Source organism: Stieleria mannarensis (assembly GCF_014154935.1).
In the GTDB taxonomy this organism is placed as follows: domain Bacteria; phylum Planctomycetota; class Planctomycetia; order Pirellulales; family Pirellulaceae; genus Stieleria; species Stieleria mannarensis.
This window is the reverse complement of record NZ_JACEHH010000018.1, coordinates 57,672-115,342: the sequence shown is the minus strand read 5'-3', so window position 1 is coordinate 115,342 and position 57,671 is coordinate 57,672. Positions and strand designations below refer to the sequence as shown.

The window sequence follows — 57,671 nt, the reverse complement described above, 5'->3', positions numbered from 1 at the left end:
AAGTGTCGTTGCGGATCGATGGCCAAGAGAAGTTGCGTTGGCATTACGGCGATCAGTACCCGCGTCCGTTTTTTTATCCCTTCAACGGACCGTCCGGCGAAACGTTGACGCGGATGGGGCACCCGGGCGCCCAGAACCATGACCATCACCGATCGGTGTGGTTTGCCCATCACAAAGTCGACGGCATCAATTTCTGGGGTGATGGGGCGGGAACGAAGATTCGACAGACCCATTGGTACCGCTATCGCGATGGCGATGAGGAAGCCGTCATGGCGACGCACTTGGTGTGGATCGACGGAGATGGCGCCGAGCGGATGCAGCAGGATGTCGTCGTCGCACTGATGCCGATCGACAATGACGCGAGTGCAGGAGAACACGCGGTCGAGTTTCAGTTGACGTTTCGCCCGGGTGAAGGCCGACAGAAAGTGACGCTGGAGCAAACGAATTTCGGCGTCTTGGCCGTCCGCGTTGCCGCCAGCCTTTCGGCCTACTTCGGCGGCGGACGATTGACCAACGATGCCGGCGTGCAAGGGGAACCGAAACTTCACGAACAACGGTCGCGATGGATGGACTATTCCGGGCCGATCGCCGTTGCCGGGCCGCAGGAACGAAGGGTTGTCGAAGAAGGGATTAGCTACTTCGACCACCCCGACAACCCTGGGTACCCGACCCACTGGCATGTGCGTCAGGACGGCTGGATGGGAGCAGCACCGGGAATGAAAACGGCGATCGAAGTCACGGACGACAGCCCTCTGGTTCTCCGCTACCTGCTGTACGCCCATGCGGGACCGGCCGACCTGAATCATGCCGAACAGGTGCAGGAAGCTTTCATGAAACGTCCGGGGTTTCGCATCCGAAAACCTGGCAACGACGAACCGCACCGGCAATATGAAGTGGAACGGGTGCGGGAGTGGTGAGGGGCAAAACGATGGGGGCAAAACAATGGGGCAGAATGATGAGATAGCGGAACCGCGATGCGGTGCAATCGAGTTCCGACGATTCATCTCCATCGTTTTGCCCCCATCGTTTTGCCCCCTCTCCGGCACACTATCATTCTGCCCCGTATCATTCTGCCCGCGTCATTCCCTCCTATCTTTTTGCCCCATCTCCGCCGCCTTCTCATTCTGCCGTCCTCTGCTGAAATCCAGGGCCGACATTCCAAACGAGGTTTGCGTAGACGATCGCCGGGCATTCGCACGTAAAGCCACGCATAACGGCCACTGGTTGGGGATCGCCGGCAAACGTGTTAAAAGAATAGCCGCTTGGATGAGTTGAGTTTTTTTCCCGAGAGCACTTCGATGCAGCAACGTAGACTTGGACGCAGTGGAATCGTCGTCAGCGACATTTGTATGGGCACGATGACATTTGGGCTTCAGTGCGACGAAGCGCTCAGTCATCGCATATGCGACACCGCCTTTGACGCCGGGATCGATTTTTTTGATGCCGCCGAAATTTATCCCGTTCCGCCCTCGGCCGAGCGTGTCGGGGTGACCGAACAAATCGTGGGCCGTTGGTTGAAGACAAAGCCGCGCGAATCGGTGATCGTCGCGACCAAAGTGACCGGCCCCGGTCACGGCTGGTTCAAGCCCCCGGTCCGCCACGGAAAGACCGCACTGGATCGCACTCAAATCGTCCAGGCCTGCGAAGATTCACTCCGTCGACTCGGCACGGACTACATCGATCTGTACCAGACCCACTGGCCCGACCACGGCATGCCGTACGAGGAGGTGTTGGGGGTGCTGACGGAACTGCGTGACGAGGGCAAGGTGCGTGCGATCGGTGCCAGCAACGAGACCTGCTGGGGCATGATGAAGGCGTGTTGGGCGGCGGACGTCTGTGACGTCGACCGCTACGAAACCGTGCAAAATAATTTCAGCCTGATCAATCGTCGCTGTGAGAGTGAACTGGCGCAGGTCTGTCGCCGCGAAGGCATTTCGCTGTTGCCCTATTCGCCGCTGGGCGGGGGCGTGCTGACGGGCAAGTACCAGGACGGTCCGCCACCGGGAGCTCGCTTTACCGACTACCTGACCGGCGACGGAGAACGTCAAAAGCGGATGGCAAAACGGTTCGTCAACGACCGCACGCTGGAAACCACCGATCGGTTGATGGAGATTGCCAAGAGCATCGGCGTCAGCGTCACCGCCTTGGCGGTCGCTTGGAGTCGTCAACACGATTTTGTCGCCTCGACCATCATCGGCGCCACCTCGGTCGAACAGCTCAACGAATCGCTCGAGGCCCGCGATTTAATCTTGACCGAAGAGACGCTGGGGCGGATCGATGAAGTCGATTTCGAAATCCCCAACCCGATGACCGAAGACGGGCTCCGTCGGCTGTAGCCGTGCCGTCTGCCCGCGGAGCGATTACGGCGTCTCCATCTCAAACGCGCCGTAGGACCAAGTCACCGTGGTCGGCGGATGCAACACGGTTTGGCCGATGCCTTGGTTGGCAAATTCTCCGTCGACCTTGAACGTCCAGCCCTGAGTGGCGTCGGTTTGCACGTCGCCGATCGAATCGACAAATGCGGTCGTTCCGCTACCCGAGACGCTGACTGGAACCTCTTCAACCATCCGCATCACCGATTCAAGCGTCGCCCCGTCGGCGACATCCGGGACTTGGATCGATCGCTTGTCCGTGTCACCGGACAGGATCTCAACGGTCACAACGCCGACGTTTGCGTCGGCCGCCGGCGGTGGCGGCGTACGACTGCAACCGACGGCGATCAATGTGATCAGGAGGCCGGTTGAAACGTTGAAAAGTGTGCGCACGAAACGAATCCACGTTTGGATGTGAGGAAGAATTGTGGCAGTTCATGCCAGCACGTTGCGTTAACGGCCTGTTGATTTAGTGAGCCGACGGCTCAGTTTGTGATCGAAAGGAGGTGACAGGCCGCTCGTTCACGCGTCCCGCTGGCAGTGCGTTCAATTGGTGTGGATGGAGCTGCCGTCGGAAAGCTTGCTCAGGAAATCCGGCAGGATGCCGACGTAGCAATTGCAGTGTTTGCAAACGCTGGCCGCCGCGCTGATCGCAACGCCGCAGCGTGAGCACGGCCGCAGCTTGGGTTCGCGTTTCGCCGGCGGCGTGGGGGTCGCCGGGCCATCGCCCAGGATCCGCACCACGGCCGTGTCGGTCACGTCTTTTCGTACTTGATATCCGAAGACGAATTTTTCGCTGCAGCGCGGGCAGCGGACCGTTTCGCCGATCAGGTTCGTCCCACCACGCAGCTTATGTCCACGCGGGCATCGGCACGTGATGCGTTCGTTTTCTTGTTTATCCACTTAATCGTTCCCCTCGTAATTGGTGCGAATCCCTTCACTCTCCTATCAACCCCGATCACCCGGGCAGGTTTCGATTGGATCCGGGGCGCGGGATCATTCGTCGCCGCGACTTTGGTCTTGGCGGATTCAACCAGACCAGCCTTCCTGCCCGCAAACCCCCGCTTGGGCCGTCACCTCTTCACCATCCTTTATCGGACACTCGGCACCGGTTTCTTTGCGGTGCTAGACTGAACTACACTGACGGAAACCATCCTGCCATTGCACCGGTCGAGCCCCGTGATGAAACCCCGAAATCGCACCTTTCGTGCCGCCCTTTTGCTGTCCGGATCGGTGTTTTTTTCCACCCACGCGTACCTCGCCTGGGGCGAAGAAAAACGTGCCCCGAAGCCAAAATTTTCTGCCGATGCCACCCAAGGCATTTTCTTTGACTCCGTCGGCGATGCGATCCGCGGCCAACGACCGACGCTGCAGGAGTTGAGAAAGCAAAACGCCCCGTCCACGTTGGCGGCAACCACCACCCCCGAGGACGGTGGCAAGGCCGATGCCGGGCGATGGGACAAGTTGATTTCCCCGACTTCGATCGAGGACGAGATCAAACGCGTGAAACTGCATTACGATTCCGTCGTCACCCAGCCCGGACCGTTTAAGAGCGGCGGCTATGAGGACGCGCGGTTGGATTTGATGGTGATGAGCAGCCTGTTTGCGATCATCACCGAGTACCAGGGCGACGTGCGGTGGAAAGATGACGCGGCCGTCGCTCGTGACCTGCTGGGGCGAACGGCGTTCAATTGCAACGCCGGCACCAACCAGGTGTTCAACGAGGCGCGGGCCCGTAAGGACGACTTGCAAGACTTGATGTCGGGCACCGGACTACGTGGGGGCAAAGCCGCCGAGAGCAACGATTGGGCGTCGATCGCCGACCGAGCGCCGTTGATGGAATACGCCGAAATATTGAAGGAACAACTGCGCACCGCCACCAACAGTGCCGACGACGTCAAAGCCGAACCGAGTGACGTCCGCCGCCCGGCCGAATTGCTGGCGATCATCGGCCGCATCCTGGTCGCCGAAGGCATGGACGACGCCGATGACGAAGACTATGCCGCACTCAGCGAAGCGATGACCAAAGCCGCCCGGGGCGTCACCCGTGGCTTGGAACTGGACGACTACAATGCGATCAGCCAAGCCGTCGGCGCGGTCACCCAGTCCTGCGACGACTGTCACGGCCAGTACCGCTGATCAGCCTTTCTTCTTCAGCGTCATCATGTATTCCACGATGTCGACCAACCCCTGTTGGCCGGTGATGTGATGCAGATTCTCCGGCATGATCGATTTGTCGCTCTTCTTGATCGTCACCACGTCCTCGCCGGGGATCGTTCGATCGATCGCATCGGCCGTTCGGATCACAACTTCGTTGTCGGTTTGTGAGATTTTCAGGCCCGTGATCACCTGACCTTCTTCGGTCAACACGCTGAAGTTTTCATAGTTGTGGCTGATGCCGGCACTGGGGGCCAAGACGGCCGTCAGCATCGCTTCACGCGAAAGTTTGGTTCCGATCTCGGACAGATTCGGCCCGACGTCTTTGCCGTAGTCATTGACGATGTGACAGTTGGCACAGGTCGCTTCGCCGCGGAACAATTTTAACCCGGCGGCGACATCACCGCGTTGCTTGGCCAATTCATCGATCGGCGGCAGCGGCTTGGCGTCCTTGGAGGCCGGTTGCGGAAGCACTTTGGCGGCGGCATCGCGGATGCCACTGTCCTTGCTGCGTGAGAGCAACGCACCGGCGATTAGAAACGTGTCGCCGACGAGTGTTTTTTCGGTTGCCAATTCGACCAGTCGTTTTTCACCGCCTTGGGATTTTGTTAATCCGGCGACGGCGGCACGGCGTTGGTCAAACGGACGCTCGGCGTCGCTGGCAACCTCGGCAAGGAAATGGATCGCGCGGCCGTTGCCCAGCAATCCGAGCGCTTCGATGACAGAAAGCGACTGGTCGGTTGAATTCAACAGTCGGCGAATCGCTTTCCGTCCGGCCTCCAGTTCCAACAACAGATCGGCCGACTGGACCGCCGACGATCGGTCCTGGCCGACCAACGTTTTGACCAACTGGGTTTCAATCCCATCGGGTTTGAATCGCTTGACCAATCGCATGAACTCCGGCGTCCCCTGGCTGCGCCGGATCTGACGCTTGACCGCCTGGGCGACCGCGGGATCGGACCGGTAGTCATAACCGCTGATCCGCTCGACCGCTCGCACGATGATGGCATCCTGGCGGGCCTGGGCTAGGTCGGCCCGTGAGTCGGTGTCAGCGGCCCGCGCCGGCGGCGAGACAAGAATCAGCAATGCAGCGGTCAGGGTCAACGAGTGAACTTTCATCGTCATCGGGGGAAGGTGGGGGGAGAGAAGTGTCGGACAGATCAACCAGGCCGGTGCGTTCAGGGGAGCAACCGCCGCAGCGCCGCACCGCGAACGTCTGAATCATGGAATTCAAGGCTGCGGAAGTAGCGATCGGTTTCTTGCAGCGGCCGGTCGGGATCGGCGATCAACGCGACCATCGCGTCGGCCGCCTTGGGGGCCCGCACGCGCCACACCAGGTCTCGGCCGGCGGGGGTGTCCCAGCGTCCGTTGACGGCGTCCAGGTAGGCGTCGAAACATTCGGCGGCGCGGACGTCGCTGCCGATCCCCAGTGCTTCCAGGTACCAACGGTCGTGGCCATCGTAGGCCGTCGCCAGTTTGGCCCAAAGCGATGGCATGGCATCGCCGGTGTCGTAACGAAGGGCGACGGCAAGTTCACGTCGGACGGCCGCGGACGGGTCATCGGCCGCATCGGCCAACCAACGCGAGGGCTTGTCGGTCAGTTGCTTGGCCAACCGGATCGCCGTGATGCGAAGATCGGGATTCGAATCGGCCAGCGCCTCGGCGACATAATGTTCGCCACGCCCCTCGATCTTGCCGAGCAACCACAGCGCGCGGGCACGCAGTCGTGGGTTCGCATCGGCATAAAGTTCCAAGAGCGCAGGTTCCGCCATTTGCCCCATCGCGTGCAGTGATCGCCAAGCCCGCGCCCGCACCGCCAGGTTGGGGTTTCGCAGCGCGTCGACGGCTCCGCGGGGCGTCGTGAAGTCGAACGTCGGGATTTTGTAATCGGTTCCCGGAGGTGCCAGCCGGAACAGCCGGCCGCGATCCGAGTCGCCTTGACGGTGCCCTCCCACGCCGGGATCGTACCAATCGGTCACGAATAGTGAACCGTCCGGCGCGGTGCAGACGTCGGCGGGGCGAAACCAACGATCGGCGGTGCCCGTCATCAGCGGTTCGATCGTCGCGCTGTAACCGGCGCCGTCGGGTTTGGACGGGTAGGCGCGAACCATGTTGGGGCCGGGGTCACAGTGAATGATCTGGTCCCAAAATCGTTTCGGCAGCAATCGGCCTTCGTAGAAACAGATTCCGCTGGGCGATCCGGCACCGGTTTGCAACATGTTGGGGACGACGCCGGGGTCGTTCAGGTGCCAGTGACGGTGCATGATTTCAGCTTCCTGGTTGATCCGCGGTTCGCGCCAGCCGCCACCGGTGATTTCGTCGCGATAGCCGTAATTGCCATGCTCCATGACGAAGTTGATGCGGGTTCCGCGGTTGCCGTCGTCGTCGTTGTCACTTTGCCAAAGCGTTCCGAACGAATCGACAGTCGTTTCCCAGTTGTTGCGAAAGTTGTGGGCCAGGACTTCGAAATTCGACCCGTCCAGATCGCAACGAAAGGGCATGCCGCCGAAAAGCGGTGCCCCGTTGTCGATCACCGCCCGGCCATGAATGTCGATGACTGTTTCACCGTCGGCGTCTTTGACCTGCTCGCCGGTGTTGCCGAAGTTCCAGTAGAGTTTTCCGTCGGGGCCGAACAAGAACGAGTGACCGGAGTGGTCGTGTTGTGGGTTGCCGACACCAGTGAACATCGCCGTCTTGCTGTCCGGCACGTCGTCTCCATCGGTATCAACGAAACGCCAGACGTTGGGCGATGCGGTCACGATGACATCCGCCCCGGTCGCATTTTCGAGCACGCAGATGCCCATCGCCGAATCGATGTCACGGCCCTGGTAAAAGGTCTTGGCGTCGTCCATGACCCCGTCGCCGTCGGTGTCCTCCAGGATCAAGATCCGATCGCCTTCGGGCCGTGATCCCTGGTTGCGTCGATAGTTCATCACGTCACAGACCCAGACGCGTCCGCGCGAATCGATGTCCAGATTGGTCAGGCTGCGGAGCAGCGGTTCGCTGGCCGCCAGGGTCGCTTCCAGGCCTTCGGCGATGGTGATGCCGGCGATCGCGTTGCCGGGGTCGCGTTGGTCGCCGTCGCTTGTATTGTCCGGGGCGCTGCCGAGGGTTGGGGGGACGGCGCCGGCGTAGACCGCCAAGCGAACGCTCGTGGTTGCCCCACCATTCTGGCTCGTGCCGCCGGTGTCCAACGCGCCGGTCACCGTCAACCGATTGAAACCGGAGGGGAGTTTGAAATGGATCACGCTATCGGCGTGCGTTCCGATGGCATCCTTTCCGATCACCTGGCCGTCGACCGACCAGGGTTTTCCGCTGCAATTGGCGTTCTTTTTGACACTGCCCCAACCGCTGGTCGCCGATTGCCAGCCCAATTCGACCAGCGACTTCGATCCGTCCGGACCGTGAATGGTCGGATCAACCCAGTCCACCCAATCGCATGCGAAGCCGTCACCGCCGTCGTCGACGATCAAATACAAATCCGACACGCCCTCGATCGACGCATCGATCTCGACGCGGTGCCGCTTGGTTTCGCTGGTCAACCTTCCGGAGAGATAGATCGGCTTGGCAGATTCACCTTGAATTGTCTTTTTTTTTTCGGCCGTCAGCTGAAACCGCTCTGCCGTGGCTTTTTCGTCAAAATCCTTGGGACGGTCGTAGTCTTGGTCTTCCAGCAACCGTTTGATTCCGACCGATTCTTCTCCCAACGACGATCCGTCCGGCCCGATCGTTTCTCCGGCGGTCCACAGGATGGCGTTGGTCACCAAGCGTCGCACGTCGTCGTTGCCCCAGTTCCAATGCCAGTGACCGCCGGTGAATCCGAAGGATCGACCACCATCGACGCGATCGTAAGCCCAGGCGACCGTTTGGGGCTCGCCGGCGGCAACACTCTTGCGGACATGCGGGTTGCCGCTGTGATGGCCGTCGGGACGTTTCATCGTGTGATCCGGGGCGACCGCGGACAAGATCGGCGTCACCTTGCCCAGCTCCGTGAAACGCAGGTGAAAATACCACTCGTCGTCAGTGGCAAACGGCCGCACGCCACGTGTGATCGGGTGGTCGGGAAGCGATTTGAACTCCGCCACCCAGTGCGGGTTGACGCTGTAATCGACTTCAAAGTGCCCGCCCAACAGTTCCTCCCAGTCTTTGCCCGACTCGCCCGGAAGCATTTCCACCGCATAATGCAAACACACCAGTCCGACGCCTTCGGAGAGACGTTTGCGGAGTTGGTCGCGGTGGTCCATGGCAACATGTCGGCGACCGCCGTCGCTGTAGATCACGATCGTGTCCGCCGCGGCGACCAGTTCGTCCGACGGCCAACCGCGGACAAGGGTGACCTGGACGTTGTCACTGCTTTGTTCGATCGCGTCTTGCAGGATGCGAAGTCCCGCAAAGTGTTCGTGCGCGCCGTAGCGGTGCGAGGGTGCCCCGGCGACCATCAAGATCTGTTTCTGCTCCGCTTCGGCTGCGACCGCCGCTGCCATCCATCGGCCAGCACACACGCAGAACATCAGTGGGGCGAGAACAAGAACCAGCCGAATTCGATGTCGACACATCATTTTGGAAAAGCCTCACAAGGTGGGGGCGGGGCGGGGGCGGAAATCGCACCAAGACGCGGGAGATCGATCAGTTTAGCAACAACCGGAACAGGGGTGGGGGCACTGGTATCAGGTTTCAGGTTTCAGGTTTTTCCCGATCTTTACGTGTCACCCAATTTCGTGTCCGCCCCCCTTGCTTCCGTCCCGACCTAGCCCCCCCATCACTCCCAACTCCCAACTCCCAACTCCCAACTCCCAACTCCCAACTCCCAACTCCCAACTTGAAACTAAACCATCTGGTTGACTTGGGACGCTCGATGGGGTCGAACTAATGCATGGAAATCGACCGACAACGCATTCAAGACGACTTGCGGGGGATCGTTCGTGGCGACGTGATGTGCGATTCCGTATCGACGACGTTGTACGCGACCGACGCAAGCATTTATGAGATCCAGCCGATCGGCGTGGTGCGACCGCGTTCGGCGGCCGACGTGGTCGCGTTGGTCCAGTATGCCGGCGAACAGGATCTGCCGATTCACCCCCGAGGCAGCGGCAGTGGGGTGTCGGGGGAATCGGTCGGCCCCGGACTGGTGGTCGATTTTTCACGTTACATGCGGCGGATGCAATTCGATCCGTTGAAAACGGTGGCCATGGTGCAGGCCGGTCTGACGATCGCCGAACTCAATCGCAACCTTAAACCGATGGGTCGCTGGTACGGCCCCGACCCGGCGACCCGCAGCATCACGACGATGGGCAGTGTGTTGGCGACCAACGCCTCGGGCAGCCACTATCTGCGCAGCGGCTCGGCCCGCGACAACATCCAGTCGCTGCGTTTTGTGACCGTCGACGGCGAGTTGCTGGATGTGTCGAAACATCACCCCGACGATCCGGGAACGCTCGGGCGGCTGGCGCGTGGACTGATGGAAATCCAGACGCAATATCAAAGCTGCCTGGAACAATTCAAGGACGCCCCGCCGGCGCGGGGGGGCTATCGATTCGATTCGCTGGTCGACGATCTGGGACGCGTCGATTTGGCCAAGTTCTTGGTGGGCACCCAGGGAACGCTGGGGCTGATCGTCGACGCGACGGTGAAAACCGAACCGATCCCCAAGCACCGCGGCGTGGTGATGCTGTTCTTTCACCGCTTGGAATCGGCCGCCCGCTGTGCCGTGCGGTCGTTGGGTCACGGGCCGGTGGCGTGTGACTTGATGGGGCGCCGATTGTTGGGGATCGCACGGGAAACCGAGCGGCAATTTGAAAGTGTGTTGCCGCAAGAAGCCGAAGCGATGTTGTTGCTTGAGCTGCAAGGCGACTCGCTGGCGGAGTTGACCGACCGCATCGAAATCCTCCGCGAAGAGCTCTCCCGCGGCCCCGATTCGGCCTTCGTCGCCCATGCGGCGACCGACCAAGCGACCCGGGACCGCTACTGGGCGTTGTGCCGACGGGTCACGCCGCGGCTGAGTCGATTGAAGGGTCCGGGGATGCCGATTCCGTTCACCGAGGACATCGCGGTACCGGCCGAGAAGTTGCCCGAGGCGTTGGCGGCGATTCAAAAAACCTTGCGTGACAACGAGTGCACGGCGACAGTGTTCGCCCACGCCGGCCACGGTCATTTGCATGTCCGACCGTTTATCGATTTGTCGTCCGCCGATGAACGCAAAAAGATCCGACGCGTCGCCGAGCAAGTGGCCGAAGTGGTCTGGAAATTCAAAGGGCAGGTCAGCGTCGAACACGCCGCCGGGTTGAGCCGCAGCGCGCTGTTGCCGAAACAGTTCGGTGAGTTTTGGCCGGCGATGGGCCAGATCAAACGGCTGTTCGATCCGCATCACCGGCTGAACCCCGGCAAGCTGTTCGGCGCCGTGCTTCAGCAGCCCAACGAAAACATCCGCCCGATCGGCGAGTCGATCGAGGTGTCCACCGAAACGCGAACGTTGATCAAAGCCACCGACCGAATCGTCCAGGTCGCGCGGTTGCAGAACGCCGCCGTTCCCGAGTTGCCGGTGCTGCAGCAGTGGTCACCGAACGAGATGATCGACGTTGTCGCACAGTCGTGTAACGGATGCGCGCGATGCAGAACGACGGCGCGGTCGGAGCGTCAGTGTCCGGTGTTTCGCGCGACGCGCAGCGAAGAGGCGTCTCCGCGGGCCAAAGCGAACTTGTTGCGCGGTGTGTTGAGCGGCAAGATCGACGTCGAAGCGCTGACCGGTGATCGCGCCAAAGCGGTCGCGGACCTTTGTTTCAATTGCCATCAGTGTCGTGTCGAGTGCCCGGCGACGGTCGACATTCCCAAGATCGTCGGCGAATTGAAGGCCCAGTATGTGGCCACCAACGGGCAACCGCTGTCGGACCGATTGCTCTGTCGGCTGGACACGGTCGCCGCGGTCGGGTCGCGGTTTCCCTGGATCGCCAACCTGTTGATCCGCAACGGGTTCTCACGCTGGTTGGCAGAAAAGTTGTTCGGGTTGTCGGCCGCGCGAGAATTGCCGTCGATCGCATCGGGCAGTTTCATGCGTTATTCCTCGCGCCGACGCTGGACGAAACCGCCGGCCGGCGATGGCGTCAAAGTGCTGTACTTTGTGGACCACTATGCCAACTACCACGACCCCGACATCGGCCGCGCGCTGGCGGAGATCCTGCAACAAAATGGCATTGCGATCTATGTGCCCACGTCCCAGACCGGTAGCGGCATGGCGCGGATCACCGCCGGCGACTTGAAGGGCGCCCGACGGATCGCCCGCAAGAATGTGCGGATGTTGTCCGAAGCGGTCCGATCGGGATACAAAATCGTCGCGACCGAACCCGCCGCGGTGCTGTGCCTGAAACACGAATACCCCAACTTGCTGGACGACGAAGACGCTCACCTGGTAGCCCGCAACGCGTATGAAGGGTGCGAGTTTCTGCGCGAGCTGCACGCCGACGGGAAACTCGATCGCCAGTTCCAAGCGGTCGACCTGGAATTCGCCTATCACCGCCCCTGCCATTTGCGGGTGTTGGATCCGGACATCGCGTCGATCGAGTTGTTGAACCTGATCCCGGGCGTGCGCGTCGATCATGTCGAAGGCGGCTGCAGCGGGATGGCGGGCACCTGGGGATTGCAACGCAAGAATTATCGCAATAGCCTGCGCGTCGGTTGGCCGATGATTTCGGCGATGCGCGGCAGCGGACGGCGACTCGCTTGTACCGAATGCAGCGCCTGTAAAATGCAGATCGAACATGGGACCCAGCTGCACACCATTCACCCCCTGAAACTGCTCGCGTATGCCTACGGCCGACTGCCGAAGGTCGGCGAGGAACTCGGATTGCCGCCCGGATGAGGCCCCCAGTGTCGATGCAGATTCTGCTGTTTGCCGGTGTCCGTGACGCCGCCGGCTGCGACGTCATCGAAGTCACCGTCGATCCACCGGCGACCGCGGCGATGTTGATCGATGCCGTCGCGGCACAGGTCCCCGCGGCGGCCCAGCTGATCGGCGTCAGCCGGCTGGCCGTCGATGGCCAATACGTCGCCGGTGATCACGTCGTCGAGCGTGGCGACGCCGAACTCGCGTTGATCCCGCCGGTCAGTGGCGGTTAGCGCTCTGGCAACCATTGACTTTCAAACGACCGATTCATGATTTTGATTCGCCTGGTTCAGTCACCGATCGAGCTCTCGGATTGGTCGTCCACGATCGACGACCCGGACACGGGCGCGCACGCCTGGTTCGCCGGTGTGACGCGGCGGAAAACGACCACCGAGGGAGGACGCGTCCGGATCACCAAAACGCTCCACTACCAGGCGCATGAATCCATGGCCCTCGGACAATTGCAACAACTGGCCGAACAAGCCATGCGGACTTATTCTCTGGCCGCCGTTGTGATCGTGCACCGCTTGGGCGAAGTCCCCCTGGGGCAAGCGAGTGTGCTGGTCGGATGCAGCAGCGCCCACCGCCGTGACGCCTTTTCGGCACTGCCCTGGATCATGGACCGGCTGAAAGCGGACGTGCCGATCTGGAAACGGGAAACGTTTGCCGACGATTCGACCGAGTGGATTCATCCATGACCCGACGCATCTACTTGGACCATGCCGCGACGTGCTATCCGAAATCGCCGGTCATCCTGGACGCGATGCACGACTTTTCGATGCATCACGAGGCGGCGGTCGGACGAGGCGCCTACCGGGCGTCGCAACACGCCGGCCAGATCATCGCGCGGTTGCGGCGCGAACTCGCTGCTTGGATCGGTGCCGCCGGCGACCAAGAAATCTCATTGCATCCCGGCGGCACGGCTGCCTTGAACGCGGGCCTGTTGGGGATCTTGAAAAGCGGAGATCACGTCGTCACGACGGCGGCCGAGCACAACAGCGTGCTCCGGCCACTGCAACACCTGGTCGCAAATAACGTGATCACTTGGACCGTGGTGCCGGTCGATGCACAGGGGCAAGTCAGTGCCGACGCCGTGCTTGCGGCGGTCACTCCCCAGACACGCATGGTCGCGGTCGTCCATGCCGCCAACGTCAATGGTGCCGTCCAGCCGGTCGATGCGATCGGTCGGCGGCTGGTCGATCGCTTCGATCCAGCGTCCAAGCCGCTGTTGTTCTGCGACGCCGCCCAAACGTTCGGGCACCTGCCGCTTTCGGTCACCCAAGCCCACATCGACGTGCTGGCCGCGCCGGGGCACAAGGGCGGCTCTGGACCACTGGGAACCGGGTTCTTGTATGTCCGCCGCGAAGCTCAAGATCGAATCCGTCCCACGGTGTTCGGTGGGACCGGCACACGTTCGGAATCGCTGGAGATGCCGCACGATTACCCGGCAAGTTTTGAAGCCGGCAATCTGAACGTCCCCGCCTACGCCGGATGGCTGGCCGGGCTCCGCAGCCGACGCGATCACGCCTCGCCACAGGAGACGCTCGCGACTTCACAGGGCAGGTTGGCCGAACTGGCGAGCGAACTTTACAGCGGGTTGGATCAGGTTCCAGGCGTCCGTGTGATCGGACGCCCCCACGTTCCCGTCCTGCCGGTGGCCAGCCTCGCGATCGACGGGCTTGCGGCCGGCGATGCGGCCATGATCCTGGACAGCGAATTCGGGATCGAAGTCCGCTCGGGGTTGCACTGCGCGGCGTTGATCCACGCGGCAATCGATTCGCCCGCCGATGGAACCGTGCGAATCAGCTGCGGCGAAACGACGATGCGAGAGGAGTTGGAGAGTTTGTTCGCGGCATTGGCGGAGCTGAGTCGGTGAATTGAGTGGGATAGGCTTCTAGCCTGTCATCCAGCTTTTGCCGGCTGCGAGACGCGTTCCAAGGCTCCGCCTTGGAACGCAATCTTCATGCCTCTCTCACTTGCGTTCTGCCCGCCGGGTCACTCGCCGAACACGACGGCCTGGTACAGGTGGAACGTGCCTTCGCCGTCCAACCCGATCCGCAGGTATTGCGCCTGGGTGCCGTCGGGGAAGTCGATCATCCAGTCGCCCTTCAGCTTGTCGGCTTTCCAGACCTGTCGGTAATCCTCACCATCGGGACTGACCCAAACGGTCAGCCCTTTGGCGCGGGAATGGAATTGGCTGGACAATCGATTCCGCAGCATCAAGTGCTTCAGCGTCGCGGGTTCTTGCAAACGGATCGTGACGTAAGGCGACTCGGCATCATGGTCGCTGTGAAAGGCGAAGTCGAAATCCTCTCGCCCGACGGGGGTCAGCAACAAGTGCGGGTCCGAGTTCCACGTGCCGTTGCCGAAGTGCGGGCCGAGTTTGATCGCGGCGTCGTGGGAGATTTCGACCGCCCCGTTGTGCGTCCGCAGCTTCGGTTGGTTGCGATACTTGGCGCTGGTCCACCCCCGGCGTGAAACCTTGGTGACGTCTCGCTGGGCGGACAGGTAGGCGATCAAGTCGAGTGCCTGGATCGGCGCGATTTGTTTTAGCAATCCTTCCGGCATCGAACTGGCTTTCATCGGTTTTTCGATCTCGATGTCATCGATCGGGATGTCGACTTGCTTTCCGTTGGCGATGCCCAGGGAAAGCGTGTCATCAGTCTTTGCGATCACAAAACCGTTGAACGTATCGCCGTCAACGGTCAGGATGTTGACCGTCTCGTAGCCTTTGCTGATCTCGTCGTTGGGCATCACGATCGATCGAATGATCTTTTCTTTGTCGAACCGTGAACCGACGTCGGACAGATCGGGGCCGAACTTTTTGCCCAGGTCACCGATTTGGTGGCAGGCCGAGCAGACTTGTTTGAACACGTCTTCGCCTAGGCCGGCGCTGCCGCCACGGAGCCCGGCCAGGGTTTTGATGGCGGCGTTGCGGTCTTGCGGGGACGCATCGACATCGTCGGCGATTTCCAGGGGAACGACGGCCGCGCCGCCGGGGCCGGACATGCGTTGATACCGCAAAAAGTACGCCTTGGCTTGCTCGCTGCTGTTGGCCAAAAAGTCGTCGGACTTCTGAGCTTTCGACCAAGCGGGCTCGAGGGCGTTCAGGGTGTGTTCAAGGGTGTAATCGATCCAATAATCCATCGGGTGATTCGTCACCGACAAGGCCAGCTCGGTCGCATCGGGGGTTTCCAGAAAGCTGATCCCGCGGACGGCTTCCAGACGAACCCGCGGATGCGGATCCGAGGTCGCGGCGGCCAAGTAATCGTGTGCGGCGTCGATCCGCAACATCTCGTTGGTCACGGTATGGATCGCCGCAGCCCGGGCGCGATAGTCATCCGACGCCAGGATCCGATCGATCAAGTCCGCGTCGACGGCTCGGAAACTCTCCTGGATCCACATCGCCTCGCACAACCGTTGCGGGTCATCCGTGTCGGCAATCCAGTCGGCGATCGCCGCAAACACCTGTGGCTGGGGCCGATCGCGCAACACGCGTCGCACGCGATAGCGGGTGCGTAACTCGGGGACCAACAATTGGTCCAGCAGTTCGGATTCGCTCAGCTTGGTCAGATCGACGATGTCCAACAGCGGCTTGTTCTTGTTGACCAGACGATAAACGCGGCCGTGTGTGTGATCACGGTTCGGGTCACGTTGCGAATACTGCATGTGTCCGATCAAGGCGTTGCACCAATCGCCGAACCAAACCGCTCCATCGGGACCGATTTTCGGATCGACCGGGCGGAAGATCATGTCGGACGATGACAGCAGGTCTTCGACGCGTTCGCCTTCGTATCCGGCGCCGTCGGACTCGAATCGCAGATTGAATCGCGGCATTCCGTGCATGTTGATCACACAGGCATAGATGAATTGTCCTTGCATGTCGTCGGGCAGATGTCGCGACAACAGAAACTCGTTTCCGACCGCCGGGCGCATGCCATGGTTATCGAACACCGGCCGCAGCGTCTTGCGTGAATCAACTTCTTTGCCGGCCAGCGGTGCGATCCAGTGTTGCTTGGCGTTGGTGCCGTCACCGACGATCCCGTTGCCCCACTGGTCAAACACCAGACACCAGGGGTTGCCGTAACCCGGGGTGCGGTAGTGGCTGACCCGTTGGGAGATCGGATCGTAGACGTAGGCACCACCGGTGTTCTTGTTGCGGAACGGCCCCCAGGGTGTTTCCAGGGTGGTCGAAAGCGAGATGCCTTCGAGCATGTGCAGGTTGCCGCCGTGAGAAAACTCCCACGCGCCCATCGTGTGGTGGGTGTCATCGGTGGCGATGCCGTCGATCAATTGAATGACTTCATCGGCCTTGTCATCACCGTCGGTGTCTTTGAGGAACAGGATGCGTGGTTCGTCGACGACCAGCACGCCGCCGTCGTAGAATTCGAACCCGGTCGGACAGATCAGTTTGTCATAAAACGTTTTGCAGACATCGGCTTTGCCGTCCCCGTCGGTGTCTTCGAAAATCAGCAGCCGGTCGTCCGGCGGTGCGGCACCGGGTTGCCACTGCGGGTAGTTGGCCATGCACGAAACCCACAAGCGGCCTTGGGCGTCAAAGGCGATCTGATTGGGGTTGGCCAATTCGGGGAACTCGCGCTCGGAGGCAAACAACTGGACTTCCATGCCCTCGGGAACCGTCATCATCTCGATCGACTCTTCCGGCGTCGGATAAACGAGTTCCTTGGGTTCGCGCATCTCGCGAAAGCTGTCGCTGCGGGTGCCGAACATGGTTTCCGGGACGACGACTTGGCCGGTACCGGAATCGTCGGGTCGATCGGCGACGGGTTTGCCCTGGGCCAGATCCCAGATGTATTGATCACGCACGGCGACCATTTCTCGGATCTTGCGGTATTCACTGGGGAAGGTTTCCGTGTCCCAGGTCCGTCGTCCGCCATAGACATACCAACCGTTGAGCATTCGATAGTCTTGCAGGTGCAACCAGGATTTGTCGTTGACCCACTTGCGGACCGATTCGAACCGCGCGGCGTCCAACGTCAGCGAATCGCTGAACAGCGACCGGTCGAGCAATTCGGCGACCCAGCGGTCACCGGCTTCGTTCAGGTGCAGCCCGTTGATCGTGTATTGGTTGCCCGGCTGGGCATCGAAAGCCGCCAGGGATTCGGTGAACAGGTCGACGAAAGGCAACTTCTGTTCCGATGCCAGTTTCTCGATCGCGTCGCGGTATACCTTCAACGCCTTGTTCCGCGCGGCCGCGTCGGGATGCAGTCGATGGCCGGTGGACTCGAACGCGATCGGGCTGACGAGGACGAATTGAGCGTTGCCGCCGGAATAATTCGAGTTCAACAGCGCCAGATAATCGCGATAGGAAGCAATGAACGCCTCGACCGTGGCGTCATCGGTGCCCGCATAAGACTCGTTGGCACCGAAGAAACACAGGTAGGCCTGGGGAGCGAAGACGGCCAGCGGATCGTCGATCGTGGTGTAGCTGCCGGGCCGTTGACGGTTGCCGACCTCGTCGGCCGGCCAACAAAAATTGCGAAACCGAACGTCGGCTCCCGCGTGACGCAACTGGAACCGAGTCTCGAAGTTGCCGTACAAGTTCATCCGCTCACCGAGCGAATTGCCGACCGCCGCCAGCTTCAATCCCTTACGAATCTGAAGACGGGGTGATTGGGCGACGGCCCCAGGTGTGGTCGCTAAAAACTGACAGGCTGCCAAAACCAAAAACAGCGATACCGAACGATAGCCGAGACGTTTCATGGGGTCCCTGAAAATAGGAATGTCTTGGACGAAACACAGGTGGGATCAAGCAACATAAACACGGAGACGAGGTTCCGCTTCCCCCCAATATAACCGCCGGCTTCCGATTGCTTCTTTTTTTCTCCTCGTCCGCTTTAGGAAGCAGCTATGCTTTCGGCGACCACCGATCACACCACGCGCCCCCTCGCGACGCAGCCGACTCCCATCAAGAACAACGCCAAGGAAAGTCAATCATTCATGGGCTCTCACGAGGACGCAGCCACCGCACCGAACTCGCAAGAGGCATTCGCGCGACCGATCGGCTGGTTCCGGGCAAGTCTGATCGGCGTCGTCGCCGCCGGTGTGCTGGCCGTCGCTCTGGTCACTTGGGCGGGGATTCAAGGCGGGCGGTCGCCGGCCGAGCGTACCGCGACCAGTTTGGTCATGCCCGTCGCGGTGATCTGGTTGTCCCTGTTGGCCGCAACCATTGCCAGCGCTGTCAGGAAGTGCACGCCGCTGGCCGTCACCTTCGCGGTCGCATGGCTGGCCTTCTCAATCGTCTTCAACGGCTGGGTCGCCGGTCATTTCCTGCGATCGCTCGAATACCCCGCGACGGCAGATCCGGCAGGCCAGCTGACACAGCCGCTTGACGCGGTGGTCTTGCTCGGCGGATACGCCCACGACAATCGGTTCGACGTTCCGCAACTCGGCCACGACGGCCAACGTCTGTTGTTGGCCGCTCAGCTCTGGCACGCCGGAAAAACCAAAACGCTGATCTGCACCGGAACGGGGACCGATGACTACCGCGATCCGTCGCGGATCGGTCGCCAGATGTTGACCTCGGTCGGCGTCCCCGATCATGTCATTTTTGAAGTGCCAGGTGTCAACACCGATGCGGAGATGATTCATTTGAAATCCTTTTTCGAGGCCCCCCCGGACGCCTGGCTGCAGCTCGTCGGGCCCCGTCGCGGGAGCCCTGCCGAAGCCTCCCGCCGAGGGGATTCGATCGGGTTGGTCACGTCGGCGGTCCACCTGTCCAGGGCGATGCGGCTGGCGGAAAAACGAGGGCTGGAGTTCACGCCTTTGGGATGCAATTTTAACGGACGGCCGATCGCCACACTCTCACCCCGCGACATGATTCCTTCGGCCGGGGCGGGACGGTCGTTTGCAATCGCGCTCAAGGAGCAACTCGCATGGGTTGTGGGACGGTAACAGGTTGTGGGAAGGTGCCAGGGGGGGAGTAATACCCGCAAAAGACGCGTTCGGCGACGATTTCAATTGGGAATTCGCACATGCCACCCGTAGAATAGAGTGTCCGACCAACGGCGGGGCCACTCGAGAGGTGTCTCAGTGCCCGCCACACCCTCGTTAATGGGCTGTAAGGCGGGCGCAGTTCACCAAAAGCATTCCTTTCATCAATAAGATTTCGAGAAAAAAGCGGAAAGACAGTGATTTCTGGGTACCTGGGTGACAAAGGGAGATCAATATCTCCCTCGTTGGGTGTGACAGTGCCGTCCAAACGTAGTGAGCGTACCTGTCTCGCGCCAGAGATTTCCGTCATACTCTGCAGTACCCGGTTTTTCATAGCAAAGCACTCCCCTAAGCGGATTGATATCCAGTCAGGAGGCGTGGGGCGGAGAATGGCTTCACGCCGACATTGTAGTTCTGACGATGAGCTCCTTTCGAGGAACAGAGGAAGGCGAACGGTGTGGCAGGATGCCAAGTGGTCTGCACGTTGTTCGAATCACCGCGTGACGGTGTTGCCGGGCAGCAAGACGTAGAGAGTGGTGTGGTTGGACGACAACCTGAGCACCGAAGAGTTTTATTTTCACATTTCTTACCCCGCCAACTGTAAGCCCCCAATTTGAGGTGGGTAGTGTTAGCAGGGCACAGAAAATCCAACCCCTTGAATCGAGAAAGGAGATTCTATGAGTAAGAATCTATTAGTGGTCGACGATCATTTGGTCATCCGGATGGGCCTGAAGGCGATGCTGGAAGGAACCGATCTGGTTGTCGCCGAAGAGGCCTGCAACGCAGCAGAAGCCCTGGCAGCAGTCGAACGCTCGGTGCCCGATTGTGTTTTGATGGACATCCGCATGGACGGCGGCGACGGACTGAACACGCTGGGACGGTTGAAACTGGATCACCCCGATCTGCCGATCGTGCTTTACTCGGCCTACGACAACCCGACCTACATCGCCCGCGCGGTCGCTCTGGGAGCAGCCGGCTATGTCCTCAAATCTGCTCCGCGTGAGCGATTGATCGACGCCCTGAACACGGCGGCAAGCGGCGAATCGGCTTGGACCCGCGAAGAATTGCGTCGCGTCACCGGTGCGTTGGCAACGCCACGACTGAGCCAAGAATTGGACGTTCCGTTGACCCATCGTGAAAGCGAAGTGTTGCGTCAAATGGCCCAAGGCCTGACCAACAAAGAAATCGCCAAGATGCTGGGCATCAGCTACGAAACGGTCAAGGAACACGTTCAGCACATCTTGCGAAAGATCGGCGTGACCGACCGCACGCAAGCGGCTGTTTGGGCCGTGCGAAAGAACCTGGTCTGACCGAAACGTCAAATCATTGAACCCAAACGGCCGTCTTTGCCTGCGGAAAGACGGCCGTTTTTTTATGGCCGCATCATTGGCGATGCCGCCAACGATGACTGGCCGCCCGATACACCGTCTTGCCGCCCAGCTTTTGCGAAAGCTGATCGACGACCTGATCGACCTTGCGCTCGGCTTGCTGTTGCTGCGGATCATCGAACAACGACAACTGCACCGGTCGGTCCGAACCGACCAGGGTTCCCAGCGAGACGCCCAGCAATCGCACCGCACGCGGTTCGTTGCGTCGCATTTCCTCCAACAGCTCCACCGCGACCCGGATGATCCTTCCGGTCTGGTCGGTCGGTGCCTGCAAGGTCCGCGATTTGTTGAACGTCTTGAAGTCCTCGCGTCGATACTTCAACGTGATCGTGGACGTCATTCTGCCGCTGCGACGCAACCGCATCGCCGTCTGTTCACAGAGGAAACAAACGACGCCGTGCAACAGTTCGGCATCGCTTTGGTCGTCGGCAAAGGTGCGTTCATGACTGATTTGCTTGGCGCTTCGGTCCGGGACCACGCCTCGCGAATCGATCCCGTTGGCCAGTTTCCAAAGGTGGTGCCCCCAATCGCCCAGCTTGGATACCAACAACTCGTGATCGTAGAGTCGGACGTCGCGAATCGATTTCAGCCCCAGACGATGCAGGCGAGCCTGTGCGACCGAGCCGACGCCCCAAAGTTTTTCGACCCCTAGCGGATCCAGAAACGACGTCAGATCCGATTCCTTGACCACGACGAAGCCGTTGGGTTTGTCCAAGTCGCTGGCAATTTTTGCCACGAACTTCCGGGGAGCGATGCCGACACTGGCGGTCAGTTGCAGTTCGTTTTCGATCGCGTCCTTGATGCTTCGTCCGATCGTTTCGGCATCGCCGTGCAAACGCTCCATTCCGGCGACATCCAAGAACGCTTCGTCCAGCGACAAGGGTTGGATGATCGGTGTGAACCGGCCAAAAATCTCACGCACCTGTCGCCCCACGTCGGCGTAATGAGACAGACGCCCGCGAACGAACACGGCGTGCGGGCAAAGCTCGGCGGCCCGGCGGCCCGGCATCGCACTGTGAATCCCATATTGACGGGCTTCATAGCTGGCCGCCGCCACGACGCCACGCCCGGTCTTGCTGCCCCCGACGACCACCGGTCGGCCTATTAATTCCGGATGATCACGCTGTTCAATCGACGCATAAAACGCGTCCATGTCGATGTGCAAAATCATGATCTGGCCGATGGAACAAGTTGCGGACGATGGTTCATTGCACGACGTCCTATGCCGAACAAAACCGAACCCGCCCGCCCAAAATCGTCGTTTCGATCCAACGATCATCCCAAGCGAACATCAACGCCGCCAGCGGCTGGCGTGAATCCAACCACGCAATATCCGGCCGAATGACCAACAGATCGGCACGGCGGCCCACGGCGATGCGGCCCACGTCGTCCCACCCAAGTGCATCGGCATTTCCGGCGGTGATTTGGTGCCATGCTTCGGCGGCCGACGGGATGCGGGTTCGATCATCAACTCCGTGACCGGCGTCGATCGAAATTCGCATCGCCGCTTCGATCATCGCCCGACCGACGCGAACCATGCTGCGTTCAAATCCCGCCCCGATGTCACTGCCGAGTGTCACGGGGATTCCGTGTGACCGGTGTGAGTGACGGTTCATCGTCCCGCTGCCGAGAAAGGAGTTCGCCGTCGGGCAATGAGCGATGAGGCTGCCACGGCGTGCCAGTCGGTCTTGGGACGGCGAATCCAAATGGATGCCGTGCCCGAGGATGCTGCGCGGCGTCAACAGCCCCGCACCGTCATAAACATCCACGTAGTCTCGGCCGCCGAAGCCTTTGCCGACCGCGTCGCATTCGGCCACCGTTTCGGCCAGATGGGTCTGGATGATCGCGTCATGGGATGCGGCCAACCGCCCTGCATCCTCCAGCAACGCCTCGCTGCAGGAAAGTGCGAATCGAGGCGTCACCGCGGCGGCCATGGGGCCGTCGGGCGGAAACCGATCCAGTGTCCGCGCCACTTGGTCGACCAACTGTTCACTCGGACGCAGCAATGGCGGCGGCGCGTCCCGGTCCATCATCACCTGCCCGATCACACCGCGAAATCCGATCTCGCCAAACGCTGTCAACGCCGCGATGGTGGCATCATGATCGACGGTGGCGTAGGCGCAAATGCCCGTCGTGCCCACCCCGAGGCACTGCCCCGTGACGCGATCGATCATCGATCTGGCGAAATCAAGATCGTTCCAGCGTTGTTCGGCCGGGAAAATCACGTCCTGCAACCATGGCAGCAGCCGCATTCCGGCGGCCCCGATCGAGTCAAACTGGGGCAGATGCAGGTGGGTGTCGATGAATCCGGGGCAAATCAATGCGTCGGGACCACCGTGATCGACCTTGTTGGACACTTGGCCGAAACCCAGGCCGACGATTCGGCCGTCGGCGATTTCCACGATTCCAGGTCGGATTGTCGCGTATCCCTCGGGTTCGGACTGCAGGATTTGGCCGCCAAGTGTGATCATGTTGCCTCGTCGGGTGCATCGAATGGACGAATCTGGGCGAATTTCGACCGGCTTTCAACCGGCGCGTTGTCTGCCGGACCGGCATATCTTCCCAGGCTTACCGAAACTTTGGGTTCGTTACGTGTTGTGGCAATCATGCCTGATCGATCGATTCGCTGCCAGTATCGCGGTCAGTTTGACTGTAGGGGATGCAACGGGGGAGTCGATCACCAGGGATGAGCGGAGGAAGCGCTCTTGGAGCTCCGTTCTGTCTGTCGTTGACCCTGTACGCCTAAAGGTGTTGCCCGTGCACCGTTTGAAAACCATCGTCTCCCCAGTCGCCGTCGGTCTCAGGCGAGCGTTAAGCGTGAAGCTTGTCGCGGCGATTGCCGTGTCGACCGCGTGTGCTCAAACGCCGCAAACCGGTCCTCCCGAGATCGCCCCTGGAAGTGGGCCCTCGCGAATGCCGTCGATGAACGCCGAAGCCTACCATCGGTACATGCAAGCCAGTACCGGCGTGTCGCCCCAAGGGCACATTCGGACGGTGGCCGCGACGACACCGGCATCGGCAGTGAGTGATTCGCCGCAACTGCGAAAACTGGCCGTGCCCTCGATCCATGCCGACGCGATCGCAACGGCGCTCAGCCTTCGCTACCAAGACCTGCCGGGGATCACGATCTCGCCCGACCCGGCCAACAGCCAACTGGTGGTCATGGCGCCGGCCAAGGACCAGGCAGTGATCGCATCGCAGGTCAAGTCGCTGGTCGCCGGTGCCGTCCGCCAAGCGTCTTCGGTTTCGGCCGGCCCGATCAGCGTGCGGCTGCAGAACATTTCCTGGCGTGAATTCGAACGCGACTTGAAACAGGCCGCCGGCCAAGACGTCCCAATGACGACCCGCAACAACGGCAATCAGGTCACGTTCCAGATGAACGTGCCGCCGATGCAAGGGACGTTGGTCGAAGTCGATCGCCGGCAAAACCAGGTCACCGTCCAAGCCCCCGATCCCGCAATTCCGGGTTGGGAAAAGATGATCAGCGCCCTGGACCGCGTCCCCAATCGTTACGACGACGTCACCCAAGTGCACCGCTTGCAAAAAGCGGACATGGCTCCGGTTCAACGCACGATGCGATTGTTGCGTGCACTGCGTGGCGATGACATGTCCAGCCCCGGTCAGAGCGTCTTCCGCAATGCGGTGATGCAAGCCGATCAAGGCAGCGCGCCCGACGCGGCTGGCCCGCAAGACGGTCAGGGCACCGGCGTGGAAGGCGCCGGCCCGCTGGGCGACGTGCAAATCGAATACGTTCCCGAACTGGGACAGATCATCGTCAAGGGTGCGACCCGCGACGTCCAACGCGTGATGGAATTGATCAAGGAGATTGAATCCAAGGCTGAATTGACCCAGCCCGATTCCAAAGTCGTCGCGCTCGAGCACGCCGACGCCAACGCGGTCGCGGAATTGCTGACCCAGCTGTACGACGATGTCCTGTCGACGCGTCAAGGCGACGTCAGCATCACGTCGCTGGACAGCCCCAATGCGTTGTTGTTGATCGGCCGCGCCGAAGCGATCGCGTCGCTGGAAGACTTGATTGGCAAGATCGACCAGCCCGTCGAAGAAGCCAGTCGGTTGCGGGTGTTCCGTTTGCAGAACGCCTCGGCCGTCGATGCCCAAGACGCCATTTTGACGTTCTTTAGCAATCGCCCGGGCATCGAAGAAGACGTCCGCAACGGTCTGGGACCACGCGTGCGGATTTCGGCCGACTACCGTACCAACTCGTTGATCGTCAGTGCCGCACCGCGGGATATGACCGAGGTGACGCGATTGATCAACGAACTGGACGTGGAAAAGACGCCCGCGACGAGCGAGTTGCGTGTCTTTCCGCTCAACAACGCGGTCGCCGAAGACCTGGCCACGACGCTGCAAGACGCGTTTGCGACCGGCGAAGTCGCTTCGGCGGGTGATGCCACCGCGCCATCGACATCGCTTTCCATCCTGACCGTCGACAGCGACGAGCGACGGATGGTGGAATCCGGCATCTTGGCCGGGGCCACGATCACGGCCGAAGCGAACTCCAACTCGATCGTCGTCCGCGCCCCCTCGTCCAGCATGCCGCTGATCGCCGAGCTGATCCGGCAATTGGACCAAGCCCCCGGCATCGATTCGCTCGTCAAAGTGTTCACCATTGAAAACGGTGACGCGGCACAACTGGCCGCCTCGCTGGAAACCCTGTTCGGTTCCGACGCGGCGACCAGTGGCACCAGCATCGGCGGCGCCAACGCCGCCGGACTGCCCCCGTCGACGGCCGCGGCGGAAAGCTCGCTCGTGCCGCTCCGCTTTTCGACCGACATCCGCACCAACAGCATCGTGGCCAGCGGATCGTCGTCGGACCTGGAAGTCGTCGAAAGCATCTTGCTGCGGCTCGACAGCGAAGGCTTTGCCGAACGCATCACCGAAGTGATTTGGCTGAAGCACAACGAAGCGGTGTTGGTCGCCGCGGCGATCACCAACTACGTCAACGAACGCCAGCAATCGCAAACCACGATCCAGCAATATCAGCAAGGTCTGGGACCCTACGATCTGTTGGATCGCGACATCGTGGCGATCGCCGAAGAGAACTTCAACAGCATCCTGTTGAGCGTTTCGCCGCGACTGTACGAAGAAGTCCGATTGCTGATCGAACGACTCGACCGTCGCCGCCCGATGGTGTTGATCAAGGTGATGTTGGCCGAAGTCGCACTGGAAGACGCCTTTGAAATCGGCACGGAACTCGGGCTGCAGGATTCGCTGGCATTCAGCCGCGGGCAGGCAGTCGCGGATGTCCCGGGCAGCTCCGCTGCGGGAACGCCGGGATTCAACTTCAATGACGCCGGTGTGCCGAATGTCAATGATTTCGGACAGGGCAACTTGGCGGCCACCACCGTGTCAACCTTCGGGCTGGGGCAAGCCAACCCGTCGATCGGCTACGGCGGTTTTGTGCTGAACGCGGCGAGTGAGTCGGTCAGTTTGCTGTTCCGAACGTTGCAGGACGCCGGGCGGGCACAAATCATCAGCCGGCCCCAATTGATGACCGCCGACAACTCCGAGGCGCTGATCAACGTCGGGCGACAAATCGCACGATTCCGCGGCAGCACGGTGACCAACAACAACGTGACGCAGAATATCGAAGACATCACGGTGGGATTGATCCTGAACATTCGGCCGCGAGTGGGAAGCGACGGAACGATCTTGATGGACGTCGATGTGACGCGATCGGACCGCGATGAAGGAAACGGCACCGTGGTTCCCGACGGCACCGGCGGAACCGTGTTGATCGAAGACATCGTCGACACGACCGCCCAAGCGACGCTTTCGGTCATGAGCGGCCAAACGGTGATCATGGGTGGATTGATCCAAAAGAGTCGCGCCAACAACAGCCGACGGCTTCCTTACCTTTCGAACATCCCCGTCCTGGGCAACCTGTTCAAGTATGACTTCGAAGCCGAGCGGCGGAACGAATTGCTGGTCGTGCTGACGCCGATGCTGGTCACCGGCGAAGACGACTTGGAGTACATCAAGCAAACCGAATCGAGCCGCATGAGTTGGTGTCTGGCCGACATTGTGGAAGCTCACGGCGATGTCGGATTGAGCGGCGGCTATGGACTATGGGGACCGGCGATCGGGCCGACGATCTATCCCGACATGCAGCCGACCATCGACGGTGAAATCGTCGTCGGTGAGTTGCCGCCCGGGGTGATCACCGACCAGAAAAAGCCCGTCGGCGGTCAGCCGGCCGGAGAATCGATCTTGAACCCGAGTTTCGATACCCAGCCCCTGCCGCCGGCACGCCCCGCGGACTCGCTGCCCACGCCGCCTCAACCCGACGTGAATCAATCGTCGTTCCGGTTGCCCGCCGGGATGATCGGAGGCGGAGGGGATCAAACGCTGCCGGCCAGTTGGATCAAACCGTCCGAGCAGTAGGCGAAAGAAAACGTAGCTACCTTCGCCAGAAGGTGGATCCCAACGCTCTGGCGAGCGTAGCTACGTCAATCTAATGTCGCGCCGACGCGACAAATTCACATTCACGCGATCCATCACCAACGATTCAAAACGCTATGTCACACACAAAACGCAGCACCAAAGCACTGGCGGTCGCCGTTCTCGCTGCCGGGTCGATTGTCGCCGGCGGGTGCACCACTCCGGCGACCCGCGGCGATGCCAAGCTCGCCAACTTTTTCGAAGCACCCGACTGGATGAAGAAGGCCCCGTGGTCCAAGCAGGAAGACGAGCCGCCGGTTCCCTATCCGGGGCCGGTCAAGATGGCCACCACCTGGGCGCCCGATGTGCTGGTTCAAACCGGCAAAACGCCGACACGCGGGTTCGGCGGTCGGCTGTTCTTCTTCGACGAAAAAACCAAAGCGGTCCCGGTCGAAGGCACACTGACGATCCACGGATTCGAAATGGGCACCGACGGCAAGGACACCCAGGTCAAGCCGTTCAAGTTCACCCCGGAACAGTTCACCAAGCACTTCAGCCAAAGCGATTTCGGAGCCAGCTATAGCGTCTGGATTCCCTGGGACGCCGCCGGCGGAGAAGAAAAACGCGTCTCGCTGGTTCCCACGTTCCAAACCACCGAGGGCAAGATCGTCCAAGGCAGCCCGACCACGGTGATCCTGCCGGGCCGCAAGGCGGAACGTGCGATGGAGGTGGCCAACAACTATCTGTCGCCACAATACCGCGGGCACAAGAATGCGATCACGCAACATGCCACGCGGCCCAGCGGTCTGGTGACGACGACGATTCGACGTCATACCACATCGGCGGACGGAACCAGCACGTTGCCCAGCGGTTCGTTGCAAGACCGCGTCAATGCGATGGCCGCCTCGTACCGCAACGTCGGCAACGACGGCGCGACACCGTTCATCGATGTTCCGTCAACCACGACGTCGACGGTGGCCCAGACGCCCAGTCGGACGCCGGCCAACGTGATGCCGGCCAGTGCCGTCATGTCCGATCGCGAAAGCAACCCGGTGCGATCGGCCGGTGCGGCGGTGACCGCCCCGCGGCGAATTCAATCGCCGGTGAGTTCCACGAGGTAGCGGATTTGCGATGAGCCGACGTCGATCGAAAGCCGAACAACGTCCCGATGGGCCGCCCTGGCGCGTGCTGATGCACGACGTCATCTTTGAATCGGACACGCCCGCCGGCTGGGTGTTCGACGTCGCGCTGCTGCTTGCCATCCTGATGAGTGTCACGGTGGTGGCGGTCGAGACCATCCCCACGGTCGCCCAGCGGAATTGGCTGATCCTCGGGCGATTCGAATGGTTTCTGACCTTCCTGTTTACCATCGAATACGGCGCGCGATTGGCCTGCGCCCGCCATCCGTTGCGGTATGCGTTCAGTTTTTGGGGCGTGATCGACCTGCTGAGCGTTCTGCCGACCTACATCGGATTCTTCTTTGTCGAAAGCGACGCGAACTCCTTTGTGATCCTTCGCAGTATCCGCCTGTTGCGCGCGTTCCGCGTGCTCAAGCTATGGCGGATGATGGATGACGCCGAGGAACTTTCTCAGGCGATTTGGAAAGCCCGGCACAAGATCATCGTGTTTTTGATCGTGGTGTTGGTCGCCGTGACCATCAGCGGCACGCTGATGTACTTCGTCGAAAACGTGATCCCGCGACTCGCGCGTGGCGAAGGCCCGCTGGATGATTCCGAGTTCACCGCCAGCCAATTCGATTCGATCCCCCAGGCGATGTACTGGGCCATCGTCACGATGACGACGGTCGGATACGGCGACATCGTTCCCAAGACGACGGTCGGAAAGTTCATCTCGGCGACACTGATCCTGCTCGGTTACAGCTTGATCATCGTCCCCAGCGGATTCGTCACCGCCGAGCTGACATCAAAAAAATCCGCCGAACCCGCCGACGAAACCACCTGCCCACGCTGCGCGACGACCGAACACCATGACGATGCGGTGTACTGCTACCGCTGCGGAGAGCGACTGGCGGCCGCCCAATCCCAGCGGGAAGCGTAACGGCCTGTAGATTTAATCAGCCGCACGGCGCTAGCCGCGGTTCTCGCCGCCACAAAACCGGGGCTAGCGCCCATCGGCTGATCGTTAACTTGTTCATTTCGATAGAAATCATCAGGCCGGTCAGCGAGCGGCCCGTGACGCTGGCTTCAGTCGGTTCGCGCAAGCGGTCCCACTTTTTTGTCGATCGGGTAAGAAGTTTTTTGGGGTAAGAAAATGGTGTAATCCCCACTCCTTGGATGAAGCCAATTTCCCTACCTCCAAAATCTTCCTACCTCTTCACAGGGCTAGGCGGTCCCGTCGATCGGATTCTGGAGAGGGATGGCAGAATGATCCGGGGCAGAATGATGAGGTTCGTGAAGGCGGAACCTACGATGAACGGCAGGTCCGCGACAGGCCGGAAGCCTCTCCCACCGGTTTTCCGTGGGCTGCTAAACTGCTGTTTTACGCCACCCGTCGAATCGATTGATACCGATGTCCATAAAGCCTGTGCTGCGAATCCTCTCCACGATCCCGCTGCTGTTCTGCTTTTGCAGCCTCGCATCATGCGACCAGCCCTCAAAGAACACCGCCACTGAAGAATCTCCCGATCCAACCACAACGGCTGCGGTGCAGCACGCCGGCGATTTCGATTGGCCGCGGTTGCTGGGGAAAAACTTTGACGGTGTCGCGGAAACCTCCGGCGTCGAACTCGACTGGACAAAACCGCCCGAGGTCCTCTGGCGACTGCCGGTCGGCGACGGATACGGACTGGGGTGCGTGGTCGACGGCCGTTACTACCACGCCGACGCCGTCCGCAGCGACCAACCGCTGGGGCAGCGGGGGTTCGTCGAGCGGTTGAGGGCGTTTGATTTGAGTGACGGACGTTTGATCTGGTCGGTCGATCGTCCGCTGGAATACCGCGATCTGTACGGGTACGAAACCGGACCGCGGGGCACACCGACCAGCGACGGCAAATCGATCCTCACGCTGGGGTGCGACGGCGAGTTGTGTTGTCGCGACCTTACCGACGGCTCGTTGAAATGGAGCGTCTCGACCAACCAGGAGTATGGCGTCGTCCAAAATTTCTTCGGCGTCGGATCCTCGCCGTTGATCCTGGATTCGATGGTGATCGTTCCGGTCGGCGGCAGCCCCTCCGAAGACCAACAAATCGCGCCGGGGCGTTTGGATCGTGTGATTCCCAACGGTTCGGCGCTGGTCGCATTTGACTTGGCCAATGGCGACGAGGTTTGGAAATGCGGCGACGACTTGGCCAGTTACAGCAGCCCGCGGACGATGAAGATCGGCGACAAAACCGTCGTGCTGTTGTTCGCCCGCGATCACTTGCTGGCCGTCGATCCCGCGGTGGGAAAAGTGCTGTGGAAACAGCCCCATCGCGCGGACATCTTAGAAAGCGTCAATGCGATGATTCCGGTCGTCGACGGCGATCGGGTTTTCATCAGCGAGTGTTACCAAGTCGGCAGTCGGTTGATGCAGGTCACGCTCGACGACGCAAACACGTTGTGGCTGGACCCGCCCCGAAATCGCCGCGCTCAAGCGATGCGTTGCCACTGGTCGACGCCGATCTTGGTGGACGGTTTCCTGTATGGTTGCAGCGGACGAAACAATCCCGACAGCGATTTTCGCTGCGTCGAACTGGCCAGCGGAAAAGTCCAGTGGAGCGACGACCGAGGCATGCGGACGTCGGTCACCCGCGTCGGAGACCACTTGGTGGTGCTGGACGAGTACGGGCGGATGGAGATCGTTCGGCCCAACCCGGAAAAGCTGGAGATTCTCGCGGAGTACGATTTCGGCGACCAGCTGCGAACCCCCTGCTGGGCGGCTCCGATCATCGTCGGGGATGCTCTGCTGATCCGCGGCGACGGCCACGTGCTGTGCCTGGCGATCGCCACACGGTGACGCTACACCAATTGATCAAGGCGTGTTAGGATCAGCCGCCGCGCGCTGGACCGCGCCACGTTGACGTCGCTACGCTCGATGCGAGCGTGGAATACGCCGGGCATCCACCTTCTGGCGAAGGTCGCTACGTTCCCTCGATCACCTCTGCATTTTTGAACCATTCATGACAACTCACGAAGAACACGTCCTGGTCATCCCCGCATCGGTCATCGACGCGATCGGCGTGATCGACGGCTTTGAATCGGATGTCGATCGATTCTTGGGACCGATCTTGGAAAGCGACCAATTGTCCTATCGGCCTCGCGGGGCGATGGAAGTCGACCCGAGTTTCAAGCAATTGATCCCCTACGTGGTGCTGGAGTGGGCCGACGACGCAGGCCAGCGACACGTGTTCGCCTACACTCGCGGCGGAGGCGGTGGCGAAGAACGGTTGCATGCCAAACGCAGCATCGGGATCGGCGGACACATCAGTCGAGAAGACGCCGCCGATGGCAGCGACGCCTATGCCACCGGCATGCAACGGGAACTCGACGAAGAAATTCGCTTGGAAGCGAGGTACACCGAAACGCGCGAAGGGCTGATCTATGACCCCTCCAACGAAGTCGGACAAGTTCACTTGGGCGTCGTGCATCGATTCGTGCTCGATGCACCCAACGTGACCAGCAATGAAGCCGACCTGGCCGAAGGCGGATTCGTGTCCATCGACCAATTGCGAACCGAACACGATCGGCTGGAAACCTGGAGCCAGCTGGCGCTCGATGCGATGTATGATTGAACGAGCAAACGTACAATGATTTACTTGGACAACCACGCGACGACGCCCTGCGACCCCCGCGTCGCCGAGCAGATGATGCCGTGGTTGGTCGAACACTTCGGCAACCCACACAGCACGTCCCATGAAATGGGGCGTCAGGCGAAATCGGCGATCGACACATCGCTGGGTGTGATCGCGTCACATTTGGGAATCGCCCCGGATTCGGTGTTGATCACCAGCGGGGCGACCGAGAGCAATAATCTGGCGATCGACGGCATTTGTCGCCACCCCCGACAGCGTCGGCGGCATGTCGTGACCAGCACGATCGAACACCCGGCCGTGCTGGACGTGGTGGCCCGATTGGAAAAAGACGGCTTTCGCGTGACACGTATTCCGGTGCATTCCAATGATCATGAACTGGCCGGACAGATCGACCTGGACCAGCTCGCCGCGGCAGTGGACGATGACACCGCGCTGGTTTCGGTGCACTGGGCGAACAACGAAATCGGCGTGATCCAACCGATGGAATCGATCGCCGAAATCGCCCACCGATCCGGAGCACTGTTCCATAGCGACGCGACACAAGCGGTCGGTCGGATTGACGTGGATTTAGGACGCGTGGATGTGGATCTGATCAGCGCGTCGGCGCACAAGTTTTACGGCCCCAAAGGTGTCGGCCTGTTGACGATCGCCGGTGGCATCGCGGGACGCCGTGTCCGATTGAAACCGATCCTCGTCGGCGGCGGCCAACAACGCAACTTGCGCAGCGGAACGATGGCGCCGGCCAATGTCATCGCGATGGGCACCGCGTTGGAGTTGGCCGTGACGGAATCGGCCCAGGTCGCCGAGCGAGTTTCGGCAATGCGATCGCAGCTTTGGAACGGACTGGTCCAGGGCATCGACGGCATCTTTCCCAATGGGCCGCTTCACGAACGGTCGCGTCGTCTGGTCGGCAACCTGAATTGTCGACTGCCGGGGATCGAAGGCGAATCCTGGATGGCGGCCTCAAGCGAAGTCGCCTTCAGCAGCGGTTCGGCCTGCAGCAGCGTCGACGCCAAACCCAGCCACGTGCTGACCGGGTTGGGGCTGAGCGAAAGCGAAGCGCGGCGCAGCGTGCGATTCGGAATCGGCAAATTCAACACGCCCGACCAGATCGACCGCGCGATCGAAGTGTTGGTCGCCGGCTACCGGAGCCTGACCGGATAGTCTCACCGGGCCGGATAGGCGAATGGGCTTCGTCAGGTTTTCTCGGTCACCTGATCGCACACTCGTTTTTCCGGGACCGCCGCAATGGAACGTTCCCACCAATTCAAATTATCTGCGGTCGAGGGACGACTCGCACGCCGAAGAACGATTTGCGTCACCCGAAAACTGTTTTGCGTCGCCGCAGGTGTTCACAGTGTCGCGGTTGTCACAATTCGCGACGGATGATCACTCAATCGGCGTCAGAATCTTGAATACTCCGCGGCGCCGGCGGATTCTTCGCTACCGTCTTGAAGGTCGTCGGCGCATAATGTTCGGCGATTTCCCCTCCAAAATCTTTTCCTACCCACCGAACAACCTACCGACAATGAAATCACCCACCCGGAATGTCTTCCTGGCCGCGTCTGCGCTCTTGGCCGGATTGCTCGTTGCCCCGTTCACGCTCGCGGCGGACCTGAAGCTGCAAAAGGGCGACCACATCTGTCTGGTCGGCAATGCGTTGGGCGAACGGATGCAGGTCCAGAATGAATGGGAGACGCTGTTGCACACGCGTTTTCCTGAACTGGAATTGGTCGTCCGAAACCTGTGTTTTCCCGGCGACGAACCGTACACCCGCATTCGCTCGAAAAACTTCGGCGATCCGACCAGCCATCTGACGCACAGCCAGGCATCGGTCGTGATGTATTTCTTTGGGTACAACGAATCGTTCGCCGGTGAAAAGGGATTGAAGAAATACAAGGCGGACCTGACCAAGCTGGTCAATGAAACTCTGGCGGCGGATTACGGCAAGGGACGTCCGCAAGTCGTCCTGGTGTCGCCGATCGCGTTCGAGGGATCCGACGATCCGAATCTGTCCGACGGCAAACCACAGAACAAGAACCTGGCGTTGTACACCGAGGCGATGTCCGACGTCGCGTCGCAAACCGATGTGGTGTTCGTCGACTTGTTCACACCGACCAAAGCGTTGTTCGAAAAGTCTTCGGAACGATTGACGATCAACGGATTTCATTTGAGCGATCGCGGATACGATGCCTTGGCTCCCATCCTGGATCAGTCGCTGTTCGGCAATGAACTGACCGCGGCGATCAATCCGGATCTGAAAAAGGAAATCGACGACAAGAACTTTCACTGGTTCCATCGCTATCGTGCGGTCAACGGATATTCGATCTATGGTGATCGCGGGCTGGCCGGACAAGACGGAGACCGCAAGTACAACAATCGCGACGTGATGGAGCGTGAACGGGCGATCTTGGACCAGATGACGGCAACCCGCGACGCACGGGTCTGGGCCGTCGCCGCCGGCAAACCGGTCCCTGAAACGATCGATGATTCTCAAACGTTGCCGTTCCTCGAGCCCACCACCAATGTCGGAACGCCGAACGATCGGAATGCCAAGGCCGGAAAACTCGGCTCGCTGGAATACCTGCCGGCGGCCGAACAGATCAAGTTGTTCGATCTGGCCGACGGCTTTGAAATTCAATTGGTCGCCTCGGAAGAACAATTTCCCGAACTGTCCAACCCGGTGGCGCTCAACTTCGACAGCAAGGGCCGGTTGTGGGTCGCGACGATGAAGTCGTACCCGCACTGGAAGCCCAAATCGCCGATGAACGACAAACTGTTGATCTTTGAAGACAACGACGGCGACCATGCCGCCGACGTCTGCAAGGTGTTCGCCGAAAACCTGCACCAACCGACCGGTTTCGAACTCGGCCACGGCGGCGCTTACGTGTCGCGGCAACCCGACATCTGGTTCATCAAGGACAACGACGGCGACGACAAGGCGGACGAGGTGACCCGGCACTTGATCGGATTCGACTCGGCCGATTCACACCACGGCATCGCCGCATTCGAATGGGGCCCCGGCGGCAACCTGTATTTCGAAGAAGGCACGTTTAAGTTTTCCGCCGTCGAATCGCCCTACGGCGTGCGCCGTTTGGCCGAAGCGGGGATTTGGAAATACAACCCGCGGACCGAACGCATGAACGTGCACGCCTCGTTCGCGTTCGCCAATCCTTGGGGATACTGCTACGACAAATGGGGACAAGACTTCATCGGCGATGCCTCACCGGGCAACGCCTACTGGGCCGCACCGATCACCGGGCACGTCGAGTTTCCCAACAAGCACCCCGGCGGATCTCAACATCGACGCGTCGCGGCACTCGCCGGCGGCGATCCCCAATACAAGTTCCCGACGTTCTATCCCAAACGGATTCGACCGTTGGCCGGGTGCGCGATCGTTTCCAGCCGGCATTTCCCCGACGACATGCAAGGCAACTTCCTGGTCACCAACGTGATCGGAGAACGCGCGATTTTGAACCACAAGATCATGCCCGCCGAAAACGGCAGCGGCTTTGTCGGCGAGGAAGTCGAACCGTTGCTGTCGTGTCGTGACGGCAACTTCCGACCGGTCGATGTTCAATTCGCCCCCGACGGTTCGCTGTACGTCGTCGACTGGCACAACGCCTTGATCGGCCACCTGCAACACAACTTGCGTGACCCCAGCCGAGATCATTCCCACGGTCGAATCTGGCGGGTCACTCGCAAGGATCGACCGCTGTTGGAACCGGCAAAAATCGATGGCGCACCGATCGCCGAATTGTTGGAGTTGCTGAAGTCGCCCGAAGACCGCACCCGCTATCGCGCACGACGCGAATTGGCCGCACGTGACAGCGACCGCGTCTTGAAGGGCCTGGAGACCTGGGTCGCCGGACTGGATCCGTCCGACCCCAACGTCGAACACCAGCAAATGGAAGCGTTGTGGATGTACCAAACCCACAACCGTGTCCGCACCGATCTGCTGGACAAATTGTTGGCGTCGGAAAACTATCGGGCACGTGCGGCCTGTGTGCGGCTGACGTCACACATGATGCACGCGATCCCCGATCACGCCGATCGGTTCGCCAAGGCCGTCCACGATGAACATCCGACGGTCCGCTTGGAAGCCGTGCGCGCGATCAGTTTCCTTGAAGGAGACGACGCGATCGAAATGGCCCTCGGTGTCCTGGAATACGAAATGGACGACTACCTGCAGTACACGCTGGATGAAACCATGCGTCAGCTGGAACAGTAGGAATTGGGCCTCCGTCCGACAACGGACGTCAGTTTTTCTACTCGGGCAACCCTCGCCCCGCTTCGGGGAGAGGGGCCGGGGGCGAGGAGAAAACCGAAGCGCGCGCCGGAGCGATAGTTTTCCGCAATTCCGCAAACTGAGTCCCCCTCATCCCCAGTCCTTCTCCCCCGCAACGCCGGGGGAGAAGGGAGCCAGGATAAAGAAAACAACACCACCTCCCATCACCTCCACCCCGCCATTGAATCCATGCGTTTGCTGATACGCCTGTTGTGCATCGTCGTCTTGGTCGAGACCGCCTTTGTCGCACCTTGTCCCGCACAGGGGCCCACACCGCCGAAAATCTTTCTGGATAAATCACCGCGGATCGTCGCCTATCAATTGGGACGATTGGATGACGAACGTCTGTTGCTCGTCCCCCGGTCCACCGACGATGCGAAGTACATTCCGGTTTACGAAGCCATCGTGGGACGCCCGGCAATGGCGGCGGGGATTCGTGAAGAAGCCTTTGCGACACTCGCCGAATTGAAAGACAGTTCGGTTGCGGCAGAAATGCTGGCGACCATCTCCGATTCAAAGATGGACAATCCGGACGCCAAACGGTTAGTCGATCTGTTGACCGGATTGATGCTGAAGCGCCCCGCGGCCGAACTGACCGCGCTCAAGCCTCAACTCTCCGAGATCGCCAGCGATGAAGATGACGGCACGCTGCGTTCGATCGCGATGGCGGGGTTGATCGCCGCCGACGATGCCGCTGCGGCTCGGTCGATCGCCGATTCGGATCCCGAGGCCACGGTCGCGTTGCTCGACGCGATCCGGCGACTGCCCGGAAAAAAACGCAAGGTCACTCAGCGTGACGTTGCGGTTGACGCATTCGAAACTCCGGCCTCACCGGAAATCAAACTCGCCGCGATCGATGCCTTGTCACGGATTCCGGCGGATCAATCGGACACCTACCAGCGACTGATCACGCTGGTCGATGATCCGCAATTGCGAATCGCCGCCAGCCGCGGGCTGATGCGTTTGCCCGCGGGAGTCTTCCAGCGTGAAAGTTCGCTCGACGCGGCGAAGTCCTTGGTCGCATTTGCCGAAGCGACGCCGGCGGCCCAGCGGACCACCGATGCGTTCATCGATGCGATGCAGTTGGTCGATCGGCTGATGACCAAGATCCCGGCAAAGGAGGCCCGGTCGTTGCGGGCGCGGCTTCGCGAAGTCACCGTGCGAGTGGTCAAGATCGGGACGGTGGAAGAGGAGATGCGTTACGACGTCCCGTACTTCGCCGTCGAAGCCGGCCGGCCGGTTCAGATTCTGCTGGAGAATCACGACCTGATGCCGCACAACCTGGTGATCACTCAACCCGGCGCACTCAAGGGAGTCGCCATGGCCGGGCTGGCCGCCGGACCCGAGGGTACCGGCGGACTGCCTTATGTCCCCGATTCGCCCAACGTGATCGCGGCAAGCGAGATGGTTGCGCCAGACAAGTCGGCACGCATCACGTTGACGGCCCCTTCGACGCCGGGCGAGTACCCGTATGTGTGCACGTTTCCCCAGCACTGGTACCGGATGTACGGGGTGATGGTGGTCGTCGAGGACCTGGATGCGTGGAACCAGAATCCGGTCCAACCGTCCGACCCGCTCGGCAATACCCGGTCCTTCGTCCAAGCGTGGACGCTGGAAGATTTTGCGGGCGACTTTGAAAACGATCTTCGCGACCGCACGCCCTCGGTCGGAGAGAAGGTCTTTAACGAAGCGTCGTGTGTGGGATGCCACAAGATCAACAACGTCGGCGGCGCGGTCGGCCCCGAATTGACTGACACGTACACGAAGTGGAAGGCCGATCACATGGCGATCCTCCGCGAGATCCTGGTCCCGTCGCACAAGATCGACAGCAAGTATGCGATGCAGGTCATCCTGACCACGGATGGCAAAACGATGTCGGGTATCGTGGTCGACGAGAACGACGATACCGTCGCGTTGCTGACCAACCCCGAAGCAAAGGAGCCGGTGATTATCCTGCAAGACGACATCGAAGTCATCAAACGCAGTGCGACATCGATGATGCCCAAAGCGTTGATGGACCAGTACACCAAAGAAGAAGTGCTGGACCTGATGGCGTACCTGAAATCCGTCGCCCAGGCCGCGGCGAAGTAGCAGGCCGTTGTATGACAACTATCGGTAGCGGAAGCCGCCGAGGCTTTCGCCCCCCGCTATTCGTAGCGGAAGCCGCCGAGGCTTTCGCCCCCCGCTATTCGTAGCGGAAGCCGCGGAGGCTTTCGCCCCCCGCTATTCGTAGCGGAAGCCGCGAAGGCTTTCGCCCCCCGCTATTCGTAGCGGAAGCCGCGGAGGCTTTCGGCCTCCGCGGCTTTGCCGACGGTAAGCGAAACTCTTGGCGAGTTCCGCTACGCTTGGACCAGATCTCGGCATCGCGACGTCACGGTGATCGGTTATAGTTGACCAATGGCCACCGACAAATCCGATGCGAACGAAACCCCCGTCGAAGACGACGACGTCCTGGACGAGATCCTTGCGGACTACCTGCAACGTCTCGAAACCGGCGAGTCGCCCGATCCGGCGGACTATCTGGCGCGCTATCCAGAACACGCCGACGAGTTGTGCAGTTTCTTTCGGAACCACCACTGGATGGGAGAGGCCCCGGCGCCACAAATCGTCTCGCTGTGCGGCCAGGAGATCGGGTCATATCGAATCGAATCCGAGATCGCGCGGGGCGGGATGGGGGTCGTCTACCGCGCCCGACAAACGGGGCTCGACCGCTGCGTCGCCGTCAAATTGATCAGCAGCGGTGTCCTGGCCAGCGAAGAAGAACGCAAGCGGTTTCGCATGGAAGCCGAGTCGGCGGCCCAGCTGGATCACCCCGGAATCATCTCCATTCATGAAATCGGGACCTGGAACGGCCACGAATACTTTTCGATGACACTGGTCGACGGGCCGACGCTGCAACAATCGGTCGACGATCAATCGCTGGGCGACACCCGAGCGGCGGAAATGGTGCGCGACATCGCACGGGCGGTCGCTTATGCCCATCGCGCCGGCATCGTCCATCGCGACCTGAAACCGGACAACATCTTGATCAACCAGGACGGGCGTCCGTTGGTGGCCGATTTCGGATTGGCCAAGTGGAGTCAAAAGGGGACGATGCTGACGCGGACCGGGCAAGTGCTGGGCACGCCCAACTACATGAGCCCCGAACAGGCGGCCGGTCGCGCGGGATCGGGGGTGGCGTCGGACGTCTATTCACTCGGCGCCGTCCTGTACGCGCTGATCACCGGCGTGCCGCCACACGAAGGCTCCAACCCGGCCGAAGTGATCCGCAGCGTGTTGCAAGACGAGCCGAGTTTGCCGCGAAGCTATCGTCCACAACTCTCTCGGGACCTGGAAAATGTCTGTCTGAAGGCGATCCGCTATGAACCGGAATGTCGTTATCAAACCGCCGACGAACTGGCCGACGATCTCGACCGTTACCTCGCCGGCGACACGATCAAGGCGGCCGGCAGCGGATTGATCGAACGCGTGGCCCGCGAAATCGGTCGCGACCAGCACCAAGACCATTTCTTGCGCTGGCACGGGACGCTGCTGTTGCTGGGCGTGATCATTTTCGTCACCCACATGTTGATCTTTGTCTTGCTGCAGATGCAGTTTCCGCCTTCGATCGCGTATTGGATCCCGCGGCTGACGATGTTCGCGCTGATCATCGGAACCATTTATCACGCCCGCGACGGATCGTTGTCCCCGCGGAGCATCGCCGAACGCCCGGTCTGGTCGATCTGGTTGGGCTACCTGAGTGCGTTGGCGGTCGTCAATATCCTGTTGGTCATCGGCGGCATCAATCAAACCGCACTGTTTCCGCTCGCATCGGCACTCAGCGGGTTCGCCTTTGTCGCCATGGCCGGTCACATTTGGGGCGGTTCGGCGCTTGCGGGCATCGCGTTTTTCCTGGTCGCCCCGTTGATGGCTTGGTGGCCGCAGATTGCCCCGCTGCTGTTCGGGACGATGTACTTGGTGTCGATCCTGGCGATTAGCCAGCATTATCGTCGCCGCGCCAAATGAATTCCTCTACCGCCGCGGCGGCAGAAACGTGTAGGCTGGCGCGATTGTTAAGCGGCGGGACAACGTCATCGGGCATCGCAAACATTGTGCGTGTGCGTTCAAACCTAGCTACCTTCGCCAGAAGGCGGCCCCCCATGTATTCCACGCTCTGGCGAGCGTAGCGACGTCAACATTTCAGCTTCCGGTCGGGCCAGGATGAAATCGAAACAGCGAGATCGAACCATGGACGTGCAATCCCAGCGACGCCGTTCTTTCGCGCGGACCGCCTTGGTCGCGATGGCGATAACAGGGATCACCGGGTGCCAAAGCCTGGTCCAGCGGGGCTGGATCGCGCCGCCGGGGCCGATGAATTACCAGCAGGCCAACGCGGTCGTGCATGACCCGTTCCCCCAGGCCGATATCGGCCCGGACGACAAATCCATTCGCCCGCCCGATTACCAGAATCCCTTGTCGCTGCCGGTGCGGAACCAGATGAAGAATCAGGTCACGCCGTGGTTGGGGCCGTAGCGAGCGGGAAACCCTCCCCGGCAGAGCTCGTGCGGTTTTTAACCTCTGGTTAAACAGCCGTTTGCGCCTTCACCCACCCTCTGGGAGGGTCGCGGAGGAGTGAGCGACGACGCGGGGAGGGTCCATCGTGGCTCGGATCCACTCAAACACCGCGATTCGCCCCTCCCCTCGCTGCGCTCGACCCTCCCTGCCAGGGAGGGTAAATCCCAAAAACCGCACGACCTCGGCGGGGAGGGTGGAATACTTGGTTGATGGCTCCATCTCCTTAACTTGATGCCGATGGGGTTTTCGGTGGATCCTGGACCTGGGGTTACGCCCGGCTCGGTAGTTGATCGCCTTTGGCGAACCGAGCCTGGGAACGAGTCGCTTCATGACGTTTCGCGATGACGTGTCCGCTACCGAGTCGTAAACTTGAACACCGTCTTGGTTTCGTATTCGTCGTCTGGTTCGAGGATAGTCGACGGAAACGTGGGCTGATTGGGGCTGTCGGGATAGTGTTGGGTTTCCAAACAAAACCCGCCGCGGTGGACGTATTTCTTTCCCGACTTGCCGGTCAGCCGGCCGTCCAGGAAGTTCCCGCTGTAGAACTGGATCCCCGGTTCGGTGGTCGAAATTTCTAGCACGCGGCCGCTGGTGGGTTCATAGACCGTGGCGGCCAAAGTCATCTCGCCGGTTTGACCGCCCTTGTCCAACACCCAGTTGTGGTCATAACCGCCGCCGAATTTCAGTTGTTCGTTGTCCGCGGCGATATCGCGGCCGATCGGTTTTGCGGTCGTGAAATCAAACGGCGTTCCCTGGACGGCCGGGGTCTTGCCGGTCGGGATCAACGTTTCATCAACAGGCGTGTACCGTCTGGCATTGATCATCAACTCGTGTTCCAGAATCGTTCCTTCGCCTTCGCCCTTGAGATTAAAGTAGGTGTGCTGGGTCAAGTTAATCGGCGTCGCCTTGTCGGTGGTGGCAAAGTAATCGACTTCGATCGCATTGTCATCGGTCAACCGATAGGTCACCGAACAATTCAGGTTGCCCGGGTAGCCTTCTTCGCCGTCTTTGGCCAAGTAGGACAGCGTCACCGCGTTGGCTTCGTCGTCGACCTTGCCGTCCCAGATGACTTTGTCAAATCCGATAATCCCGCCATGCAAGCTGTTCGGCGGGTTGTTGATCGCCAGGGTGTACTCCTGGTCGTCGATGGTGAATTTGCCCTTGGCGATCCGATTCCCATAACGCCCCACGACGGCACCGAAGTATGGTTTGTCGACGGCGTTGGTGTAGCTGGCGATGTCGTTGTAGCCGAGTGCGACGTCGGCCATCTTGCCGTCGCGATCCGGGACGACGATCGACATGATGATCGCACCATAATTGGTGACCCGAACCGTCATGCCGCTGTCGTTCTTGAGCGTGTAGATCTGGATGTCGTCCGCCGTTTCGATTTCCACCGCGTCGGCTGACGAAGACCAGAACGGGGCGACCGTCAGGGCGAGACAAACGCAAACACACGGCCAGGAGAGTGCGAAAAGGGGTTTCATGATGGGGCTATGAAATAAGGGGAGGGAATGAAAAGGAGGGAAAGGAATAAGTTGACCGTGGCCTCGGGATGACCACGGATTGAGGAGACGATGACTGGGGGCGATCACTTCTGGTTGCAGCGACCGGCGACAATCATGCTCGCCGAGTGGGGGTCAGGCCGACACGCCGGGTTGGATGACCACCTTCATCGCCCCTTTCTCGCCGGCATACAAACGCGAGAACCACTCGGGGCCTTCCTCAAGTGTCGCGGTTGCCGTGATCAACGGTTCGACTTTGATCGCGCCGCTGCGCATCAATTCGATACACGCAGGGTACTCACCGCAGGACGCGCATGTGCCAAAAACGTTCAATTCTCGGGTCACGATTGCTTGCAGGGGCACTTCGACGCGGGGTGCCAGGTTGCCGACCAACGTGATCGAACCGCCTTTGCGAAGGCTCGCGATCGCGGTGTCGATCGTCGCGGTCGCCCCGACGACTTCCAACGCCACATCGGCTCCACGACCGCCGGTCAGTTTCCGCACCTCTTCGGCGACGTCGACTTGATCCGCCTTCAAGGCGACGTCGGCGCCCAGTTCCAGCGCCGCGTCCAACCGATCCTGGTCCAGGTCCACCGCGATGACTTTGGCGCAACCGGCCAACCGGATCGCTTGGATGGTCAGCAAACCGATCATCCCGCTGCCGACGACGACGGCCGTGTCGCCCAGCTGGACCGGAGTCCGGTTCGCCGCGTGCACCGCGACCGAAACCGCTTCGATCAACGCGGCGTGTTCGAACGGCATTTCCTCGGGCAGCTTGTAACAGATGTGTTGCGGCACCGAGACCAGTTCGGCGAACGCGCCATGCCGACGGTACTCGCCACAGGAAACGCCCAGGACGGTTCGATTGTCGCACAGGTTGATCTCGCCGCGGCGGCAATGGAAACAATCGCCACAGGAGACCGTCGAATCGAACGTGACGTGATCACCGACGGCAAACCCGTTCACTTCGCTGCCGACTTCCGCAACGATCCCCGAAGCTTCGTGCCCCATCACCAACGGCGGGATCCGTCGTCCGCTGCTGCCGTCGTACCCATGGATGTCGCTGCCGCAAATGCCGCACGCCTTCACTTGGACCAGCAAGTCTTTCGGCCCCACCGTCGGGTTGTCGACTTCGGTGACTTCCAGGTGTTTGTATTCCGTCAGCAGCATCGCTTTCATGCGTCCAGCTCTCTCGCAGGGGGGTAAATGAGGTTCGCACCGTAAGCGTAAAAGATAACCGATGAAACGCAATGAGATGTATCACCGGTGATTTGCGAGCCTTAACCAAACAGGATCGCGATCACGACCGAAATTGTGATCAAAAGAGCGCCCGCCAGGCGTAGAATCATCGTTTTTCCCGACAAATCCGCCTCGCTGCCGCCCCAGATCAGCGCCGTCGCCCAGGCCAACAGCACGCCCCAAATGCCCCGCATCGAATACACCACGTTCACCCGCGGGGCATCGCCGAAGGCGGACAGCGTGAACACGATGCAAATCGCTTGCAACGCGATCAGCAATCCGCCGACCAACAGCGACCGTCGGACGGCAGGCAACGCAAATTTATCCCGCTGGAATCCGACCAAAAAAACCGTCGAGTAGGCGGCGACGAACCAAAACATGATCGGCAAAAAACGGCCGGACGTCCACGCCGCGGTCGGGGACGAGCAGAACCGCTGGACCAGCACGTCAAAAATCGAAAATGACGTGCTGGCGGCCATCGCGCTCAGGATCGTGTACCCGATCCGGCCATGCGTACCCGCCCCGGTCCACTGGACCAATGCGATTCCGACCGTTGCCAACGTCGCCGCCAACCAAATCGCCGCCGGCAAACTTTGGCCACCGATGACCGTTGCCAGGATCGCCACCAGCAAGACTTTCACGCCGAACAGCGGAGCGGCGATCGAGACATCACCGTGCGTGATCGCGAAAAACGTTCCCATCTGACCGCTGATGTAAAACACCGCCACCAGCGCGGGCTGCCACAGCAACCACGGCTGGACCGGATCGCTGTCAAGCAACCAGAACCCCGAGAACAGCGTCGCGGCCCACAGATTGGCCACCAACGACACCGTCCATGGATTGGCCCCCTCCAGCGTCGCACGCTTCAAAAAAATCAGCCCGCAAGCAAACAAGATGCTCGCGGCCAGCGGCAACAGCAGGTGAATCGAATCGTCAAGCACGGCGGGATGGAAACGGAAAGAGAGACGGGTGCGGCGAGGGCAGATGCACCAATGCCATCTGGCGACGGTAGCCTAGCGAACTTGTGATACCAGGGAAGTGGCCGGCGTCGGGCGATCGACCGCAACACCCTCGTCCATGGCTCTTTATTCAGGTGTACAATCCGTACATGCACCGCCTGCCCGTCATGACCGCGCGAATCACCACGGCACCGACCACCATCTTGGCAAGCGTTTGGGCGATCACCGCATTCGGCATCGTCGGCTGCGGTCTGGTCGGCTGCGGTCTGGTCGGTTGCGGCCGGCCGCCGGCCCCCGAACCGACCGTTATCACCGACACCGGATCGGATTTGCGGCATGACCACAAACATTTTCATGGCGATCCGCACCGCCATGACCACGACCACGAGGGGACGTTTCAGGGAGCCCACTCGCACCCGCATGCCCACGCCCATCGGCACCCGCCGGCCCCCCACGGCGGCCTGATCGTCAGCCTGCGGTTGACCGGCCAGCAGCGTGAGCCTTCCGGCCAGTCGTCGTCCGGCCAGTCGTCGTCCGTGCCGTTAGCGCCGCGAATGCCACCGCGGCCGCACCTCGAGATCGTAACGGGGTTGCCGGAGCGGCTGACGTTTTATTTTCTGGCCGAATCCGAAGACGGCCGGTGGGATCGCTGGGACGTCGGCCCGTCGCCGACCGTCGCTTTCACCGCGGCCGCCACGGCACGAAGTTTGGAATTGACCCGCGCCGCCGACCAAGACGGCTACATCGCACCGCTGGGGCCAGAGCTGCAAGCGTTGTTGACGGGCGCCGCGTCGGAGATTCGGCTGACCGATTGGGTGATCCATGCCGCGGGCCGATCGTTTGACATTTCGGGCAAGCTTGTTTTCGGGCAGGGTGAACTGGACGTCGTTCTAGACTAACCTGTTGCCGCCACGGAGAAACGTTCCCCTGCGGTCTCGTTTCCCATCGTCCCTGCTCGCGATTGAACCATCATGCCCCAGCCCTCGCCCCGTCGATCCGCGTTTACCCTCGTCGAACTGCTGGTCGTGATCGCGATCATCGGAATCCTGGTCGGATTGCTGCTGCCGGCGGTCCAAGCGGCTCGGGAAGCGGCCCGGCGGATGTCGTGTCAGAATAACTTAAAACAACTTGCGCTCGGGCTTCACAATTACGAGTCGACCTTTAAAGTTTTTCCCTCGGGTTACTTGCACAAGCCCGGCCCCCGCGGCACGGCGATGGAGCCGGCCAATCACATGGGCTTGGCTTGGGGCGCGGCGATGTTGCCCCAATTGGAACAGAGTCAGGTGGCGATCCTGTTCGATTACAACCGTCCGATGTGGGTCCCGGAGAACCTAAAGGCCCGCGAGATTCCGTTGGAGGTATTCTTGTGCCCCAGCGATACCTATTCGGCCGACGCCTTCGTGATTCGCGACGACACCTCCGACCCGGTCGAACGCTACTCGGCAGCCAGTTACGCTGCTAACTGGGGGCCCGCGGACGCATCGACCAACCTGGATGACACTCCGACGGCCAGCCGCGGCGTATTCTATCGCAACAGCCGCACCCGCGTTTCGGCGATCATCGACGGACTGTCCAACACCCTGGCCTTTGGCGAACGTCACAACGGACCGATTCCGATGAGCCAAACGACCGCCGGCGGGCACAGCGCATTTGAAAACGTCTGGAGTGCGGCGATTCGTGACATCGACGAATTGGACGACGATCACGGCCACATGGTGCTGTTTGAAACCCAGTTCCGTCCGAACCAAAAAGACGGTGACGACAAGGGGCTGGCCGCACCGCACGTCGGTCTCTGTCAATTTGCATTGTGTGACGGTTCGGTCCGCGCGATCACCGAACACATCGACGCGGAACTCTACGATGCCCTGGCCACACGTCACGGCAACGAGGTCGTCGAAGACTATTGATCCGACTCGCCGAGGAATCCGACGCCGCTCGAATCAGTGAAATCTACAATCACTACGTGCGGACATCGACGTGTACATTTCATCTGGATCCGGAATCCGTCGACGATCGACTGGACTGGCTGCGGGCACACGACGATCGACATCCCGTGACGGTCGATTGTGTTTCGGGCAAGGTCGTCGGTTGGGCCTCGTTGACTCAGTGGCATCCACGTCCGGCCTACAGCGAAACCGCCGAGGTGTCGTTCTACCTGGACCACCGCTATCATCGACGTGGCATCGGACGATCGCTGTTGACGGACCTGATCGATCGAGCGTCATCGCTCGGTTTTCATGTCTTGATCGGCGGCGTTTGCACCGAACATGTCGGCAGCATGGAGTTGCAAAAGTCGCTCGGTTTTCGCGAGGTCGCCCGGTTCACCGAGGTCGGACGCAAATTCGATCGCTGGCTGGATGTCGCGTACTTTCAACTGACGCTCAACGAATGACACCGACGCGGATCCGATCGCTTCTTGACACCTATCGCGACGGGCTGCTGAAGGACACACTGCCGTTCTGGATTCGGCACGCTGTCGATCACCAGCACGGCGGATTCATCACGTCGCTCGATCAAGACGGCACCGTCATCGACACCGACAAGGGACTCTGGCAACAAGGCCGTTTCACCTGGCTGCTGGGTGAACTTTACAACCACGTCCAGCCTCGCCAAGAGTGGTTGGACCTGGCGATTGCCGGCGCCGACTTCATCGAAAAACATGGATTCGATCCCGACGACGGCCGCATGTGGTTTCACGTCACTCATGACGGCCGACCGATTCGAAAACGACGCTATGCGTTCAGCGAAAGCTTCGCGGCGATCGCCTTTGGTGAATTATTTAAAGCCACCGGGCGACCTCATTACGCCGACCTGGCACGACGACTGTTCCGGCAGTTCATCGACCACAACTTGGATCCGATGCACACCCCGCAAAAGTTCACCGACACGCGGCCGACCCGAGGACTGGCGTTCCCGATGATCACCATCGCGACGGCTCAGGAGTTACGCGATTCGATCGACTTGGCGGAGGCCCAAACGTGGATCGATCGCAGCATCGAAACGATTCGCCGATTCCACACCAAACCCGATCTGGAGGCCGTGATGGAAACCGTCGGCCCCGAAGGCGAAATCCATGACCACTTTGACGGCCGAACGTTGACGCCCGGACACGCGATCGAGGGTGCTTGGTTCATCATGTGGGAAGGGAAACAACGCAGCGATCCGCAACTCGTCCGTCTGGGATGCCAGATGTTGGATTGGAGTTGGCAGCGGGGTTGGGACAACGAACACGGCGGAATCCTGTATTTCGTCGATCTGCGAGGCTTGCCGGTCCAGGAGTATTGGCATGACATGAAGTTCTGGTGGCCGCAGAACGAGACGATCATCGCGACCCTGTTGGCGTATCAATTGACCGGCGACGAAAAGTACGCGACCTGGCATCAGCAGATCCATGACTGGGCCTACGCACACTTTCCCGATCAACAGCACGGCGAATGGTTCGGTTACCTGCACCGCGACGGCAGCCTCAGCTCACGGTTGAAAGGCAACCTTTGGAAAGGCCCGTTTCATCTGCCAAGGATGCAGCTGATGTGCTGGCGAATCCTGAGCGAGATGTGAATGGGAGAGGATGACTGGTCGTCTCTGTCAGCTTGGTTTTTTGGTAGTGGACGAGGCGACGAGTCCTTTCGGAATGCGAACCGCATGGACTCCTCGCGTCGTCCACTACCGCCTACCCGAATCTTAAGCGGATCTGCACCACTCGTCTCGTCGATTCTGAATTGACAGGCTGGAAGCCTATCCCACGGATTTACCATTTACCGACGGCCTTCAGCCCTTCGGTTTGCCAGACGTGGACGTCACCGTTCTGCCCGGAGGCGAACACGCGGGCGCCGTCGGTGCCGGTTCCCAGCGTAAACAGAAAATCGCCTGGGGCGGATGCCGCGGCGACCGAGCCGCCGTTGTTGGTCTCGTGGACCCGCACCTGTCCGTCGGCGCAACTGCTGGCCACGCGGGTGCTGTCCCCCAGGAATTCCACCGCGGTGACTTCGTCGGGGAACCCACCGATCGTGCGTTTCTGTTGACCGGTCTCGGCGTCCCAGGTTTTAATCGTCCCATCGGCGCTGCCGCTGGCGATCAGTCGACCGTCCCGCCGCCAGCTGAGCGACAGGACATGGTGTGTGTGTCCATCGAGGGCACCGACGACGCCTCCGGTCTGCACGTCCAACAAGCGGATCGTCTTGTCGGCCGACGCGGTGGCCAGCAACCGATCGTCGGGTGAAAACCGCGCGCACAACACGGTGTCGCTGTGAAGATCATCGAATCGACGCAGCACTTCACCGGTGGCAACGGCGACGACCAACACCTGGCCTTGGCGGCTGGGGATGCCGCTGCCGATCGCGATCGACTGGCCGTCGCCGCGGAAATCCAACGTCGTCACGCGGTCGGAGATCAGATCCGATCCCACCCCGCCGATCGTTCGCTCGAGCGTCCACTGTCGGCGTCGGTCGACCATCCGAGGCGGTCCGCTGTGTTCATTGATGATCATTCGATTTTGATCCAGGTAATACGCATCGGTCGGCCCCGTGCCGCCCAAGCGTTGGCCGATGTGAGACCGATCCAGCGGTTTTCCATCAGCGACTCGATAGGTCCGCACAGCGCCGTCGACATCGACCACCGTGACTGTCGCGTCACCGAGTGCGATGGACCGGATCGCGGGGGAGTGGCTTTGACGCTCGACCAGCGCGACGTGCCGATGCTTCAGGTCGGCCAAGTGATTGTTTCGCATCCGCAGCGAATCCTGGTGGGTGGGGATGTTGGCGGCAGCTTTGTCGCGTGTCTTGGTTGCGGTGACCAATGCCTGGTCGCGCTGGACCACCTCGGCTTGCTTCTTCTGCACTTCCTTTTCCACCGCAGCGAGCGACTCGCGTTGTTTGGCCAGTGCCGCCTTGGATGACTCCAGTTGTTTGGCGGCCTCGGTCGCGGCCGCTTTCGATTTCGCCAGCGTTTGATCGGCCTCGCTGCTGCGTTTGGTGACCGATGCCAGTTGGGACTTCTTGGCTTCGACTTGTGTTGCAATCTCCTGGGCCGATTGTTTTGCGGCGGCCAACATTCGGTTCGCTTCGTCGGCTTTTGCCTGGGCCAATTCAACTTGCGAAAGCGCCGTCGCGGACTGTTTTTCCAGCGGCTGCAACTCGGCCGTCAGCGATGCGATCTCGGCCTTGCTTTTGGCGATCAACGCTTCGGCATCGGTGGCGGCCCGGTTGGACGCATCAATCATGGCCTGGGCGTCTTTGATCCCCTGCTCGCTGCCGGCGACCTGTTTTGCCACGTCGTCTCGCTGTTTGGCTTTCTCCTCGAACTCCTTGGCCGCTTTTTCACGGGCCTCGGTCACCTTGGCCAATGCCGCCTGTTCCTTTTCCAACAGCTTCTTCAACTCGTCCGTCTTGCCTTCCAGCGTCTTGACCCACACCTGTTCGCGTTGGACGTGACGGTCGAGCGCGGCGATTCGAAGCACCGATTCGCTGTCCCCGGTCAGTGTCCGCAGCAGAGTTCCGTCGTCCAGATTCCACAGCTTGGTGGTCCCGTTGCGTCCGCCGGTCGCGAGTGTCTTGGAGGGCGGGGCAATCGCGATTGATTCGATCGCTGCACCGTGATCCAGCTCGCGCGTGATGTCGCCGGAGACCACGTCGATCGTCTTGGCCAGGCCCGACGCCGTGCCGACGACAAGGGTGCCGGGGCCGAAAAATGCCATCGACGTGGCGTCCTGGAGCGAGGTGAGGGACGGCGCCGGATGGGGTTGATCGTTGTCGAAAAGTCGAACTTGGCCATCCGTCCCGAGCGCGGCGATGAAGCCGGATTCACTGCTTTGCGCCAAGCTCTTGATCGCTTGGTCCAGCTTCGCCTGTCCCACCAAATCCCCCGTGCGAGGATCATGGATGCCGATGTCGCCGTGATCGTAGCCGACGACCAGTCGCTCGGGATGGGACCAGGTCAGGTCCGCCACCGTGCCCGGGCTGTTGATGCCGACGCGTCGTTCCTGTGAATCGAGTTGCCAGATTTCCACATCACCGATCGCGTTGACCAGCGCGACCGCAGAACGATCGGGGCTGATCGCGGTCGGCCCGACGGCGTGTCGCAAGGCGAGCGGAATCGCGGACGTTGTCGGCTGGCGTTTCCAGATCCGAACCGCTTGGAAACCACCGGTGGCGATGCGATCGCCCCACGGTGAAAACGCGATCGCCTGGATCACGTCAAAATCAGCGACGCCCGCTTGCCGAAGGCCTGCGTCGACCAATGTGCCACGGAGTTCGCCGGTGTGTGCGTCGGCAAGTTCCACACGATTGGCATGACCGACGGCGATCAAACGGTCATCCGGTGAAACCGCCAACGCGTAACTGTTGCGGATCGAATCGTCGATCGGCTGCCACTGGATCGTCTCCTCGGCGGACGCCGCATCGATCACGGCCCCCTGTGCGATCCAGGTTTGCAACAACGACAGTTCAGCCGGCGTCAAACGCTTGGCCCCCACCGTGTTGTCCTCCGGTGGCATCGGGTCATCATCATCGCCGGCCCGCACGTACAACAAACTCGACTCGGGCTGTTTCGCGACCAGCAACGACCCGCTGTCTCCGCCGGTTTCGATCGCCTGACGGTTTTCCAGCGATAGCCCCCCCTCGGCTTGCCCGGCGCGGTGACAGGCGACACAGTTGCGTTGCAGGATCGGTGCGATGTCGCGGGCATAGCTGACCGACTGGTCCGGATCGGTTTGCTCGGCCGGTGCTGGCGGAGCGAGGAAACAGAGCACCAAGACGATTGGCAGCGATCGATCACGCATCATGGCAGCGGGAGAGGTGGGAGGATTGGCTTCACTGGACTTCCAGTGTGATCGCCGGCAGCGGGACATAGACGGTAAAATCTCGAGCGGCGGTTTGTTTTTTTAGCGTCTCGATCCGTTTGTCGGCTTCCGCGATGGCTTTGTCGATTTCCGCATGTTGCTCCGAGCGGTCGGGATCGGCTCGCAGTGTCTTCAAGGCGTCGCGGTACTCGATTTCACGCGTCAATGACTGGGGGTTGACCGCGAACTTGACCTTCGTTTCGCCTTGGCCCCAGAACGTATAGGTCCCGGCCGCCGCATTGTTTTTCACATCGATCGTCCATGCGGCCTCCGATTTGTCTTTGGCGATCGTCAGCTCGCCGACGCTGACATTCGGCGGCAAGTGTTGCGCTCGCAAGACGATGTTGTCCGCACCGCCGTCACGCCGCGTCAGCTTGATCGGGACCGTGACCTTGGTGCCCTTTTTGGCCGTGATCACGTCCTGGCCCACCGTCGCGATGCTGATCGGAGCGGTGTCCAGTTGCGAAGATCCGATCCACAGCCCGTCGATCAACCGGGTGTGGGCGGTGGGCCGATAACCGTCTTGTTGCCAGACGACCGATGCGGCGCGGGCGATTCGCGATTCCGTTTGTCCGTCGCGTGTCACTTCGCCGATCACTTGCAGCGGGGCATGCTGTGTCGGCGCCTCGTCCGAGGCGGTGATCACCAAGTCGGTATGGTTTTGGTTGGCCGCGATCCAACCGGAGCGACAATTCAATCCGGCGGGAAGATCCGGGATCGAGACCTTGATCGGGCCGGACATCTGATTGCGATAAACAAACACGCGAATCGTCGTCGCACCGCCGCGCATCAGATGTGATCCCGACGGCTGTGTCGTCTTGGCATCTTTGTGTGGATAGACGTGGTAGGCCAACAAGTGCCAATCCTGTCGTGGCGGGCCGATGGCAAGTTGATATCGCTGGACCTCGCCGAGCGATCGACCGGTGTCCAAGTCCGTGACGGTGATCCGATAGTCACCGTCTGCGGGCGGTTGAAACCGCAAGACGGGATCGCCGCTGGCAAGACGAATGATGCCGTCGGACAGATTCGGGCCGTCTTCGGCCGTCGCAACGCGTTGCCAAGTGACTGCGCCCGATCCGTCGACGTTTGCTTTGTCGATGATCAATCGGGCGTCGGTGGGCTGGCCGATGCGATCCGAGACGACTTCGATTTGAACCGGTTGTCCCTTGGCCAGTTTGCAGCGGTAGCGATCGCGGTCATGGGGGGCGTCGAACGCAGCCTGCACCAACGCTGGGACTGTCAGCTCGATCGGCGCGTCCGACTCGTTGACCAAGACCGGATCTTGCGTTTGTGCGTCTTGAGCCCGCACGCTGATCGATTTCGGAAACTCCGGTTCCAGAGATCGCGGCGTGCCGGCACCTTCGACCACGCTGAATCCATATTGAAACGCCGCGCCACCACGAAACAGTGCGTCATGAACCGCGACTGTGACGGGCCCGCTTTCGGTCGCGGTCCATGACAGTCGCAGATCCGAGTGATCGCCTCCGATTCCGCTGGCCAGCGTTCGCCCCTTCGCGTCGGCGATCGCGAGGGCACCGATCAATTGCGAGTCGACCGCTTGAGCGATCAACCGCAACGTGTACTGCGTTCCGGCGACGGCGGGGAACGAATAGAAATCGCGCCGCTGGGGCGAGACACGTCGGCAATACGTTCGCCCCAGCTCGATGGGCGTTGCCGTGGCGGGATCGCTTCCCACCGACGAAGCAACTTCAACGCCGTCTTGAACCACGACCGACCGCGGATTGGAGATTCCGAAACGGCCGACCGCACGGGCTTCATAACGCCCCGCCGGGACATCGGACGCGACCGAGACACGGAATGTGCCATGACGCGGCGATTCGATCTCCGTCAGCGGACGAGTGGGGCCGTCCGGCAGCGTCGCGGTGATGCCCGGATGCGAAAAAACGAGTTCAACCACCTCGTCGCTATTCGCACCTTCGGCGACGCGGACTTCGTAGGTTTCCCCGGGGCAGAAGAAAGACTGGGACAGTGACCGCAGGGCGATCACGGGCAACTGTGCGTGCAGGTTGCCGGCGGCCATCCCGATCAGGGCGAACACGCAGACGAGCACGTACCGCAAGGGACGGCCAGCGACGCGCGCACCGCCGCCGCAAACGAAGGGTCGATGTCGCATCAGTGGTTAAACAGAAACTCTTTGGAGTTCACGAGGGCCCAAATGAGATCTTCCCAGGGCTCTTTTTGATCGTCGCGTTCGCCCAAGTAGCTGAGCGTCGACTTGAGTTCATCGTCGGTCGGTCCGCGACTGAATGCCAATAGATAAAGTTCTCGTACCTTGTCTTCGCTCGCGCGTGACGCGTCGGCGGCGTAGGCGGCGGCACGGCCCTGGTCGTGCGTCAGTTTTTGCTGCATCTGTTCGGAATTCAGCAGATGCAGACTCTGCGCCAGGTTGGCTTCCGAGGACCGTTCGCACTCACACGCGGTCTTTGAATCGGGTTGGCCGAACACGGACAAGAAATAGGAATTGAACCCCGTGTCCGGCAACTCCACCGCCCGCGTTCCGGCCGGCATGCCGGAAAAACTGGTCGACGCACCGGTGACCTTGTCGATCGAATCGAGCAACGTCTCCGCTTGCAACCGCTTGGGGTAGTACCGTGAGTGACTGCGGCGATCGATCAAGTTTTCTCCACGGGCGTCACTCGATGCACCGTACACGTCGGAATTGCAGATCAATCGGATCAGCGATTGGAGGTCATAACCTGAATCCACGAAAGTCGCCGCCAACGCATCCATCAGTTCGGGATTCGACGGCGGATTGGTCACCCGCAAGTCGTCTTCGGGTTCGACCAAACCGCGGCCGAGGAAATGTTTCCAGTAGCGATTGACCAGGGCTTTGGCAAAGAACGGATTCTCCGGCGATGTCACCCAGTCGCTTAGCGCCCGGCGTGGATCGCTCACGGCATCGGCTTGGATCGCTTCGGCATCCAACCCCGCCGGCGACACCGGCTGGCCGGTCTTGGGATGCTTGGCCGATGGGGCGGCGATACGGGTCACGAACGTCACGTCGGTGCCCTGCGTCTTTTTGGAGATCGTGCTGAAGAACGCCGACATCCGGGCGTAATCTTCCTGGCTCCATTTTTCGTACGGGTGGTGATGACAGCGGGCGCATTGGATGCGTTGGCCCAAGAACAATTGGCTGATGTCTTCGACCCGTTCGTTCTGGTCGGTCACCTGCGACAGCCATGCGGTCGCCGGGTTGCTGAACAACGACCCGCTGGCGGTCAGCAATTCGTCGACGAGTTGGTCGTATGGCTTGTTGACGCGGAACGATTCTTTCAACCAATGATGAAACAGCATGTTCGAAACTTGCAACGCCCCGCCGGTGCGGCGATTGCGCAAGATCACGCCCCACTTGCGTGCGAAGAACGAAGCGTAGTCGTCGCTTTGCAGCAACTCGTCGACCAAGCGGGCGCGTTTGTCCGGCGCGTCGTCGGTTAGGAACGCATTGGATTCGTCCAATGTCGGAATCCGTCCGGTCAGATCCAGCGTGACGCGGCGCAAGAATGTCGCGTCGTCGCTCGGGGGCGAAGCGGGGATGCCCAACGAATCGAGCTTTTTGCGGACGAACCGGTCGACGACATTGGCGGGCTGGCCTGCCGATGAATCATCGGCATCGGCGAGTTCGGTCGACGCCTCGACCCGCAACGGGATCTCGGCGCGGAACACCGTCACGTGTCCCTGGTAGCGTGCCATCACCGCAACGTCGCCGACCAACTGACCGGTTCGAACAAGCCCCGTATCGCTCACTTCGGCCATCTGCGTGTCGTTCGATTCATAGACCGCCGCTCGGGTGACGTCTTCGACTGAACCGTCACTGAAGGTGGCGATCACGGCGATCTGTTGCTCGCTGTCGCCGGCCATCCGTCGGACCTCGGGGTAACAGCGGATCGAACGGACCTGCAAGATTTCGCCTTGATCGTACGGCATGCCCTGGGAAATCCAGCGACGCAGCACACGGTATTCGTGCGAATCGCGGTCGGTTCGCGCACCGCCCCCGTGCGGCATCGCGTTGATGGTTTTCATCAACAGCAAACTCTGATCCGGCGCGGCCAGGGAAACGCGGCGGCCACGCGACTCGGCGACCAACCGCTTGTGATCTTCGTGTGGTTCGAACCCGAGCAGGGAGAGCCGAAACCCGTTTTGGCCGGCGATCTTTCCGTGACAGCCGCCGCCGTTGCAGCCCAATTTGGTAAAGATCGGAACGACCTGTCCGCAAAAGCTGACCGGTTGCGTTTGTCCGGTGCCCGATACGTCCAGCGTCGCGGTGACACTTTGACCGTCTTCGGAAGTCGCGGAAAGTGTGACCGTGCCATCGGCAAGCGGCGTCACCGACCCGGTCGGATCGATCGAAACCAGACCCTCGGGCGACGCGGAGAATTTCACCCGTCGCGTCCAATCGGTCGTCATGCCGTTGGATTCGGATCGAGAAACGATCAGCTGCAATCGCGCGTCGGTTCCGACCAGCGTTGTGGCCGCGGCACCGTCAACGTTGTCGATGCGGAGCGATTGTTGGTCGGCGGAATTGGTGGCAGAGGAATCGGTGACGGCAAGGCAGACGATCGCGGCAAGCCCCAACAGGCGAACCCCGCGCGGAAACCTTGCGCCAGCATTCAATACGTTTCGATTCATGCGACCAACTCGGCGATCGGGTCACTGTCGACCAGGAACTGCGGACGGCCGGTCGGGTCGGCGATCGTGGTCGAGTGCGTGTCAATGCCCAGCGTGTGATACAACGTGGCGACAATTTCCTGCATGTCGACCGGACGCTCGACCGCTTCTTCGCCCATGCGATTGGTCGCGCCGATCGCTTGGCCGGTCTTCAGCCCGCCGCCGGCCAGCCAAGCGCAACTGACCTTGGTCCAGTGGTCTCGCCCGGCGTTGGCGTTGATCTTGGGCGTGCGGCCGAATTCGCCCCAGACGGCGATGGCGACATCGTCCAACATGCCACGTTCGTCCAAGTCGTTCACCAGCGCGCTTAAGCACTGGTCCAACTTGCCCCCGTGGTCGCGTACCAAATCGAAGTTTTTGCCGTGGCTGTCCCAACGTCCGTAACTGAGGCTGACGACGCGGACTCCGGCTTCGACCAGCCGACGCGCGATCAAAAGCTGATCGTTACAGGTCGGTGCGCCGTCGTATTGGTAGTTGTACGGTTTGCCGTCCCCGTATCGGGCGACGACTTTGGGATCTTCTTTGGATAGATCCAACGCATCGACCAGTTTGCTGCTGGTCAGCACATCGAGCGCCCGCTGACCGAACGCATCCATCCCTTCCATCGCACCGGTGATGTCGATGTCGCGTCGCATCGTGTCCAGCTCGGACAGCAACTTGCGGCGATCCTGCAAGCGATCAAACGAGATCCCTTTCAGCGTCATGTTCTGCATGCCCGGCCCGTCGGGTTTGAAGGGCGAATAGGCCGAACCGAGAAAACCGGATTGTCCGGAATCAGACCAGGGGACGTGACGTGTCGGCGCCGCGAGGCCGACAAACGGCGGCACGGAGGGATCGACCGGGCCGAGCAACCGTGCCGCGGAGGCGCCGATGGAAGGTCGACCGCCAAGGTTCTTCAGTGAGTTCTTGTCCCAACCGGTGAAGCATTGCACCCCGTCGTGACCGCCTCGGCATCCGACCACACTGCGGATCACCGCCGACTTGTCCATCAACGCGGCCAGTTTGGGAAACACTTCACAAATCTGGATGCCCGGAACGTTGGTCGCGATCGGCTGGAATTCACCGCGGACTTCACCGGGCGCCTCGGTCTTGATCTCCCACATGTCTTGGTGGGGAGGACCACCGGCCAGGAAGATGTTGATCACCGATTTGTGTTTCCGCGGCGACGACGAAGACGCTTCGGCACGGTACAAGTCGGCCAACGACAGGCCGCCCATTCCGAAGGACAGTCCGCCGATCTTTAAAAAGCTTCGCCGGTGTTGCCCGTCGCAATAGCGACTGGAGGGACCCTTGATCGTCAACATGATCAGGCCGGGGTAGGGGGGGAGGGATGATTCAGGTGGGACCCGGGCAGAGTAAAGGTGGGCTGCCCGAGCGAGGCATCGCGTCCCAGTATAGCCGCCTAAAGGGAATCTGTGCAACCTTTTGACGGATCCGCCCGATGTGGCCGCCGCAAACCTGCTCACCATTGCGATGTGACCGTCGCTGCCACCCTCCTTTGAAACACCTTTCTATCGGCGCCAAGTTAAGAATTGACCCTCCACTCCGGGAGAGTCGCGGAGGAGTGGGCGCTCGGAGCGGGGAGGGTTGCCTGTGGATCGGAGGCACTCAAACACAATCGTTCAACCCTCCCCTCGCTACGCTCGCCCCTCCCTGCCAGGGAGGGTGAATTACCGAAAACCGCACGACCTCTCAAAGGGAGGGTGTCT

General features: G+C 60.8%; 37 protein-coding genes (1 of these 37 only partly in view). 23 read left to right on the top strand and 14 right to left on the bottom strand.

Going from position 1 to position 57,671, the window contains the following annotated elements; translation table 11 throughout:
- Together H1B37_RS14090 and H1B37_RS14085 are read left to right on the top strand one after the other, a co-directional pair.
- Positions 1-917, top strand: partial view of a DUF6807 domain-containing protein gene (locus H1B37_RS14090; protein ID WP_182867298.1) — the 3' portion only. Its footprint begins 136 nt before the window's first position; the window shows 917 of its 1,053 coding nt (coding positions 137-1,053); its start codon lies off the left edge, out of view; it ends in the stop codon at positions 915-917.
- Between the two features lie 381 nt (positions 918-1,298).
- Entirely contained in the window at positions 1,299-2,336 is a 1,038-nt protein-coding gene (locus H1B37_RS14085) for an aldo/keto reductase (protein WP_182867297.1), read from the top strand.
- 24 nt (positions 2,337-2,360) lie between these two features.
- On the opposite strand, the gene H1B37_RS14080 is transcribed toward H1B37_RS14085, so the two are convergent.
- Positions 2,361-2,765 (bottom strand): DUF4430 domain-containing protein, encoded by a 405-nt coding sequence (locus H1B37_RS14080; protein ID WP_182867296.1) that lies wholly within the window; start codon positions 2,763-2,765, stop codon positions 2,361-2,363.
- 153 nt (positions 2,766-2,918) lie between these two features.
- Positions 2,919-3,275 (bottom strand): hypothetical protein, encoded by a 357-nt coding sequence (locus H1B37_RS14075; protein ID WP_182867295.1) that lies wholly within the window; start codon positions 3,273-3,275, stop codon positions 2,919-2,921.
- A 279-nt stretch (positions 3,276-3,554) separates the two neighbouring features.
- On the opposite strand from H1B37_RS14075, the gene H1B37_RS14070 reads away from it, so the two are divergent.
- Entirely contained in the window at positions 3,555-4,511 is a 957-nt protein-coding gene (locus tag H1B37_RS14070) for a cytochrome c (protein WP_182867294.1), read from the top strand.
- Here H1B37_RS14070 and H1B37_RS14065 read toward each other — a convergent pair whose 3' ends face one another.
- Together H1B37_RS14065 and H1B37_RS14060 are read right to left on the bottom strand one after the other, a co-directional pair.
- The gene (locus H1B37_RS14065) at positions 4,512-5,648 is read right to left on the bottom strand and encodes a c-type cytochrome (protein ID WP_182867293.1); all 1,137 of its coding nucleotides are present in this window, start codon (positions 5,646-5,648) and stop codon (positions 4,512-4,514) included.
- Positions 5,649-5,707: 59 nt separating this feature from the next.
- On the bottom strand, positions 5,708-9,031 hold the full coding sequence (locus H1B37_RS14060; protein ID WP_353620839.1) for a PVC-type heme-binding CxxCH protein: 3,324 nt from the start codon (positions 9,029-9,031) through the stop codon (positions 5,708-5,710).
- Positions 9,032-9,402: 371 nt separating this feature from the next.
- Between H1B37_RS14060 and H1B37_RS14055 the strand changes: the two genes are divergently transcribed.
- From H1B37_RS14055 to H1B37_RS14040, 4 genes are read left to right on the top strand one after another with little or no spacing between them, the layout of a single operon-like run.
- Entirely contained in the window at positions 9,403-12,381 is a 2,979-nt protein-coding gene (locus tag H1B37_RS14055; RefSeq protein ID WP_182867292.1) for an anaerobic glycerol-3-phosphate dehydrogenase subunit C, read from the top strand.
- A 14-nt stretch (positions 12,382-12,395) separates the two neighbouring features.
- The gene (locus tag H1B37_RS14050; protein WP_286177752.1) at positions 12,396-12,638 is read left to right on the top strand and encodes a MoaD/ThiS family protein; all 243 of its coding nucleotides are present in this window, start codon (positions 12,396-12,398) and stop codon (positions 12,636-12,638) included.
- A 36-nt stretch (positions 12,639-12,674) separates the two neighbouring features.
- Positions 12,675-13,103, top strand: coding sequence for a molybdenum cofactor biosynthesis protein MoaE (locus H1B37_RS14045; protein ID WP_182867290.1), 429 nt, complete (start codon positions 12,675-12,677; stop codon positions 13,101-13,103).
- Positions 13,100-14,281 carry an aminotransferase class V-fold PLP-dependent enzyme gene (locus H1B37_RS14040; protein ID WP_182867289.1) on the top strand — a complete coding sequence of 394 codons (1,182 nt, stop codon included), beginning with the start codon at positions 13,100-13,102 and terminating at the stop codon, positions 14,279-14,281. The genes H1B37_RS14045 and H1B37_RS14040 overlap by 4 nt, the downstream gene beginning before the upstream one ends.
- A gap of 119 nt (positions 14,282-14,400) precedes the next feature.
- On the opposite strand, the gene H1B37_RS14035 is transcribed toward H1B37_RS14040, so the two are convergent.
- Positions 14,401-18,129, bottom strand: coding sequence for a PVC-type heme-binding CxxCH protein (locus H1B37_RS14035; RefSeq protein ID WP_182867288.1), 3,729 nt, complete (start codon positions 18,127-18,129; stop codon positions 14,401-14,403).
- Positions 18,130-18,276: 147 nt separating this feature from the next.
- Between H1B37_RS14035 and H1B37_RS14030 the strand changes: the two genes are divergently transcribed.
- Entirely contained in the window at positions 18,277-19,320 is a 1,044-nt protein-coding gene (locus H1B37_RS14030; protein WP_182867287.1) for a YdcF family protein, read from the top strand.
- Positions 19,321-20,036: 716 nt separating this feature from the next.
- Positions 20,037-20,669 (top strand): response regulator, encoded by a 633-nt coding sequence (locus tag H1B37_RS14025; protein ID WP_147866940.1) that lies wholly within the window; start codon positions 20,037-20,039, stop codon positions 20,667-20,669.
- A 73-nt stretch (positions 20,670-20,742) separates the two neighbouring features.
- Here the strand turns inward: H1B37_RS14025 and H1B37_RS14020 are convergent, their stop codons facing one another.
- Together H1B37_RS14020 and H1B37_RS14015 are read right to left on the bottom strand one after the other, a co-directional pair.
- Positions 20,743-22,026: a DNA polymerase IV gene (locus tag H1B37_RS14020; RefSeq protein WP_286177743.1), complete on the bottom strand. Its 1,284-nt coding sequence runs from the start codon at positions 22,024-22,026 to the stop codon at positions 20,743-20,745.
- A complete protein-coding gene (locus tag H1B37_RS14015; RefSeq protein ID WP_182867285.1) occupies positions 21,968-23,218 on the bottom strand; it encodes an amidohydrolase family protein in 1,251 nt (416 codons plus the stop codon). Before H1B37_RS14015 ends, H1B37_RS14020 begins: the two co-directional genes overlap by 59 nt.
- A gap of 451 nt (positions 23,219-23,669) precedes the next feature.
- On the opposite strand from H1B37_RS14015, the gene H1B37_RS14010 reads away from it, so the two are divergent.
- The 10 genes from H1B37_RS14010 (at position 23,670) to H1B37_RS13965 (ending at position 40,699) form a co-directional block, all read left to right on the top strand.
- Positions 23,670-27,152: a secretin N-terminal domain-containing protein gene (locus H1B37_RS14010; RefSeq protein ID WP_286177741.1), complete on the top strand. Its 3,483-nt coding sequence runs from the start codon at positions 23,670-23,672 to the stop codon at positions 27,150-27,152.
- Between the two features lie 134 nt (positions 27,153-27,286).
- Positions 27,287-28,270, top strand: coding sequence for a hypothetical protein (locus H1B37_RS14005; protein ID WP_182867284.1), 984 nt, complete (start codon positions 27,287-27,289; stop codon positions 28,268-28,270).
- 10 nt (positions 28,271-28,280) lie between these two features.
- On the top strand, positions 28,281-29,207 hold the full coding sequence (locus H1B37_RS14000) for an ion transporter (RefSeq protein ID WP_182867283.1): 927 nt from the start codon (positions 28,281-28,283) through the stop codon (positions 29,205-29,207).
- Positions 29,208-29,678: 471 nt separating this feature from the next.
- The gene (locus H1B37_RS13995; protein ID WP_182867282.1) at positions 29,679-31,103 is read left to right on the top strand and encodes a PQQ-binding-like beta-propeller repeat protein; all 1,425 of its coding nucleotides are present in this window, start codon (positions 29,679-29,681) and stop codon (positions 31,101-31,103) included.
- 163 nt (positions 31,104-31,266) lie between these two features.
- Positions 31,267-31,878: a phosphoesterase gene (locus H1B37_RS13990; RefSeq protein WP_182867281.1), complete on the top strand. Its 612-nt coding sequence runs from the start codon at positions 31,267-31,269 to the stop codon at positions 31,876-31,878.
- A 15-nt stretch (positions 31,879-31,893) separates the two neighbouring features.
- Positions 31,894-33,063: a cysteine desulfurase family protein gene (locus H1B37_RS13985; RefSeq protein ID WP_182867280.1), complete on the top strand. Its 1,170-nt coding sequence runs from the start codon at positions 31,894-31,896 to the stop codon at positions 33,061-33,063.
- Between the two features lie 364 nt (positions 33,064-33,427).
- On the top strand, positions 33,428-36,130 hold the full coding sequence (locus H1B37_RS13980; RefSeq protein ID WP_182867279.1) for a PVC-type heme-binding CxxCH protein: 2,703 nt from the start codon (positions 33,428-33,430) through the stop codon (positions 36,128-36,130).
- 246 nt (positions 36,131-36,376) lie between these two features.
- Positions 36,377-38,278, top strand: a complete 1,902-nt coding sequence (locus H1B37_RS13975; protein WP_182867278.1) for a c-type cytochrome — start codon at positions 36,377-36,379, stop codon at positions 38,276-38,278.
- Between the two features lie 306 nt (positions 38,279-38,584).
- On the top strand, positions 38,585-40,192 hold the full coding sequence (locus H1B37_RS13970; RefSeq protein WP_182867277.1) for a serine/threonine protein kinase: 1,608 nt from the start codon (positions 38,585-38,587) through the stop codon (positions 40,190-40,192).
- Positions 40,193-40,414: 222 nt separating this feature from the next.
- The gene (locus tag H1B37_RS13965; RefSeq protein ID WP_286177739.1) at positions 40,415-40,699 is read left to right on the top strand and encodes a hypothetical protein; all 285 of its coding nucleotides are present in this window, start codon (positions 40,415-40,417) and stop codon (positions 40,697-40,699) included.
- 395 nt (positions 40,700-41,094) lie between these two features.
- Here H1B37_RS13965 and H1B37_RS13960 read toward each other — a convergent pair whose 3' ends face one another.
- From H1B37_RS13960 to H1B37_RS13950, 3 genes are all read right to left on the bottom strand, one after another.
- Positions 41,095-42,225: an aldose epimerase family protein gene (locus H1B37_RS13960; RefSeq protein ID WP_182867276.1), complete on the bottom strand. Its 1,131-nt coding sequence runs from the start codon at positions 42,223-42,225 to the stop codon at positions 41,095-41,097.
- A 153-nt stretch (positions 42,226-42,378) separates the two neighbouring features.
- Positions 42,379-43,422 (bottom strand): galactitol-1-phosphate 5-dehydrogenase, encoded by a 1,044-nt coding sequence (locus H1B37_RS13955; RefSeq protein ID WP_182867275.1) that lies wholly within the window; start codon positions 43,420-43,422, stop codon positions 42,379-42,381.
- A gap of 101 nt (positions 43,423-43,523) precedes the next feature.
- Entirely contained in the window at positions 43,524-44,423 is a 900-nt protein-coding gene (locus H1B37_RS13950) for an EamA family transporter (protein ID WP_353620838.1), read from the bottom strand.
- A 167-nt stretch (positions 44,424-44,590) separates the two neighbouring features.
- On the opposite strand from H1B37_RS13950, the gene H1B37_RS13945 reads away from it, so the two are divergent.
- The 4 genes from H1B37_RS13945 (at position 44,591) to H1B37_RS13930 (ending at position 47,999) form a co-directional block, all read left to right on the top strand.
- The gene (locus tag H1B37_RS13945; protein ID WP_182867274.1) at positions 44,591-45,340 is read left to right on the top strand and encodes a hypothetical protein; all 750 of its coding nucleotides are present in this window, start codon (positions 44,591-44,593) and stop codon (positions 45,338-45,340) included.
- Positions 45,341-45,412: 72 nt separating this feature from the next.
- On the top strand, positions 45,413-46,348 hold the full coding sequence (locus H1B37_RS13940) for a DUF1559 domain-containing protein (protein WP_182867273.1): 936 nt from the start codon (positions 45,413-45,415) through the stop codon (positions 46,346-46,348).
- Entirely contained in the window at positions 46,345-46,833 is a 489-nt protein-coding gene (locus H1B37_RS13935; RefSeq protein WP_182867272.1) for a GNAT family N-acetyltransferase, read from the top strand. The genes H1B37_RS13940 and H1B37_RS13935 overlap by 4 nt, the downstream gene beginning before the upstream one ends.
- Entirely contained in the window at positions 46,830-47,999 is a 1,170-nt protein-coding gene (locus H1B37_RS13930; protein ID WP_182867271.1) for an AGE family epimerase/isomerase, read from the top strand. Before H1B37_RS13935 ends, H1B37_RS13930 begins: the two co-directional genes overlap by 4 nt.
- Positions 48,000-48,189: 190 nt before the next feature.
- Here the strand turns inward: H1B37_RS13930 and H1B37_RS13925 are convergent, their stop codons facing one another.
- Genes H1B37_RS13925 through H1B37_RS13910 form a run of 4 tightly spaced genes read right to left on the bottom strand, consistent with a single transcriptional unit; the run spans position 48,190 to position 57,266 of the window.
- On the bottom strand, positions 48,190-51,219 hold the full coding sequence (locus H1B37_RS13925) for a WD40 domain-containing protein (protein WP_182867270.1): 3,030 nt from the start codon (positions 51,217-51,219) through the stop codon (positions 48,190-48,192).
- Between the two features lie 28 nt (positions 51,220-51,247).
- Positions 51,248-53,410 carry a hypothetical protein gene (locus H1B37_RS13920; protein ID WP_182867269.1) on the bottom strand — a complete coding sequence of 721 codons (2,163 nt, stop codon included), beginning with the start codon at positions 53,408-53,410 and terminating at the stop codon, positions 51,248-51,250.
- Complete coding sequence (locus H1B37_RS13915) at positions 53,410-55,923, bottom strand: DUF1549 domain-containing protein (RefSeq protein WP_182867268.1); 2,514 nt, start codon at positions 55,921-55,923, stop codon at positions 53,410-53,412. The genes H1B37_RS13920 and H1B37_RS13915 overlap by 1 nt, the downstream gene beginning before the upstream one ends.
- Entirely contained in the window at positions 55,920-57,266 is a 1,347-nt protein-coding gene (locus tag H1B37_RS13910) for a DUF1501 domain-containing protein (protein WP_182867267.1), read from the bottom strand. Before H1B37_RS13910 ends, H1B37_RS13915 begins: the two co-directional genes overlap by 4 nt.
- Positions 57,267-57,671 lie beyond the last annotated feature (405 nt).

Coding starts and splice junctions, on each gene's coding strand:
- H1B37_RS14045 (WP_182867290.1), top strand. CDS start 12,675: ATGATTTTGATTCGCCTGGTTCAGTCACCGATCGAGCTCTCGGATTGG.
- H1B37_RS13925 (WP_182867270.1), bottom strand. CDS start 51,219: ATGATGCGTGATCGATCGCTGCCAATCGTCTTGGTGCTCTGTTTCCTC.
- H1B37_RS13985 (WP_182867280.1), top strand. CDS start 31,894: ATGATTTACTTGGACAACCACGCGACGACGCCCTGCGACCCCCGCGTC.
- H1B37_RS14085 (WP_182867297.1), top strand. CDS start 1,299: ATGCAGCAACGTAGACTTGGACGCAGTGGAATCGTCGTCAGCGACATT.
- H1B37_RS14040 (WP_182867289.1), top strand. CDS start 13,100: ATGACCCGACGCATCTACTTGGACCATGCCGCGACGTGCTATCCGAAA.
- H1B37_RS14005 (WP_182867284.1), top strand. CDS start 27,287: ATGTCACACACAAAACGCAGCACCAAAGCACTGGCGGTCGCCGTTCTC.
- H1B37_RS13960 (WP_182867276.1), bottom strand. CDS start 42,225: ATGAAACCCCTTTTCGCACTCTCCTGGCCGTGTGTTTGCGTTTGTCTC.
- H1B37_RS13970 (WP_182867277.1), top strand. CDS start 38,585: ATGGCCACCGACAAATCCGATGCGAACGAAACCCCCGTCGAAGACGAC.
- H1B37_RS14070 (WP_182867294.1), top strand. CDS start 3,555: ATGAAACCCCGAAATCGCACCTTTCGTGCCGCCCTTTTGCTGTCCGGA.
- H1B37_RS14020 (WP_286177743.1), bottom strand. CDS start 22,026: ATGATCGTTGGATCGAAACGACGATTTTGGGCGGGCGGGTTCGGTTTT.
- H1B37_RS14000 (WP_182867283.1), top strand. CDS start 28,281: ATGAGCCGACGTCGATCGAAAGCCGAACAACGTCCCGATGGGCCGCCC.
- H1B37_RS13965 (WP_286177739.1), top strand. CDS start 40,415: ATGGACGTGCAATCCCAGCGACGCCGTTCTTTCGCGCGGACCGCCTTG.
- H1B37_RS13910 (WP_182867267.1), bottom strand. CDS start 57,266: ATGTTGACGATCAAGGGTCCCTCCAGTCGCTATTGCGACGGGCAACAC.
- H1B37_RS13940 (WP_182867273.1), top strand. CDS start 45,413: ATGCCCCAGCCCTCGCCCCGTCGATCCGCGTTTACCCTCGTCGAACTG.
- H1B37_RS14025 (WP_147866940.1), top strand. CDS start 20,037: ATGAGTAAGAATCTATTAGTGGTCGACGATCATTTGGTCATCCGGATG.
- H1B37_RS14065 (WP_182867293.1), bottom strand. CDS start 5,648: ATGAAAGTTCACTCGTTGACCCTGACCGCTGCATTGCTGATTCTTGTC.
- H1B37_RS13955 (WP_182867275.1), bottom strand. CDS start 43,422: ATGAAAGCGATGCTGCTGACGGAATACAAACACCTGGAAGTCACCGAA.
- H1B37_RS14055 (WP_182867292.1), top strand. CDS start 9,403: ATGGAAATCGACCGACAACGCATTCAAGACGACTTGCGGGGGATCGTT.
- H1B37_RS13920 (WP_182867269.1), bottom strand. CDS start 53,410: ATGCGACATCGACCCTTCGTTTGCGGCGGCGGTGCGCGCGTCGCTGGC.
- H1B37_RS13945 (WP_182867274.1), top strand. CDS start 44,591: ATGCACCGCCTGCCCGTCATGACCGCGCGAATCACCACGGCACCGACC.
- H1B37_RS14035 (WP_182867288.1), bottom strand. CDS start 18,129: ATGAAACGTCTCGGCTATCGTTCGGTATCGCTGTTTTTGGTTTTGGCA.
- H1B37_RS14015 (WP_182867285.1), bottom strand. CDS start 23,218: ATGATCACACTTGGCGGCCAAATCCTGCAGTCCGAACCCGAGGGATAC.
- H1B37_RS14010 (WP_286177741.1), top strand. CDS start 23,670: ATGAACGCCGAAGCCTACCATCGGTACATGCAAGCCAGTACCGGCGTG.
- H1B37_RS14030 (WP_182867287.1), top strand. CDS start 18,277: ATGCTTTCGGCGACCACCGATCACACCACGCGCCCCCTCGCGACGCAG.
- H1B37_RS13975 (WP_182867278.1), top strand. CDS start 36,377: ATGCGTTTGCTGATACGCCTGTTGTGCATCGTCGTCTTGGTCGAGACC.
- H1B37_RS13995 (WP_182867282.1), top strand. CDS start 29,679: ATGTCCATAAAGCCTGTGCTGCGAATCCTCTCCACGATCCCGCTGCTG.
- H1B37_RS14050 (WP_286177752.1), top strand. CDS start 12,396: ATGCAGATTCTGCTGTTTGCCGGTGTCCGTGACGCCGCCGGCTGCGAC.
- H1B37_RS13915 (WP_182867268.1), bottom strand. CDS start 55,923: ATGAATCGAAACGTATTGAATGCTGGCGCAAGGTTTCCGCGCGGGGTT.
- H1B37_RS13930 (WP_182867271.1), top strand. CDS start 46,830: ATGACACCGACGCGGATCCGATCGCTTCTTGACACCTATCGCGACGGG.
- H1B37_RS13990 (WP_182867281.1), top strand. CDS start 31,267: ATGACAACTCACGAAGAACACGTCCTGGTCATCCCCGCATCGGTCATC.
- H1B37_RS13980 (WP_182867279.1), top strand. CDS start 33,428: ATGAAATCACCCACCCGGAATGTCTTCCTGGCCGCGTCTGCGCTCTTG.